Consider the following 55,462-nt stretch of genomic DNA (forward strand, 5'->3'; position numbering starts at 1 on the left):
CATTTCCTGGTTGGCCTGGCGTCGGGCCTTGATGTAGGCATAGAACGAGCGTGCGCCGAAGACCAGGTAAGGGATCAAGGTGAGGTAGGGGATGAAGAACAACGGCATGGCCCAGGCGATTGCGCCCTGGGCAGTACGCACGGTGAACAGCGCGTGCAGTGCAGCGACGATACCCAGCAGGTGAATCAGGCCGAGTAGGTAACCGAAGAAGTAGGGGCTGTGGTAGTCCATATGCATCCTGCTGGCCGAGTACACTTGAGTAACAGAACACGTTCCCGGTCCGCGTTGCAACCTGAAGGTGGATTCGGCGTCTAAGGCTCAGCCCGGCCCGCTTGGCCGGTTTTTTCCAGGAGCGTTCGTCCATGAATATTCGTCTGCCACTGTTGGCGTTGGCCCTAGGTGTGAGCAGCCCGCTGGTGCATGCTCAGATGCTACAGCCGGGTTTGTGGGAGCTGACCACCAGCAACATGCAGGTCGATGGCAAGCCGTTACCCGACATGGAGTTCATGCTCGGCCAGTTGAAGAACCTGCCGCCGGAGCAGCGCGCGATGATGGAGGGTGTGCTGGCCAAGCAGGGGGTGACTGTTGGCGGTAAGGGGGTGCGCTCGTGCCTGACGCCAGAACAGGTCGCCACCAACGATATCCCGCTGCAGGACCCGAAGTCAGGATGTACCCAGAAGATCACCGACCGCACCGGTAATGTGTGGAAGTTTCAGTTCAGCTGCCCTAAAGCGCAGGGCAGTGGCCAGGCGACTTTCCTCAGTGACCGGGAATTCACCACCCAGGTCAATGGAACGTTCAACGCCTCGGGTGTACAGCAGCAAGGCAGCATGAACACCCGTGCCGTGTGGTTGGGCAATGACTGCGGTTCGGTCAAGCCGCGCAGCTGACATCCCATTGCCACTGGCTGGTAGCGACAGCGTCGTGGGCATGCAGGCTTTCTGCATGTTCCACGCGCAGCTTGAAGGCCGTGCTCCATTCTATTTGCCGTAGCGCCTTGTGCAGGCGTCGAGCGGCGTCTTCGCAGAACATGAGGTTCTGGCCGTTGGCCAAGGCAAAGGCTTGTTCGTCTGCGCGCTTTACCGCGGTCTGCACCGCTGTCCCCAGGCTAGCTTCTATGCGGTCGATCAGCTCGGTGATTGGCAGAACCTGCTGCTTGCTGTGCAGCCTTACCTGGATTTGGGCGCTACTGCGTTGGCTATGGGGCGTCGCTACGATGCCTTCGGCGCTGCCAAGCCACTGCAGCACTGCAGACGTGTCGACCTGCTCCTCTCTGAAATCTGCCTGGAACTGCTGCTGAATCAGCTGACGTGCAAGTGCAGCCGAGCAGGGGCAGGTCGAGGAATAAGGAACTGAAACGGATAGTTCCACGTGGAACATTTCATTTTCAATCCTTGCATCGACTGCCACGGCATAGCTTTTCCAGCCCTCCAACGGGCTGATCAAAGCAGGCCTTTTAAGCAGATGCTCAAAGCGCAGACGCAGATAGGCTGCGGAAGAAAGGCCTTCATGGCTGCTGAGGAAGTCAGCCAGCAGTTGCCGGATAGTGAGAGGCGTCAGGGGCTGATGCTCCAACGACTCCAGGGCAAGATAAAGCCGCGACATATGGATACCGCGTGAACAGCCATCTACCAGGCTAACGCCAGCATCGACAGTAGCAGCTGCCGTGCGCCCTTCGAACCGCACAGGTTGGGCTATCCCGCACATACCCACCCAGTCCAAAGGTAAGGCGTATTCCTGGGTTTGAGCGGCAATGTCGGGGAGTTTGAGCTGGGTCATCTGGCATTCCATACAAAAAGGGAGATCAGCAGCCACTGCCGATCAAGCTGCAATGCAGGGGAGGATGCACAAGGGCCATTTTCTTCCCGTTAGCTCCTCGTCTGTCACGAACGTCTTGGCGAAATTGTATTGTTACTTTATAACATTGTGCAATGCATCGTTTCGAATGCGCTCGCCTGAAGAGGTTTCGCCATGCCCAACCGTCTCCCTGTCACCGTGCTGTCCGGCTTCCTTGGCGCCGGCAAGAGCACCTTGCTCAACCATGTGCTGCGTAACCGCGAAAACCTGCGGGTTGCGGTTATCGTCAATGACATGAGCGAAATCAACATCGATGCCAGCGAGGTGCAGCGCAACGTCAGCCTCAACCGTGCCGAAGAGAAGCTGGTGGAGATGAGCAATGGCTGCATCTGCTGCACGCTGCGTGAAGACCTGCTTGAGGAAGTGGCGCGTCTGGCCGAGGAAGGGCGTTTCGATTATTTGCTGATCGAGTCCACGGGAATCTCAGAGCCACTGCCTGTGGCCGAGACCTTCACCTTCCGTGACGAACAGGGCCGCAGCCTGTCCGACATGGCACGCCTGGACACCATGGTCACCGTGGTCGATGGCCTGAACTTCCTGCGGGATTACCAGGCAGCAGACAGCCTGGCCAGCCGTGGCGAAACCCTGGGTGAGGAAGACGAGCGCTCGATCAGTGACTTGCTGATCGAACAGGTCGAGTTCGCCGATGTGCTGTTGCTGAGCAAGATCGACCTGATCAGCCAACACGAGCGCGAAGAGCTAATTGCGATTCTGCGCAGCCTGAATGCCCGGGCGCAGATCGTGCCCATGGTCATGGGCCAGGTACCGCTGGAACGCATCCTCGACACCGGCCTGTTCGACTTCGACCAGGCTGCCCAGGCCCCTGGCTGGCTGCAGGAGTTGCGCGGCGAGCACGTGCCGGAAACCGAAGAGTACGGCATTGCCGCCACCACCTGGCAGGCCCGGCGCCCCCTTCATCCACAACGCTTTTTCGATTTTATCCACACGCCCTGGAGCAATGGGCGGCTGCTGCGTTCGAAGGGTTTTTTCTGGCTGGCCAGCAAGTACCAGGAGGCCGGGAGCTGGTCGCAGGCAGGCGGCATGATGCGCCATGGCCTGGCGGGCCGCTGGTGGCGCTTCGTGCCGCGCGAGCAGTGGCCACAGGATGTGGATAACACCGCCGCGATCTTGAAGAACTGGGTTGCCGAGAGTGGTGACTGCCGCCAGGAACTGGTGTTCATAGGGCAGAATATCGACTTCGAAAAATTATCCACAGCACTCGAAGCATGCCTGTTGACCGAGCAGGAAATGGACTTGGGGCCTATGGGCTGGTTGCGCCTGCCGGATCCGTTCGGTCCATGGCATGAGGAGGCCGCAGCATGAACCCCGCACGCAAACCTGTGGATATTTTCCAGGTATTTGGTGAAACACCGCAGGTGCTGACCGAGGTGTTGCAGGATGGCGTGAACCTGGCGGTATGGCGCCGACGTTTGCCGGCGCAGCTTGAGGATTTTTCCGCACTGGTGGTCAACCTCGGCCAGCCCTTGGCAGACCAGCGCGTCATCGATGTGGACGAGCAGCACATGCCGGTATTGACCGAATTATTACGCGAAGCGGCGGACGTGCACGGCTACGAGGCATTCGTGGCGGATGTGACCTGGTTGGTGGCTGCCTATACCTGCCTGGTGGGTGCGCAGCGGGTCGGCTTGCGCCTGCGGGTACTGACAGGCCCCATGTGCCCGCGCTTCCATGTGGATAACGTTCCGCTGCGCCTGCTCACCACTTACGCTGGGCCAGGGAGCGAGTGGCTGAAAGAGGATGCGAGCCCGCGTGGTGACTTACACACAGCGGTACTGCCTGTGGATAACATCCAGCACCTGCAAGCTGGCGATGTGGCTGTGCTCAAAGGGGAGAAGTGGCAGGGCAACGAAGGCGCGGGGCTGGTGCATCGTTCGCCCTCGGGGCAGCAGGGGCGCCTGCTGCTCAGCCTTGACTGGCTGGCCTGACGGCGCATAGTGAGGCATCACCATCGCCCGAAGCCGCCCCATGCTGCAGAACATTCCTACTCACGTGATTGCCGGCCCGCTGGGGGCCGGCAAGACGACCCTGATCCGTCATCTGCTGGCCCAGCGCCCGGCCAATGAGCGCTGGGCTGTATTGATAAACGAATTTGGCCTGGTAGGTCTGGATGCTGCCTTGCTCAGCCGTGACGAAGACGGCATCGCCATCGGCGAGGTCGCAGGTGGATGCCTTTGCTGCGTCAATGGCATGCCGTTTCAGGTGGGCTTGGGCCAACTGCTGCGCAAATCCCGCCCTGACCGGCTGTTCATCGAGCCGTCCGGGCTGGGTCATCCGTTGCAGTTGCTGGCTCAGTTGCAAAAAGCCCCATGGGCTGGAGTGCTGACAATACAACCATTGCTGATGGTTGTGGATGCGCAGTCGATGGTTCGGTGCGAGCAGCTTCCAGAGGCTCAACAGCAGGCCCTCGAGGCTGCTGAAAGCGTCGTATTGAACAAGTCAGAGGCTGTGGATGAAAAACACAAGCTGTTGATAAAAAACAAATTAATTGGGAAAAGACTGTTCTGGACCGTTCAAGGTAAGCTGCCCTTGTCAGAGCTTCCGGCCGTACCCAATGGCATTGTTGACAGCCCGTTTGTGGATAACAGTATTGTCGACAATCCTGGAAATCCAACGGCGACGCTATGGACGGACCCTGGCCAGCCGATCTGTCTTGCCCAGCAGGGAGAAGGGGGTTGGAGCATTGGCTGGCGCTGGCACCCTGGCCAGCAGTTTTATCCACAGCGGCTGCAGGCGTTCTTGCGGGCTTGGCCGTGGCGACGCGCCAAGGGGGTTATCCACAGCGTGGAGGGCTGGCAATCATTCAATGGCCTGAATGGGGACATGCCCGCCTGGCAGCCCAGCGACTGGCGCAGGGATACGCGCATCGAGCTGATTTTCGACCAGCCGCAATCGCAATCCGCGCTGCAGGCCGGGTTGAGCGAATGTCGTATCAGTTGATCAGTTGCGCCAGCGGTTGTGCTCCTGGCGCCACTGCTGCATTTCGATGACATTGTCGGCGCGCGGTGGGGTCTTGATCTCGAACGGGTAGGGCGCAAGTTCGATTTGCACACTGTGGGCGCCGAACTGCGTCACGGTACCGGGGTGGCGCTGTTCGCCCGTGACGGTGAACTCGAAGGCATAGACGCGCGCCAGGCGCTTGCGGCCGTTGGCGTCACGGACAAAGGCGATGCGCTTGAGTGCGACCGCATCGTCGAGCAGTTCGAGGTCGAGCTTGGTGCAATGCTGTTTGACCCGTTCCAGGGCTTTCTCGCGCAACCCGTGGTTGTGCCACAACCAGGCGCCTGCCGTGGCGACCAGCATCAGGACGAAGAGGTTTTCCAGGGTCAACATTTGCATATGCTCCAAACAGGTCGATCCAGCTTAACTGCGTCCCTGGCCTGTCGTACAGGTGGCAATCGAGTTCATACTGCCTTGCGCACAATCACTGAAACAGCTTTGGAAACCTCCCGCATGAAACGTACCCCGCACTTGCTCGCCATCCAGTCCCATGTGGTGTTCGGCCACGCCGGCAACAGTGCCGCGGTATTTCCCATGCAGCGTATCGGGGTCAATGTGTGGCCGCTCAATACCGTGCAGTTCTCCAATCACACACAGTATGGCCAGTGGGCAGGTGAAGTGCTTGCTCCTGCGCAAATTCCTGCGTTGGTGGAAGGCATTTCCAACATCGGCGAGCTGGGCCATTGCGATGCGGTGTTGTCCGGTTACCTGGGGAGTGCCGAACAAGGCCGGGCGATTCTGGCCGGCGTCGAGCGGATCAAGGCAGTGAACCCAAAGGCTTTGTACCTGTGCGACCCAGTCATGGGGCACCCTGAGAAGGGTTGCATCGTGCCTGCGGAAGTCAGTGAATTCCTGCTCGACGAGGCGGCCGCCAGGGCTGACATCCTGTGCCCCAACCAGCTGGAGCTGGACAGCTTCTGTGGCCGCCGGGCGCAGTCGTTGGAGGACTGCGTGAACATGGCGCGCAGCCTGTTGCAGCGAGGGCCGCAGGTGGTGCTGGTCAAGCACCTGGCCTACCCCGGGCGCGCCGAGGACCAGTTCGAGATGCTGCTGGTGACCGCCGAGCACAGCTGGCACCTGCGTCGCCCGCTATTGGCGTTTCCGCGGCAGCCGGTGGGGGTGGGGGACCTGACCTCAGGCCTGTTCCTGGCTCGCGTCCTGCTCGGCGACAGCTGGGTCCAGGCGTTCGAATTCACCGCTGCGGCCGTACACGAAGTGCTGCTGGAAACTCAGGTATGCGCCAGCTATGAACTGCAGTTGGTGCGGGCCCAGGACCGCATCGCGCACCCAAGGGTGCGCTTCGAGGCACAGCTTCTGGCGCTTTAAATCGAGTCGGTTTTCAGGTCCTGGTAACGCTTTTCCAGCTCCTGGCGGATCTGTCGGCGTTGCTGGCCCTGAAGGAAGCGGCGCTTTTCTTCACTGCTCTGCGGCTGGCGTGGCGGCACCGGCACCGGGCGACGGTTGTCGTCGACCGCGACCATGGTGAAGAAGCAGCTGTTGGAATGACGTACCGAGCGCTCGCGGATGTTTTCGGTCACCACCTTGATGCCCACCTCCATCGAGGTGTTGCCGGTGTAGTTGACCGACGCCAGGAAGGTAACAAGTTCCCCCACGTGCACCGGCTCGCGGAAGATCACCTGATCGACCGACAGGGTGACTACATAGCTGCCGGCATAGCGGCTGGCACACGCATAGGCCACTTCGTCGAGGTACTTGAGCAGGGTGCCGCCATGTACGTTGCCAGAAAAGTTGGCCATGTCCGGGGTCATCAGGACGGTCATGCTCAGCTGGGCGTTTCCAGGTTCCATAGTGTGCTCACGGTGAGGTTGCGCTGAATCGGGCGAACGGGGGGCATTATCTGCAGACACTTGTATTCCCCTCTTTTGAATTTGCCTTCCTGGTACGGGACGTTGGCTGACGCTCCATCGTCACGCCGATCATGCCATCAGCGGCGCTTTTCCAGCCGATCTGTTTCTGCATATTGCACCGCCTATTTGCGGCGGGGTGCGATGTTAACCTGACTACACCCATGCAACATGGGCTTTTCATGCATTCAAAACAGTATGTACTTGCTGCTCGCTCAGGGTTGCCTTGGCAGAGGAGCGGTCTGCCCAGGCATCCAGCAACGGACGAGAAAAGGAGTATCACGCCATGCATGCCATCAGCTTTATCCAGGACCTGGCAGTCATCATGCTGGTCGCCGGCGTGGTCACCGTTCTCTTTCACCGTCTCAAGCAACCTGTGGTGCTGGGCTACATCGTCGCCGGCTTCATCATCGGCCCGCACACCCCACCGTTCGGCCTGATCCACGACGAAGACACCATCAAGATCCTCGCCGAGCTGGGGGTGATCTTCCTGATGTTCTGCCTGGGGCTCGAATTCAGCCTGCGCAAGCTGTTCAAGGTAGGCGCCACGGCGTTCATCGCGGCGTTCCTGGAAATCGTGCTGATGATCTGGATCGGCTTCGAGATCGGCCGCTGGTTCGGCTGGAACACCATGGATTCGCTGTTCCTCGGCGCCATCCTGGCGATTTCTTCGACCACCATCATCGTCAAGGCGCTCAACGACCTGAAGATGAAGAACGAGCGCTTCGCCCAGCTGATCTTTGGCGTACTGATAGTCGAGGACATCCTTGGCATCGGCATCATCGCCCTGCTGTCGGGCATCGCCGTCAGCGGCACGGTCAGCTCGGGCGAGGTGTTCTCCACTGTCGGCAAGCTGTCGCTGTTCATGATCGTCGCGTTGGTCATCGGCATCCTGCTGGTGCCACGCCTGCTGGCCTACGTGGCAAAATTCGAAAGCAACGAGATGTTGCTGATTACCGTATTGGGCCTGTGCTTCGGCTTTTGCCTGCTGGTGGTCAAGCTGGAGTACAGCATGGTGCTCGGTGCCTTCCTGATTGGCGCGATCATGGCCGAATCGCGCCAGTTGCTTAAGATCGAGAGCCTGATCGAACCGGTGCGTGACCTGTTCAGCGCCATTTTCTTCGTCGCCATCGGGCTGATGATCGACCCCCAGGTGCTGATCGACTACGCCTGGCCGATCGTGGTCATTACCCTGGCAGTGGTGTTGGGCAAGATGCTGTCGTGCGGCATGGGCGCGTTCATTGCGGGCAATGACGGGCGTACATCGCTGCGAGTGGGCATGGGGCTTTCGCAGATCGGCGAGTTTTCCTTCATCATCGCCGCGCTGGGCATGACCCTGCAGGTGACCAGCGACTTCCTCTACCCGGTGGCTGTGGCGGTGTCTGCAATCACCACGCTGCTGACACCCTACCTGATCCGTGCCGCCGACCCGCTGTCGCTCAAGCTGGGCAAGGTGGTACCCAGCCGCCTGGCGCGGGTGCTGTCGTTGTATGGCGAATGGTTGCGCAGCATCCAGCCGCAGGGCGAGAGCGCCATGCTCGCGGCGATGATCCGGCGCATCCTGTTGCAGGTTGGGGTGAACCTGGCGCTGGTAATCGCCATCTTCTTCAGTGGTGGCTATTTCGCAGGGCGGATCGGCAACTGGCTCAGCGAGTGGGTCAGCGATGCCAGCCAACAGAAAGCGCTGATATGGGGCGCAGCGTTGTTGCTGTCGTTGCCATTCCTGATTGCTGCCTATCGCAAGCTCAAGGCACTGTCGATGCTACTGGCAGAGATGGGCGTCAAGCCGGAAATGGCCGGGCGGCATACCCAGCGCGTGCGTCGTGTGATTGCCGAGGTGATCCCGCTGTTGTCGCTGCTGGTTATTTTCCTGCTGCTATCGGCGCTGTCGGCGAGCATTCTGCCGACCAGCGAGTTGCTGCTGGTGATTGCCGTGGTGGCTGCGGTAGTGGTGGCCTTGCTGTGGCGCTGGTTTATCCGCGTGCATACGCGCATGCAGATTGCCTTGCTGGAGACGCTGGAGAACAGCCGCGAGAATACGCACTGACTGTGGGAGCGGGCATGCCCGCGAACACCGGCGCGGCTGGGGCCAATCACCGTGCTGGCTTCTTCGCGGGCGCGCCCGCTCCCACAGGTACTGCATGGGTGCTGACCTTTGTGCAGTACAGCATCAAAACAGAGGTTGGAATCAGCTCTCCAGCCAGACATCCCGCGCCCAGTGCCACACCGATTCCCAGCTGTCTTCGCCGACACTTTCCTCTTCGGCATCCCACAGCACCACGGTGCCATCCTCTTCGACGCAGTAGTAGTTGTCGCCGTCCTGACACAATGGAATCAGGTCACGTGGCACGCCGGCATCCCAGGCGTTGGCGGCGACTTCCGGCAGGTAGGTATGCGACTGTGGGTCGGTAACGGTCACCGGCTCCAGTGAACCATACACCACGTCACTGACGGTCAGCAGGAACTCTTTGAACACGAACGGAATGTTGATGAACAGCTCTTCTTCGATCTCGACCAGCTGGTCCTCGTCGGGAAGCTCAAGGGGCACCGGCACTGGCTCGTTGGCTTCACGGAGTTGTTCGATCACTTCTTCCACGGTTCACTTCCTCTGACCTAGATGACAACGCTGCGCGTTATACCCTAGTAGGCCACTCTGGCAAAAGCAAAAACCCCGGGACAGGCCCGGGGTTTTTTGTGCAGCACGCAACGGTTAGCCGTTTTGACGGATACCGGCCACCAGCCAAGGCTGGTTTTCGCCTTGGGCGCGAACCATGTGCCAGCTTTCGCTGAACACTTCGCCCTGGTCGAAGCGCGAGTTCTTCGACATGCCACGGAAGGTCAGGGTGGCATCGGTGCGGTCGGCGCGGTCTTCGACACCGTCCAGCTGCACCTCGAGGTTGTCGATGTAGGTGGACTGGAAGCCATCACCCAGTTCGGCGCGCTCGCGCTTGAGGAACTCCAGCATCTGCGGGGTGACGAACTCGGCGATCTTGTCCATCTCGTTGGCGTCCCAGTGCTGCTGCAGCGCCTGGAAGTGGTTACGGGCAGCAGCCAGGAAGTTCTGCTCGTTGAACCAGGCCGGGGCGTTGATCACCGGGGCGGCTGCGGCGGCAGGTGCGGCCGAACCACCGAAGATCGACGGCTGGGCAGGCTGACCGTGAGCTTCACGCTGCATCGGCGCATGACCTGGCATGGCCATTTGCGGCTGCTGCTGGCGACGGCGCGCGGCGATGAAGCGGAACACCAGGAAGGCGATGAGCGCCACGATCAGGAAGTCCATGATCTGGAAGCCTTCGAAACCGTCACCCATGAACATGGAAGCCAGCAGGCCACCGGCAGCGAGGCCGGCCAGAGGGCCCAACCAGCGCGAAGCACCGCTGGCGGCCGGAGCGGCACGGCCAGGTGCGGTCGGCGCGGCGGCAGGCGTGGTTGGCGTGGCTTGGCGGGTCTGGTGGATAGGCGCGGAGCCCGAGCTCTTGCCGCCGCCAAAACGCTTGGCGTTGGCGTCCAGGCTCAGCGTCAGGCCGACGCAGAGCGCCAGAGCGATGCTAAGAAAACGTTGCATAAGTGGGATATCCCCTGTTGTGGATTGCACGCGCGTCATGGTGCACAGGTTCCCAGGCACATGACCAGCGACATAATGTTTCTAGCTTTTGCCTGAGTGTTACAAACCCGGCTGGACCGGACTTTTTGAATGCTGACCCAATACCTGTGGGAGCGGCCTTGTGTCGCGATAGGGCTGCGAAGCAGCCCTAAGATATCAGCGTCAAAGCCACAATCGTGGGGCCGCTTTGCGGCCCTTTCGCGACACAAGGCCGCTCCCACAAAGGCCGCTCCCACAAAGGCCGCTCCTACAAGGACCTGCGCAGGCTTTTAGATGGCCTCGAGCTTGGCATACCCCAGCATCAGCCACTTGCTGCCTTCGGCAAAATTCACCTGCACCCGTGCCTGGGCGCCGGAGCCTTCGAAGTTAAGGATCACACCCTCGCCAAACACCGCATGCTGCACACGCTGACCCAGGTTGAACGCGGTCTGCGGAATGCTGGCATTGGCGAACAGGTTGCTGTTCGTCGCCGTCTTGGCCCCGCCGAACGGGCGACTGACGCTGTTGGACAGGCGCACTTCCTGAACCAGGCCCGCCGGAATTTCGCGTACGAAACGTGACACCTTGTTGTAGGTCTCGCTCCCATACAGGCGACGTGTTTCAGCGTAGGTCATGACCAGTTGGCGCATGGCGCGGGTGATGCCCACATAAGCCAGGCGGCGCTCCTCTTCCAGGCGGCCAGGCTCTTCCAGGCTCATCTTGTGCGGGAACAGGCCTTCTTCCATGCCCACCAGGAACACATACGGGAACTCCAGGCCCTTGGCGCTGTGCAAGGTCATCAGCTGGACGCTGTCTTCATGCTCGTCGGCCTGGGCGTCGCCTGCCTCGAGCGAGGCGTGGCCGAGGAACGCCGAGAGTGGCGAGAGGTCGGCGTCTTCTTCGGTGGACTCGAAGTTGCGCGCTGCGCTGACCAGTTCCTCAAGGTTTTCTACCCGTGCCTGGCCCTTTTCACCCTTTTCTTCCTGGTGATAGATGATCAGCCCGGACTGCTCGATGGTGGTCTGGGTCATGGTATGCAGTGGCATGTCCACGACCTTGGCAGCCAACCCCTCGATCAGCTCGATGAACGCACCCAAGGCACTGGCGGCGCGGCCTTTCAGGGCTTTGGCAGCGAGCAGCTGGCACATGGCTTCCCACATCGACAGCTGGCTGTGGCGGGCATGCTCGCGGATGGCTTCGACGGTTTTTTCGCCAATGCCACGTGGCGGCACGTTGATCACCCGTTCCAGGGCAGCATCGTTGCCGCGGCCTTCGATCAGCCGCAGGTAAGCCATGGCGTTCTTGATTTCGGCGCGCTCGAAGAAGCGCTGGCCACCGTAGATGCGGTAGGGGATGCGTTCGCGCAGCAGGGCTTCTTCCAGCACCCGCGACTGGGCGTTGGAACGGTACAGGATGGCGATCTCGCTACGCGCGTTGCCCTGTTTGACCAGGCTTTCGATGGTTTCCACCACGTAGCGCGCTTCGTCGTGCTCGTTGTAGGCCGCATACAGGGTCAACGGTTCGCCTTCGCCCAGGTCGGTCCACAGTTCCTTGCCCAGGCGCCCGCTGTTGTTGGCGATCAGCGCGTTGGCCGCCTTGAGGATGCCGCCGGTGGAGCGGTAGTTCTGCTCCAGGCGGATCATTTCGGCGTCTGGGAAGTCGGCAGTGTACTGGTGAATGTTCTCGATCTTGGCACCGCGCCAGCCGTAGATCGACTGGTCGTCATCGCCCACTGCCATCAGGCTGGCGCCACCGCGTGCCAACAGGCGCAGCCAGGCGTACTGCACGGCGTTGGTATCCTGGAATTCGTCTACCAGCACATGCTGGAAACGCCGCTGATAGTGTTCCAGCAGGCCGGGATGGTCGCGCCACAGGTCAAGGGCGCGCAGCAGCAACTCGGAAAAGTCGATGACCCCGGCGCGCTCGCAGGCCTGTTCGTAGGCGGTATAGACGTCGCGCATGGTCGACAGGAACAGGTCGCCCCCGGCCTGGATATGTTGCGGTCGCAGGCCTTCGTCCTTCTGCCCGTTGATGAACCACTGGGCTTGGCGTGCCGGCCATTTCTGCTCGTCCAGGCCCAGCTCGCGCATCACCCGCTTGATCAGGCGCTGCTGGTCGTCGCTGTCGAGGATCTGGAAGTTCTGCACCAGTCGTGCTTCCTGCCAGTGCGCCCGCAGCAGGCGATGGGCCAGGCCGTGGAAGGTGCCGACCCACATGCCCGCCGGGTTGATGCCCAGCAGTTGCTCGATCCGCTGGCGCATTTCTGCCGCGGCCTTGTTGGTGAAGGTCACCGACAGGATCGAGTGCGGCGATGCCTGCTCCACCTGGATCAGCCAGGCAATGCGGTGCACCAGCACGCGGGTTTTACCGGAACCGGCGCCAGCAAGCACCAGTTGACGCCCGAGCGTGGCCGCTACGGCCTGGCGTTGGGCATCGTTGAGGGAATTCAGCAGGAGGGAGAGGTCGTCTGTGCGCATCGGGCCATTCTAGGGCGCAGCAGGAAATGGGGCAAACTTCTACTGTATGAATATTCACCTGCCGCATGCCCGTTCATCGAGCCGATGGCAGGTGCCAGGCCGCCGTTCAGGCGACCTGGCCGGCAGCGGCTCAGTCAATCGCTTCGATGGTGCGAATTTCGCAGCGCTGAGAACCGTCAGCATGGATGATCTCCACGGTTTTCCAGCCAGTGCCGCCTGCACGTTCGAAAACCACGGTTTTTTCCGTCAGGACCTGCGGGGTGATTGCGCCGCTATCCACCAGCTGAAGCTCCAGCACTTCCCAGCCACCCCTGTGGCGCAGCTTGGGTTCGACCAGCACCGGTTCGATGGCCGGGGTGGCGACCGTAACGGTGCCATGAACCCTGAACACCTGCTTGCCGTGGGCGATGTCATTGACTGCAACGAGGTTGGTAATAATAGCCATTGTCTGTTCCTGTCTCGTGTTGAAAGTAGCGCCAGTGCGCTGGGGCTACTTTCTGCTCTTTCATCTGACACGGGAGCAGGGCAGTGCTTCAGCTATGCCAGTGCCTGCCATGCCTGGCGAGCAAGCTGTTGGCTTGCTCCGGCCCGTTACTGCCTGCCGGGTACGGTCTTGGTGCCTGGAAGTGCTCTTCACAGCCCTTGATGATCGGGTCGATCCAGGCCCAGGCCGCTTCCACTTCGTCGCGGCGCATGAACAACGTCGAGTCGCCCTCAAGCACATCCAGCAACAGCCGCTCGTAGGCGTCCCAGCGGCGGGTCTGGCTGAACACCTGGGCCAGGTTCAGATCCAGGTCCACAGGTTCCAGGCGCATGCCCTTGCCCGGGCTCTTGGTCATCATGCGCAAGCTGATGCGTTCGTCCGGTTGCAGCTGGATCAGCAGCTGGTTGACTTGGCCACCATTGAAAAGCTCGTGGGGCACCGGCTTGAACTGGATGACGATCTGCGATGAGCGGCGTGCCATGCGCTTGCCGGTACGCAGGTAGAAGGGCACGCCCGCCCAGCGCCAGTTGTCGATGTGCGCCTCGATGGCGATGAAGGTTTCGGTGTCGCTGTCGTTGTCGACGTCCTTTTCGAAATAATAGGCCGGCACTTCCTGGCCGCCGATGTGCCCGGCGCCATACTGGCCGCGTACGGTCTTGTCCTGTACGTCCTGACCTGTGATGGGCTTGAGGGCGCGCAGGATCTTCACTTTCTCGTCACGCACCGCTTCGGCCTCGAACTGCGCGGGGGGCTCCATGGCCACCAGGCACAGCAGCTGTAGCAAGTGGTTCTGCAGCATGTCGCGGGTCGCCCCGGCGCGGTCGTAGTAGGCGCCGCGGTTCTCTACCCCCAGGGTCTCGCAAACGCTGATCTGCACGTGGTCGACCTGGCTGTTGCGCCACACTGGCTCCAGCAGGGCGTTGGCAAAACGCAGGGCCATCAGGTTCTGCACGGTTTCCTTGCCCAGGTAGTGGTCGATGCGAAATACCTGGTTTTCCTCAAGCACTGCGCCGATCGCTTCGTTGATGGCGGTAGCCGACTCCAGCGAGTGGCCGATCGGCTTTTCCAGAACGATGCGCGCTTCGGCGTCGGCCAGGCCGGCGTTGTGCAGGTGCTTGGCGATCGGCACGAACAGGTTGGGGGCGGTGGCCAGGTAGAAGATGCGCGTCAAGCCGCCGGGCTCGCCCAGGTAACGCGCCAGGCGGCCGAAATCGGCGCTTTGCGAAGCATCCATGGCGAAATAGTCGACGCGCGCGGAAAAACGCTGCCAGACCTCTTCGTCGAAGTCGTTGCGGGCGATCTGTGCCCGGCAATGGCGTTCGGCGAGCTTGAGATAGTCATTGCGTGGCAAGTTGCGTCGCGCCAGTGCGATGATCCGCACGGCAGGGTCAAGACGGGCCTCGCGAAACAGGTGGTAGAGCGCCGGAAGCAATTTGTGCAGGGCCAGATCGCCGGTGCCGCCGAAGACCAGAATGTCGCAAGGAATAGTCAAACCACCACTCTCCACGTTCGTTTAACTGGGCGGGTTGGCGTCCATGTAGTATAACTACAAGATAGCTACAACCCGGCCAGCCGATCATAACCGAGTCCAGCCTGTGAATCTGTTGCAACATATCGCCCAATCGCGCCACCTGCTGCGCAAATCGGAACTCAAAGTGGCCGACCACGTGCTACTCGACCCGGCTGCCGTCATGCACAGCTCCATGGCCGACTTGGCGCACAGCGTGGGTATCAGCGAACCGACCATCGTGCGTTTCTGCCGTGCGATCGGTTGTTCGGGCTTCCAGGACCTGAAGCTGAAGCTGGCGCAGAGCCTGGCTGCGGGGGCCAGTTTCGGCCAGTTCGCCATTCATGAAGACGACTCGGTCGCCGACTACAGCCTGAAGATCTTCGACACCACGCTGCACACCCTGATGGAAGTGCGCGAGCACCTCGACCCGCAGGCGCTGCAGCAGGCAGTGACCGCCATGGCCCAGGCGCAGCGTGTGGAATTCTATGGCTTTGGTGCCTCCGGTGCGGTAGCGGCCGATGCCCAGCACAAGTTCTTCCGCCTGCTGCTCAGCGCGGCAGCCTATTCCGACCCGCACATGCAGGCGATGTCGGCGGTGACCCTGAAGCCGGGTGATGTGGCGGTATGCATTTCCCAGTCGGGCCGTTCCAAGGACCTGTTGATTACCGCCAACCTGGTCCGTGAGAGCGGTGCCAACCTGATTACCCTGTGCCCCAGCCAGACACCGCTGGCGGAGCTTTCGACGGTAAACCTGGCAATCGACGTGCATGAAGACACCGAAATCTACACCCCGCTGACCTCGCGTATCGCCCACCTGGTGGTGATTGACGTGCTGGCCATGGGTGTGGCCATGGCGCGCGGGCCGAGCCTGGTCAACCACCTGAAGAGCGTGAAGCGCAGCTTGCGCAGCCTGCGCTTGTCGCCCAAGTCGATCAAGGCTACCGACGACTGATTGTCGTTGCCTGTGCCGGCCCTTTCGCGGGTAAACCCGCTCCCACAGGTACTGCACCGTCCTTGAGGCTGGTGAGCACCTGTGGGAGCGGGTTTACCCGCGAAGAGGTCGGCACAGGTGCTATAAATTTCACTGTTTTGTCACCATTCCACAGCCAAACCGTAAACCGCCAAAGCGAGTCTGAAGTTCCCGCATCTATCTGGGAGACAGGCAATGGCTCGTGACTTCGACGGTACGTACCAACCCAGCGCCAAGGCTCGCAAGCAGCAGGAAAAGGATCAGCGCCGCATGGAATACCGCCGCGCGATCGAGAGCTATTGCGACCAACGTCAACTGCTCCGCGAGCTAGTGGACTACCCGGAGCTGCAAGAGCTCACGGTCTGGCAGGCGTCGGCAGCAGCTTCCCCGAAAAACGCTCAACCAGCGCGCTGATCAACGCACGTTCGCTGCGAATGAACGCCAGGAAAGCCAAGGCCACCGGCGACTGCCGTTTGGCCTTGGACTGCACCACGCACCAGCTGCGGTACAGCGGCAGTTCTTCCACGGGCAGCTCCCTCAACACACCGGTGGCCAGCTCCAGGTTGACCGCATGGCGGGTCAGCATGGCAATGCCCAAGCCGGCGATCACGCACTCTCGCTGGGCGTCTGCCGAAGCCACCTCCAAGGTCTGCGTGAAATGCACGCGCTTGTCCTTGAAGTATTCCTCGCAAGCCTTGCGTGTGCCCGAACCTTGTTCGCGCACCAGCAGGGTATGAGGCTCAAGGTCCTGCAGGCGCAGTTGCTCCAGCTTGCAAAGCGGGTGCTCGGGCGGCGCCACCGCGATGATTGGGTTGTTGAGGAACGGCAGAAACTCCAGGCCCATGTCTTGCGGCACCATGGACATGATGATCAGGTCGTCGCGGTTGTCCGACAAGCGGCGGATGGCTTGGGCGCGATTGACCACGGTCAGGGTCAGGTTGACCTCCGGGTGACGCTGTTTGAAGGCAGCGAACAGGTGTGGCACGAAATACTTGGCGCTGGACTCGATCGCCAGCTTCAACTGCCCCTGCAATGAGCCCTGCATGTCCGACAGCTGCATGTCCAGGCTCTCCAGGCGCCCGAAGATATCGTGGCTGGCGCGTTGCAGGGCCTCGGCAGCTTCGGTCAGGTAGAGCTTCTTGCCCACGTACTCGAACAGCGGTTGGCCGATCAGCTCTTCGAGCTGGCGGATCTGTAGACTAACGGCGGGTTGCGTCAGGGCCATCTCTTCCGCCGCCCGGCTGTACGAACGTAAATCGCATACCTCGTTGAAGATCTGCAATTGACGCAACGTCATACGCATCAAGGACTTACGCATTTTTATCCGCCCTTCGGCAACACCTTGTTACCGCACTATAAGCTTTTGCTAATACAGCCCCTAACAAATATTGATTTTTGTTTATCAACCTACAGCGCTAGGGTGAATGTGCGACTGGCCAGCAACGTCTGGTCACGCGCCGACCGGGAGAACCGGCTCGACTGTTCCTACGGCTTTGGGAAGACTCCAGTGATAAAAAAAATCCTGATCGCCAACCGAGGTGAAATTGCAGTTCGGATCGTGCGCGCCTGCGCCGAGATGGGCATTCGCTCGGTGGCGATCTATTCCGACGCCGACCGCCACGCGTTGCATGTCAAGCGCGCCGACGAAGCCCACAGCATTGGTGCCGAGCCGCTGGCCGGTTACCTGAACCCGCGCAAGCTGGTGAACCTGGCTGTGGAAACCGGTTGTGATGCCCTGCACCCAGGTTATGGTTTCCTGTCGGAAAACGCTGAACTGGCAGAGATCTGCGCCGAGCGCGGGATCAAGTTCATCGGCCCGGCAGCCGAGGTCATTCGCCGCATGGGCGACAAGACCGAAGCGCGTCGCACCATGATCGCCGCCGGCGTACCGGTAACCCCGGGTACCGAAGGCAACGTTGCCGATATTCACGAAGCGCTGAGCGAAGGTGACCGCATCGGTTACCCGGTCATGCTCAAGGCCACCTCTGGTGGTGGCGGCCGTGGTATTCGCCGTTGCAACAGCCGTGAAGAACTGGAACAGAACTTCCCCCGCGTCATCTCCGAGGCTACCAAGGCCTTTGGTTCTGCGGAAGTGTTCCTGGAAAAGTGCATCGTCAATCCCAAGCACATCGAGGCGCAGATCCTCGGTGACAGCTTTGGCAACGTCGTGCACCTGTTCGAGCGCGATTGCTCGATCCAGCGCCGCAACCAGAAGCTCATCGAAATCGCCCCGAGCCCTCAGCTCACCCCCGAGCAGCGCGCCTACATCGGCGACCTGGCGGTGCGTGCGGCCAAGGCAGTGAACTACGAGAACGCCGGTACCGTGGAGTTCCTGCTCGCCGATGGCGAGGTGTACTTCATGGAAATGAACACCCGGGTACAGGTGGAACACACCATCACCGAGGAAATCACCGGTATAGACGTCGTCCGTGAGCAGATTCGCATTGCCTCGGGCCTGCCGCTGTCGGTCAAGCAGGAAGACATCCAGCACCGCGGTTACGCGCTGCAGTTCCGTATCAACGCCGAAGACCCGAAGAACAACTTCTTGCCGAGCTTCGGCAAGATCACCCGCTACTACGCCCCCGGCGGCCCGGGCGTGCGTACCGACACGGCGATCTACACCGGTTACACCATTCCGCCGTTCTACGACTCCATGTGCCTGAAACTGGTGGTGTGGGCGTTGACCTGGGAAGAAGCCATGGACCGCGGCCTGCGGGCCCTGGACGACATGCGCGTGCAAGGGGTGAAGACCACTGCCGCGTACTACCAGGAAATCCTGCGCAATCCGGAATTCCGTAGCGGCCAGTTCAACACCAGCTTCGTCGAAAGCCACCCGGAACTGACCAACTACTCGATCAAGCGCAAACCCGAAGAGCTGGCCCTGGCCATCGCCGCCGCCATCGCCGCCCACGCAGGCCTGTGAGGAACCCAATAATGTCCAAGAAAATTCACGTAACCGACACGATCCTGCGCGACGCCCACCAGTCCCTGCTGGCCACCCGCATGCGTACCGAAGACATGCTGCCGATCTGCGACAAGCTCGACAGGGTCGGCTACTGGTCGCTGGAAGTCTGGGGTGGCGCCACCTTCGACGCCTGCGTGCGCTTCCTCAAGGAAGACCCGTGGGAACGCCTGCGCAAGCTGCGCGCGGCGCTGCCCAACACCCGCCTGCAAATGCTGCTGCGCGGCCAGAACCTGCTGGGCTACCGCCACTACAGCGACGATGTGGTAAAGGCCTTCGTCGCCAAGGCAGCGGTCAACGGTATCGATGTGTTCCGTATCTTCGATGCCATGAACGATGTGCGTAACCTGCGCGTGGCCATTGAAGCGGTCAAGGCTGCCGGCAAGCACGCCCAAGGCACCATCGCCTACACCACCAGCCCGGTACATACCATCGAAGCCTTCGTGAAGCAGGCCAAGCAGATGGAAGCCATGGGTTGCGACTCGGTGGCGATCAAGGACATGGCCGGCCTGCTGACCCCGTTCGCCACCGGTGAACTGGTCAAGGCGCTGAAGGCTGAGCAGTCGCTGCCAGTATTCATCCACTCCCACGACACTGCCGGCCTGGCCGCAATGTGCCAGCTGAAGGCTGTGGAGAACGGCGCCGATCACATCGACACCGCCATCTCCAGCTTCGCCTGGGGCACCAGTCACCCGGGTACCGAGTCGATGGTTGCCGCGCTCAAGGGCAGCGAATTCGATACCGGCCTGGACCTGGAGCTGCTGCAGGAAATCGGTCTGTACTTCTATGCCGTGCGCAAGAAGTACCACCAGTTCGAAAGCGAGTTCACCGCCGTGGACACCCGCGTGCAGGTCAACCAGGTACCGGGCGGCATGATTTCCAACCTGGCCAACCAGCTCAAGGAGCAGGGCGCCCTCAACCGCATGAACGAAGTGCTGGCTGAGATCCCTCGCGTTCGTGAAGACCTCGGCTTCCCGCCGCTGGTGACCCCGACTTCGCAGATCGTCGGTACCCAGGCGTTCTTCAACGTGTTGGCCGGCGAGCGCTACAAGACCATCACCAATGAGGTGAAGCTGTACCTGCAAGGCGGTTACGGCAAGGCCCCGGGCGTGGTCAACGAGCAGCTGCGTCGTCAGGCGATCGGCAGTGAAGAAGTGATCGATGTGCGCCCCGCCGACCTGCTGAAGCCAGAAATGGCCAAGCTGCGTGCCGACATCGGCGCCCTGGCCCGTTGCGAAGAAGACGTGCTGACTTTCGCCATGTTCCCGGACATCGGCCGCAAGTTCCTCGAAGAGCGCGAAGCCGGCACCCTGACCCCGGAAGTCCTGCTGCCAATTCCTGAAGCGGGCGCAGTGGCGTCCCATAGCGGTGAAGGTGTACCGACCGAATTCGTCATCGACGTTCACGGCGAAACCTACCGCGTCGACATCACCGGTGTGGGCGTGAAGGCCGAAGGCAAGCGTCACTTCTACCTGTCGATCGACGGCATGCCGGAAGAAGTGGTGTTCGAGCCGCTCAACGAATTCGTCGGCGGTGGCGGCAGCAAGCGCAAGCAGGCCAGTGCCCCGGGCCATGTCAGCACCACCATGCCAGGCAACATCGTCGATGTGCTGGTCAAGGAAGGCGACATGGTCAAGACCGGCCAGGCCGTGTTGATCACCGAAGCCATGAAGATGGAGACTGAAGTGCAGGCGGGTATCGCCGGCAAGGTCGTGGCCATTCATGTAGCCAAGGGCGACCGTGTGACACCGGGCGAGATCCTGATCGAGATCGAAGGCTGAGATAAGCCCTCATCTACAAGCGGTTAACCTCTGGGGAGCGGATGCTCCCCTTTTTTTGCGTTGAATCTGCCGGCCTCTTCGCGGGCTTGCCCGCTCCCACAGGTACACCACCAGTCTCGAGACCTGTGGAAAACCTGTGGGAGCGGGCAAGCCCGCGAAGAGGCCGGTTGGTCCAGTGCAACTCTCAACCCTTGCGGCACGCCTCCAAGGTCTGCACCTGCCCCTCGGGCTTCTGGTTTTCCTCGCTCAACCACCGCTCGAACCCGGCAGCCACCGCTGGCCACTCATCATCGGTAATCGAATACCACGCCGTATCCCGATTGTGGTCCTTCACCACCAGATGCTTGCGGAACACCCCTTCGAATACAAAGCCAAACCGCTCCGCCGCGCGCTTGGAGCGGGCGTTGGCGTTGTTGCACTTCCACTCCAGCCGGCGGTTGCCCAGCTCGAAGCCCAGCTTGCCCAGCAGGTACACCGCCTCGGTGCCCTTGGGCGTACGCTGCATGGCGGCGCCAAAGGCGACGTGGCCGATTTCGATGCGGCCGTGGTCGGGTACGATCGACATCAGGCTGAGGATGCCCTGCGCCTGGCCGCTCGGGCGGTCGATCACGGTGTAGAACAGCGGGTCGCGGCCGGCGGCGTTGCCCTCCAGCCAACGGTTGAAGGCGGCACGTTCGGTGAACGGGCCATAGGGCAGGTAGTCCCACAGCACCGGGTCGGCAGCCGGACCTTGCAGCGCCTCCCAGAGATCGTCGCCATGGCGCGCCGGGTCGAGCTTTTCCAGGCGGGTGAAGCGGCCGTCGATGGGCTCTGCCTGGGGGACTGCGGCGGGTTTCCAGTTCAATGCGTCGGTCATGTTCGGCTTAGAACTCTTTGCGGAATTGAATGAAGCCCGAGCGCTCGGCAACCTGCTGGTACAGGCTGATGGCGGTGGCGTTGGTCTCGTGGGTCAGCCAGTGCACCTTGCTGCAGTTTTCGGCCTTGGCTGCAGTGTAGACATGCTCGATCAGCTGGCGGCCGATGCCCAGGCCACGCTGCGTGCTGTCCACGTACAGGTCCTGCAGGTAGCAGGCGTTACCGATACTCCAGTTGGTACGATGGTAAATGAAGTTGACCATACCCACGGCCTTGCCATCGACCCAAGCCAGTGCCGAATGAGTCGGTTCGTTCGGGTCGAGCAAGCGTTGCCAGGTGCTGAGGCTGACCCCTTCGGGCAATTCGGATTCATAGAAGTGCAGGTAGGCCTGCCACAGGGCGAGCCAGGCAGCATGGTCCTGGCTGGTGACGGAACGCAGGGTAACGCTGGACATGGGCTATTCCTTCAGAGTTGGCGCATGTGCGCCGCGAGTTGGTTATCCAGGTAGTCGGGGCTGGCGCGCAGGCCTTCACGCACGCCGGCAATGTCTTGCTCGGAGCGGTTCTGGCTGAGCTTGCGCGCGCCTTGCAGGCGGGCGATGGGCAGGCGAACACCGACGATGGCGCGGAGCATGCCATCGAGGTACTCACGCGGAGCGTCGGTGACTTTCCACGGTTCGTCGCGGCCTTGTTCGTGGCGCTCGGTCAGGCGACTGACAATTGCCAGCAATGGTTCTGCGTCGTGGATCACTTCCGCCGGGCCATAGGCGTGCACGGCCAGGTAGTTCCAGGTTGGCACCACCTTGGGGTTGTCGGCCTTGCTCGGATAGTAACCAGGGCTGACATAAGCATCGGCGCCGGGGAACACCAGCAGGGCTTCGCCACCATGCTCCAGGTCGTGCCACTGGCGGTTGGCTCGCGCCAGGTGGGCATAGACGGTGCCGAATTCGCCTTCGCCGGTATCGACCAGCACGGGCAGGTGCGTGGCCAGCAGGCCTTGTTCGCCCTGGCTTACCAGGATGGCCAGGCGGGTGTCGAGCATGTGCTGGTGCAGGTGCCCGAGGTCATGTTCCTGATGGGGTTTGCTGTTGTACATGCTCGGTTTCCTTGTGCGATGGCTTCATCCTAGGCAGGCTATTGGCTCATAGTAAGAGCCATTAACAGCTGTTTTGATAGGTCCAATGCCATGAGCGAGCGCCCCCTCGTGTTGCCTTTCGACCCTGCCGGGATCGCCCTTGATCGCCGCCGCGGGCTCAGCCAGCAGCTGTACCAGGCGCTACGTGCGCGGGTGCTGGATGGGCGCCTGAGCAGTGGCACGCGGCTACCCGCCACGCGTGATCTGGCCGCCATGCTGGCGCTGTCACGCAACAGCGTGGTGCGGGCCTATGACCAGCTATATGCCGAGGGCTACATCGAGAGCCGGGTAGGCGATGGCACCTATGTCAGCCAGCTGCCGAAACTCTCCAATGTAAAACTATCCACACAAGTATCCACAGGGTTATCCAGGGGCTTATCAACAGACTTATCCACATTTTCCCGGGAAAATACTGAGGATTTATCCAGCAAGCGGTGGTCCAGCGAGCCTTTGCAGCGCCTGAAAACTAACCATCTACCGCCCCCAAGAAGCGGTGCCCCGCGTGCATTTCGCGTCGGTATTCCGGCGTTCGACCTGTTCCCGTTCGACGTCTGGGCCAAGCTGCAGGCGGGTTTCTGGCGCAACCCGAATCCGGCGCAGCTGGGTTACGGTGACCCTGCAGGTGAGCCGCTGCTGCGTGAACTGATTGCAGCCTACCTGCGTCGCTCGCGTGGGCTGAGTTGTGCGGCTGAACAAATAGTGATCACCAGTGGTGCGCAGCAGGCCATCAGCCTTTGTGCACAGTTGCTATTGCAGCCGGGCGAAGGTGTGGCTGTGGAAAACCCGGGTTACCGCGCAGCCGGGCATGCCTTTGCGCTGGCCGGTGGCAGGTTGCATGGCGTACCGGTGGACGAGGACGGCATGGACTGTCGCCGGCTCGGGCAGCTGGCGGATTGCCGGCTGGCCTATGTCACGCCGGCCCACCAGTACCCGACCGGGGTGACGATGAGCCTGGCGCGACGCCTGGAGCTACTGGCCTGGGCCGAGCGCAGCGATGGCTGGATCATCGAAGACGACTATGACGGCGAGTACCGCTACAGCGGTGCGCCCTTGGCCCCGCTTGCGGCGCTCGACCAGCACGGGCGGGTGCTGTACGTCGGCACCTTCGGCAAGATCGCCTTTCCGGCATTGCGCCTGGGCTACCTGGTACTGCCGCCGCCGCAACTGGCGCAGGCGTTCAGCCAGGGCAGGGCGCTGGCGGTGCGGCATTCGGAGGTCAGTAGCCAGTGCGTGATGGCAGAGTTCATGGCCCGGGGGCATTTCCAGCGGCATATCCGGCGCATGCGCAAGGCGGCGTTGAGCAGGCGCAATGTGCTCAAGGCTGGTTGGCCTGTGGATATTCCGGGGTTGGGAGGCATGCCGGAGGTGGCGGCGGGGCTGCATGTGAAGGTTGATGTGGATAACTTTGCGCGGGAGCAGGAGCTGGTGGCCAAGGCGGAAGCGGTCGGCGTTGAGGTAACGCCGCTGAGTAATTTCTGGCTGGCGGACAGCGAGCAGCCTGTGGATAAGCGCGCGGGGCTGGTGCTGGGGTTTGCAGCGGTGCCGGAGGGGGAGATTGCCGAGGCGTTGATGCGCTTGCGCAAGGCTTGGAGAAAGTGAATGGGGCTGCAAAGCAGCCCCGGCTCTAAATCAGGTTCCGGACTTGATCCGCGTCCAGGCCCTGGTCCGCGCCCGCTCGGCATCCCGCGCCAGGGGCTTGAGGGTATACAGCTTGGCCATTGCCTCCGCCGTCGGATACAGGTTGGGGTTGTTGCGAATCGCCGGGCTCACCTTGTCGGTCGCGTCCTTGTTCGGGTTTGGGTACCCGACAAAGTCGCTGATCGGCGCAATCACCTCGGGCCGCAGCAGGTAGTTGATGAACGCGTGGGCATCTTCCGGGTTGGCCGCGTTCTTCGGAATCGCCAGCATGTCGAACCAGATCGGTGCACCTTCCTTGGGCAGGCGCATGTCCACCACCACGCCATTCTTCGCCTCGCGGGCCCGGTTGGCGGCCTGCGAGAAGCTGCCGCTGTAGCCCACTGCCACGCAGATATCGCCGTTGGCGATGTCAGCCATGTACTTCGAGGAGTGGAAGTAGGTGATGTGCGGGCGGATCTTCAGCATCAGCGCTTCGGCTTTCTTGTAATCAGCCGGTTTGTCACTATTGGGTGGCAAGCCCAGGTACTGCAGGGCCAGCGGCATGATTTCCGACGGCGAGTCGAGCAGGGCCACGCCGCATTGCTTGAGCTTGGCGATGTTCTCTTCCTTGAAGATCAGGTCCCAGCTGTCCACCGGGGCGTTGTCGCCGAGCGCAGCCTTGACCTTGGCCGGGTTGAAGCCGATCAGTACGGTGCCGTACATGTAGGGCACGGCAAATTTGTTACCGGGGTCGTTGGCCTCGATCAGCTTCATCAGCGCCGGGTCCAGGTGCTGCCAGTTCGGCAGCTTGTTGCGGTCCAGCGGCTGAAACACTCCCGCTTCGATCTGCTTGGCGAGGAACACGTTGGACGGTACTACCACGTCATACCCGGAGTTGCCGGTCAGCAGCTTGGCTTCCAGCGCCTCGTTGGTGTCGAAGATGTCGTAGACCAGCTTCACTCCGCTGTCTTTCTGGAACTCGGTGAGGGTTTGCGGGGTGATGTAGTCGAACCAGTTGTACACCCGCAGGGTGCGCTGTTCGGCCTGGGCCTGCAGGGCACCGGTTAACAAGGTGACGGCGATGAACGGGGCGAGCAGACGCTTGAGTCGGACCATTACCGGGCTCCTGGCTGGGCGTGCTGGAAGCCTTCCAGCACATTGACCGCGTTGATACCGATTTCTTCCACAGCGTAGCCGCCTTCCATCACAAACAGGGTCGGCTTGCCGAGCTGGGCAATGCGCTTGCCCATTTCCAGGTAGTCCGGGCTGTCCAGCTTGAACTGCGAGATCGGGTCGTCCTTGAAGGTGTCCACGCCCAGCGAGACCACCAGCACGTCGGCGTCATAGGCGGCGATGCGCTGGCAGGCGTCATCCAGGGCGGCGCTCCAGGCGGCCCAGTCGCTGCCGGCCGGCAGTGGGTAGTTGATGTTGCAGCCTTCACCGGCACCCTCGCCGGTTTCATCGGCATGGCCGAGGAAGAACGGGAACTCGTCGCGCGGGTCGCCATGGATCGAGGCGAAGAACACATCGTTGCGGTGGTAGAAGATGTCCTGGGTGCCGTTGCCGTGGTGGTAGTCGACGTCGAGGATGGCGACCTTGCGCCGGCCCTGGTCGAGGAAGGCCTGGGCGGCAATGGCGGCGTTGTTCAGGTAGCAATAGCCGCCCATGACTTCGCCAGCGGCGTGGTGCCCTGGCGGGCGGCACAGGGCAAAGGCCGAATGGGCGCCTTGCTGGATCGCCGCCTGGGCGGTAAGGGCGACCTGGGCGGCGCTGTAGGCAGCCTGCCAGGTTCCGGCGGTGATCGGTGCGCCAGCATCAAAGCTGTAGTAGCCCAGTTCGCCGTGCAGGCCGGTGGGTTTTACCTGGCGCAGGGTGCGTGCGGGCCAGGTGAACGGCAGCAAGTCGCCTTCCTGGCCCAGTGCGGCCCAGCGCGCCCAGGCGCCTTCGAAGAAGTCCAGGTAGCTGGCGCTGTGGATGCGCAGCAACGGTGCGCGCCCGAAGTCGGTGGGGCCCTGGATGTCGCCGAGGTTGCGCTTTTTTACCTGGTCGAGCACATGGTCGGCGCGTGACGGCATTTCGAAACAGGGCATCAGCTTGCCGTCGATCAGCTCGCAGCGGCCGTGGTGCAGGCGGTGGTCATCGGAATAGATCGTCAGCATTTTTGTTCTCCGGTGGGTACTGGCGTGGGCCCATTTTCATGGGTGGGCCAGTGAGGGAGAACGACGCAAGTGGCCAAAAGGGGATCGATGTGGCCAAGCTCTTTGGCTGGATTTGTTGGTGGCCTGTACTGGCCCTTTCGCGGGTGAACCCGCTCCCACAGGTACAGTGTTGCACCTGGGTGTGTGCAACCCCTGTGGGAGCGGGTTCACCCGCGAAAGGGCCGGTACAGGTCAACCGCGGAAGTGACTGGGCGCAACGCCACTCCAGCGCTGGAAGGCATGCCGGAAACTGGCGGTCTCGCTGAAACCCAGGGACTCGGCAATCCGATAGATCGGCATCTGCTCATCAGCCAGCAACTGCTTGGCCCGTTCGAACCTCAATTCATCCAGCAGCTGTTGATAACTGCTGCCCAACGCCTGCAAATGCCGGCGCAGGGTGCGCGATGAGCAGTTCATCTGCCGCGCCAGCCCTTCCAGCCCGGGCGCTGCATCCAGTTGTTGCGCCAGCAGTTGGCGAATCCGCCCCAGCCAGGCTTGGCGGCCTGTGAATTCAAGGTTCAGGCGCCGGCAGCGTTCGCTCATGGCCTTGTGGGTAATCGGGTCGGCCAGCGGCAGTGGCGTGTCCAGCCAGCGCCGTTCAAAGGCAAAGGCGTTGTCCTCGGCACTGAACCCGATCGGGCACTGGAAGGCACCGGCATAGAGGGCATGGTAGCCCGGGCGTGGGTGTTCGAAGCGGGCGCCCAGCAGGGGCAGCGGTCGGCCGAGCAGGTCGTCGCAGATGACTTTCAGCGATACCAGGCAGAACTCGGCATTGAAGGCGGTCAGCGTCGGGCTGTCGTGGTAGTCGCTGGCGCTGAACCAGACGCGTTGGCCGTCCTCCAGCAAACGCAGCTTGAAGACTGTTCCCAGCAGTGCCGGATACTGCAGCGCCAAGCGCAAGGCGTCACCCAAAGTGGCACTGGAGAGCAGGGCGTAACCGAGCATGCCGTAGCACGACACATGCATGCGCCGGCCCAGTTCCAGGCCGATATCCTCGCGCCGGGCAACGGCGTTGGCACACACCTGCAGTTCCTGCTGGGTGGTGATGCGTGCATCGGCGTGCCCCAGGTCCGCCGGGCCGATGCCGCTGCCGGCCAGTAGCGCCGACGCTTCGCAACCGTCTGCCTGGAATACGTTGAGGATCAGCGAAACCGCGTTGAGGGTGGTGAGGTGGCTGTGCAGCATGCTGGGTAATCCCGTCGGCCTGGGACGCATTATGGAGCAAGTTGTGTGCCGATGTTCGGGGGCCGCTCTGCGGCCCTATCGCGACACAAGGCCGCTCCCACATTGAGCGGTGAACGCAGGGCTCTTGTGGGAGCGGCCTTGCGTCGCGATGGGCTGCAACGCAGCCCCAAAATCTTGCAGGCAAAAAAAAGGCCCGAAGCATAGGCTCGGGCCTTGGAAAGGTTGAGAGGTGTCTAGTCCCTCGACCTGGTGAGACTGTTTACAGCGGCCTGGTTACGCCTTCAGCGGAACCAGACGGGGAGCGATCATGTTTTCCGGACGCAGGATGTCGTCGAGCATCGCGTCGTCCAGCAGCTTCTCTTCGCGCACCAGTTCCAGTACGCCGCGGCCGGTTTCCAGGGCAACGCGGGCGATACGGGTGGCGTTTTCGTAGCCGATGTATGGGTTCAGGGCGGTGACCAGGCCGATCGAGTGCTCGACCAGTTCACGGCAGCGCTGTTCGTTGGCGGTGATGCCGACGATGCAGTGTTCGCGCAGCATGTCCATGGCACGTTGCAGCAGGCGGATCGAGTCGAAGATCTTGTAGGCGATCAGCGGCTCCATCACGTTCAGCTGCAGCTGGCCACCTTCGGCGGCGACGGTCAGGGCCAGGTCGTTGCCCATGATGGCGAAGGCCACTTGGTTGACGGCTTCAGGGATAACCGGGTTGACCTTGCCTGGCATGATCGAGCTGCCTGGCTGACGCGCTGGCAGGTTGATCTCGTTGATGCCGGTGCGCGGGCCGCTGGACAGCAGGCGCAGGTCGTTGCAGATCTTCGACAGTTTGACTGCGGTACGCTTGAGCATGCCGGAGAACAGTACGAAGGCGCCCATGTCGGAGGTCGCTTCGATCAGGTCGGCAGCCGGTACCAGCGGCTGGCCGCTGATGGTAGCCAGACGCTGTACGGCCAAGGCCTGGTAGCCAGGGTCGGCGTTGATGCCGGTGCCAATGGCGGTACCGCCCAGGTTGATTTCGGTCAGCAGTTCCGGGGCCAGCGAGCGCAGGCGCTGCAGGTCTTCGGTCATGGTGGTGGCGAAAGCGCGGAATTCCTGGCCCAGGGTCATCGGTACGGCGTCCTGCAGCTGGGTACGGCCCATCTTCAGTACGTGATCGAACTCTTTGCCCTTGGCAGCGAAGGCCTGGATCAGGCTGTCGAGGCTGGCCAGCAGGGCGTCGTGGCCCAGCAGCAGGCCCAGACGGATGGCTGTCGGGTAGGCGTCGTTGGTCGACTGCGCCATGTTCACGTCGTTGTTCGGGTGCAGGTACTGGTACTCACCCTTCTGGTGGCCCATGGCCTCCAGCGCGACGTTGGCGATGACTTCGTTGGCGTTCATGTTGGTAGAGGTACCAGCACCGCCCTGGATCATGTCCACCACGAACTGGTCGTGGTAATCGCCTTTGATCAGGCGGGCACAGGCTGCAGTGATGGCAGCGTGCTTGGCATCGCTCAGGTGACCCAGCTCACGGTTGGCGTCGGCAGCAGCCTGCTTGACCATGGCCAGGGCCACGACCAGCTTCGGGTAGTGCGACAGCGGAACACCGGAGAGGTGGAAGTTGTTGGCAGCGCGCAGGGTCTGGATGCCGTAGTAGGCATCTGCAGGAACTTCAAGGGTACCCAACAAATCTTTTTCGACGCGGAACGATGCAGCGGAGGACATGATGTATATCATCTCGAATTTGACCCGGCACATGCCGGAATGGCGCCAATCCTAGGCCTGAAGGTGATTTTGCGGCCAATGCTGTTGCACGCTAACCTATGCACAAACGGCATAGTGTTTCATGTGACGCCAATTGACATTCGAGCGTGTTCCATTTTGGTGCACGCCGGGAGATGTGCTTCGTGAACCTTGAAAGCAAATGGCTGGAAGACTTCAGCGCGCTGGCAGCAACCCGCAGTTTTTCCCAGGCGGCAGAGCGGCGTTTCGTGACTCAACCTGCCTTCAGCAGGCGTATTCGCAGCCTTGAAGCAGCCTTGGGTCTGCAGTTGGTGAATCGTTCCCGCACGCCAATAGAACTGACTGAAGCCGGCCAGCTTTTTCTTGTCACGGCACGTACCGTTGTCGACCAGTTGAGCGAAATTCTCCGCCATTTGCATCATCTGGAAGGCGGGCAGGGCGAAGTGGTGCAGGTGGCTGCGGCACACTCCCTGGCGTCGGGCTTTTTCCCGCGTTGGGTGGCCCAGTTGCGCAACGATGGGTTGAACATCGCCACCCGTCTGGTTGCGACCAACGTCGGCGATGCCGTGCATGCATTACGCGAAGGAGGCTGCGACCTGATGCTGGCCTTCTATGACCCGGATGCCGCCCTGCAGATGGATGCTGAAATCTTCCCGTCGCTGCACATGGGTACCACCGAAATGTTGCCTGTGTGCGCTGTGGATGCGGAAGGCAAGCCATTGTTCGACCTGGAGGGCGAGGGCAGCGTGCCGCTGCTGGCCTATACCGCCGGAGCCTTCCTTGGCCGTTCGGTGAACTTGCTGCTGCGCCAGCGCAACCTGCGCTATACCACTGTCTATGAAACCGCCATGGCAGACAGCCTCAAGAGCATGGCGCTGGAAGGCATGGGCATCGCCTGGGTACCGCGCCTGTCGATGCGTGGCGAACTGGAACGGGGCGAACTGGCGATCTGCGGCGGCAGCCAGTGGCACGTGCCACTGGAAATCCGCCTGTATCGTTGCGCCCTGGTGCGCAAGGCCAATGTAAGGCTGTTGTGGCGCAAGCTCGAGGGGGCGGCGATGGTTGACCCAAAAGTCAGTCAAAGCCCCGAAAAATAAGGGGCGACAGTTGGTCGCCGGGGTGCCTTAAACGCACCACCTTACGGTATACTGCGCGGCCTTTCGACCGGATGCGTCCGGTCCTGATCAGCAAACAAGCCACGCCGGTCGTCCCGCGTGGCTTGTTGTTTTTTGACGCGCCCAAGGGCGCACAAGCGAAGAGGCTCGACGATGAGTGCACTGGTTGGCGTGATCATGGGCTCCAAGTCCGATTGGTCCACCCTTAGCCACACCGCCGATATGCTGGAAAAACTCGGCATTCCCTACGAAGTGAAGGTGGTTTCCGCCCACCGCACCCCGGATCTGCTGTTCCAGTATGCCGAAGAGGCTGAGGGTCGTGGCATCGAGGTGATCATCGCCGGTGCAGGTGGCGCAGCCCACCTGCCAGGTATGTGCGCTGCCAAGACCCACCTGCCGGTGCTGGGCGTGCCCGTGCAATCGTCGATGCTGTCGGGTGTCGATTCGCTGCTGTCGATCGTGCAGATGCCAGCCGGTGTGCCGGTAGCCACCCTGGCCATCGGCCGTGCCGGTGCGGTCAACGCTGCGCTGCTGTCGGCCAGTATTCTCGGCGCCAAGTACCCGCAGTACCACGCGGCGCTCAAGCAGTTCCGCACGGAGCAGACCGACACCGTGCTGGACAACCCAGACCCGCGCCAGGCTTGAGGCTCAACCCATGAAGATCGGTGTAATCGGTGGCGGCCAGCTGGGCCGCATGCTGGCCCTGGCGGGTACCCCGCTGGGCATGAACTTCGCTTTCCTCGACCCGGCGCCGGACGCCTGCGCCGCGCCGCTGGGCGAGCACCTGCGTGCCGACTACGGCGACCAGGACCACCTGCGCCAGCTGGCCGACGAAGTCGACCTGGTCACCTTCGAGTTCGAAAGCGTCCCGGCCGAGACCGTCGCCTTCCTCTCGCAGTTCGTGCCGGTGTACCCCAGCGCCGAAGCGCTGCGCATCGCCCGTGACCGCCTGTTCGAAAAGAGCATGTTCCGCGACCTGGGTATCCCCACCCCGGCCTTCGCCGACATTCTCTCGCAGTCCGACCTGGACGCCGCGGTGGCCAGCATCGGCCTGCCGGCCGTGCTGAAAACCCGCACACTGGGTTACGACGGCAAGGGCCAGAAGGTGCTGCGCACGCCTGAGGACGTGGTCGGTACCTTTGCCGAGTTGGGCAGCGTGCCGTGCCTGCTGGAAGGCTTCGTGCCGTTCACCGGCGAAGTGTCGTTGGTGGCCGTACGTGCCCGTGATGGCGAAACCCGCTTCTACCCCTTGGTGCACAACACCCACGAAAGCGGCATCCTGCGCCTGTCGGTCGCCAGCCAGGCGCACCCGCTGCAGGCTCTGGCTGAAGACTACGTGGGCCGCGTGCTCAAGCAACTGGACTATGTGGGCGTGATGGCCTTCGAGTTCTTCGAAGTCGACGGCGGCCTCAAGGCCAACGAAATCGCCCCGCGTGTACACAACTCCGGGCACTGGACCATTGAAGGCGCCGAGTGCAGCCAGTTCGAGAACCACCTGCGCGCCATCGCCGGCCTGCCGCTGGGCTCGACCGCCAAGGTTGGCGAGAGCGCGATGCTCAACTTCATCGGTGAAGTGCCGGCGGTGGACAAGGTGGTTGCCATCGGTGACTGCCATCTGCACCACTACGGCAAGGCCTTCAAGGTTGGTCGCAAGGTTGGTCACGCCACCCTGCGCTGCCACGACATGGCCACCCTCGAGCGCAAGATTGCCGAAGTAGATGCCCTGATCGGCAACTGATCGAACTTCTACCAGCGGCTTGCCCTCTGAAATGGCAACGAGCCAAAGCGCTGTCTAGGCTTTGGCTTGTTCCATCATCACTGCAGAGGGATTGCCATGGGTATCATTGGAACCATCTTCATCGGCCTTATCGTCGGCCTGCTGGCCCGCTTCATCAAGCCGGGCGACGACAGCATGGGCTGGATCATGACCATCCTGCTGGGTATTGCCGGCTCCCTGCTGGCCACCTACGGCGGCCAGGCGCTGGGCATCTATCAGGCCGGAGAGGCCGCGGGCTTCTTTGGCGCGCTGGTGGGGGCAGTCGTCCTCCTGGTGATCTACGGATTCATCAAGAAACGCTGAATATTGGTTAGAATGCCCGGCAATTCATTCGAGTTGCCGAGCATTTTCATGCGTGCCTTTTTCCTCGCCTCACTGCTGTTGGTCAGTACCCTGGCTCATGCCGAACTGCCTGAAACCGACTGGCTGGAGCTGATGCCAAAGTCGGACCAGCAGGCACTCGAGCAAATGCCTGAAATCGACCACAACTCCCCGGAAGCCATGGGCACCTTTACCGACAAGGGCGGCCTGAAGCAGAGCAAGGGCCTGCCGGCGGTGATGTACTCGACCAAGACTGTGGCTGCCATGAACGGCAAGGATATTCGCCTGGGCGGCTACCCGGTGCCCCTGGAGAGCGACGCCAAGGGCAACAGCACGCTGTTTTTCCTGGTGCCTTACCCAGGAGCGTGCATCCATGTGCCGCCACCACCACCGAACCAGTTGGTGCTGGTGCGCTACCCGAAAGGCCTGAAGATCGATGATATCTACACACCGCTTTGGGTCAGCGGCAAGCTGAAGGTGGAAAAGGTCAGCAACGACCTGGCCGATGCGGCCTATGCGCTGGATGCGGGGAAGGTGAGGGTGGTGGAGGACGCAGACCTCTGATTGCCTGTACCGGCCCTTTCGCGGGTAAACCCGCTCCCACAGGTCGTCACAAACCTTGAATATCGTGGAGACCCTGTGGGAGCGGGTTTACCCGCGAAGGGGCCCGAACAGATACTGCAAAACTCAGATCATTTCACAGCCAATCCTGACCTCCAGCGAACTGCTGGCCCCAGGTTTCAACTCCACCAGGTCATCCCACACATTCGCCGTCTCGATGCACAGCATCCGCTGCCACCCATCATCGGCCATGTCCGGTAGTTCTCTGGCCCGTTCGGTCCAAGGGTTCCAGATCACCGCCGAACGTGACCCGCTGCTGGTCAGGGTAATCCGCCGCTTCCAGTGCGGGTCGACAATGCTCAGCGTTGGCGGGGTGCCGAGGTAGATCCGATCTGTTTCCCCGGCGAACTCGAGCGCCCCTTGCTGCTGACGCTGCTCCCAGTCAGCCAGGGTCTCGATATAGCTCAGCCCCTCGACCCCTTCGACCCGCGCCTGGCGCACATCACTGACCGCGAAGTAGCTGTGCAGGGCCTGGCTGATGGTGACGGGGGTATTGCCCATATTGCGGCTGGTCAGGTTCAGGTTCAGTTCTTCACCCAGCTTGATCACCAGCTTCAGCTCTACGTCATGCGGCCAGCCGGGAAGCTCACCCTGCGCTTCGGGCAGCTTGAATTCGATCTGCAGGGTTGTGCCCGTTTCCTCGATACCCAGCAATTGCCAGTCGCGCGCCCGCGCCAGGCCATGCGCGGGTGCCTGTTCGCCGTGGTACATGGCCTGCACGGCCTGGGGGTTGCGCTGCAGGTTGCCGAACCACGGCCAGCACACCGGCACACCGGCGCGTACCGACTTGCCCTGACGGAAGATGGCCTGGTCGCTCAGCCACAGCAGCGGTGGCTGGCCAACGCGCTGGTAGCTGAGGATCTGCGCGCCCTGCTGGGCGACCAGTAGTTCGGCGTGGTCGTTGCTGATACGCCAGCAGCTGAGTTCGCCATGTTGCTCGGTTACGACCTGGTAGGTAGCCATTGCATTCATCTCATTGATTGCCAGTGGGCCTTGGACCCGGGCACATGCAATGAGTTTACCGCCGGCGTGGCTCAGCGACGAGGTACGGAGCGGGTGCGGCCACTGCCGTCGATGGCGACGAAAACGAAGACGGCTTCGGTGACCTTGCGCCATTCGCTGGACAGCGGGTCGTCACTCCACACTTCGACCATCATCTGGATCGAGCTGCGGCCGATTTCCAGAGTCTGGGTATAGAACGACAGTTGAGCGCCGACGGCGACCGGGACCAGAAAGGCCATGCGGTCGATGGCCACGGTGGCCACGCGGCCGCCGGCGACGCGGCTGGCCATGGCGGTACCGGCCAGGTCCATCTGGGCGACCAGCCAGCCGCCGAAGATGTCGCCAAACCCGTTGGTCTCGCGCGGCAGTGCTGTGATCTGCAAGGCCAGGTCACCTTGCGGGATAGGATCTTCTTGTTCGAGCTCAATCATGCGATGGGGCCTCTGACCCGTGACGCTTTCGTTGGGGTGGCGCAAAGGCCGGGTAAACGATTCAGCTTGAAACATACTACGCCGATTTCGTTTCACTGAGCGGCCGTAGGGAAACTCTGCGAAACCGCCTGACATAAAGACCGGCGTTTTCGCACAACATCCCACGCTAGCAGCAACCTTTTCCTACGAACTGCCAGTATATAGAGCATAACGGCCAGCGACGACCGTGCATTCATGAATATGTGTAGGGATTTTGTATCGCTTTCGGCGCAGCTCAGCAATTTGCTATCTTCGCTTGTCTCCCCAATCCAGAAGCCGCGTGCCAAGCGGCCTGCATGCCTACAAAGAGAACAATCAGCGATGACTTCCGTGCCGAGCAGTATCGAGCAGCCCTCGCGGCCGCTGACCCGCAGTGACTACAAGACCCTCTCACTGTCCGCCCTGGGCGGCGCGCTGGAGTTCTACGACTTCATCATCTTCGTGTTCTTCGCCACGGTGGTCGGCAAGCTGTTCTTCCCGGCCGACATGCCCGAATGGCTGCGCCTGATGCAAACCTTCGGCATTTTTGCCGCCGGCTACCTGGCGCGGCCGCTGGGCGGCATCATCATGGCTCACTTCGGTGACCTTCTCGGGCGCAAGAAGATGTTCACCCTGAGCATCTTCATGATGGCCCTGCCAACGCTGATCATGGGCTTGCTGCCGACTTATGCACAGATCGGCATGCTGGCGCCGATCCTGCTACTGCTGATGCGCGTGATCCAGGGCGCTGCAATCGGTGGCGAGGTACCGGGCGCCTGGGTGTTCGTGTCCGAGCACGTGCCAGCGCGCAACACCGGCTACGCCTGCGGCACCCTGACTGCGGGCCTGACCGCGGGCATTCTGCTGGGCTCGCTGGTGGCCACCTTGATCAACAGCGTGTACAGCGCCGAAGAAGTGGCCGATTACGCCTGGCGTATCCCGTTCCTGCTTGGCGGTGTGTTCGGCCTGTTCTCGGTGTACCTGCGCCGTTGGCTGCACGAAACCCCGGTGTTCGCCGAAATGCAGCAGCGCAAGGCGCTGGCCGAGGAGCTGCCGTTGCGCGCGGTGCTGCGTGACCATCGTGGTGCGATCATACTATCGATGCTGCTGACCTGGATGCTGTCTGCTGCCATCGTGGTAGTCATCCTGATGACCCCGGCACTGCTGCAGAGCATCTACCACATCAGCCCTATCGACTCGCTCAAGGCCAACAGCATGGCGATCGTGCTGCTCAGCTTCGGCTGCATCGGTGCTGGCAGCCTGGCAGACCGCTTCGGTGCTGGCCGGGTGTTCGTGATCGGCAGCCTGCTGCTGCTGGCAAGTTCCTGGACCTTCTTCCACAGCCTGCCGACCCGGCCCGAGCTGCTGTTCCCGTTGTATGCGGTGACCGGCCTGTGTGTGGGCGTGATCGGTGCGGTACCTTATGTGATGGTCAAGGCATTCCCGGCGGTGGTGCGCTTCAGCGGGCTGTCGTTCTCGTACAACGTGGCCTACGCGATCTTTGGCGGGCTGACACCGATGGTGGTGACTGCGCTGTTGAAAGTGAGCCCGATGGCGCCTGCCTACTATGTGGCGGGGTTGTGTGCCGTTGGTCTGGCCGTGGGCCTGTACCTGCTCGCCAACAAGCGTTAAGGCTGCTGGCCTCTTCGCGGCTAAAGCCGCTCCCACAGGTGCGGCATTGCCTTGAAGCCGGTGCCATTCCTGTGGGAGCGGCTTTAGCCGCGAAGAGGCCAGGCCTGTTTTGATGATGGCCTTTCATCCAATTGTCATAATCAAGTCATATCGTATTCATGCGGCCTGCAGATACTTGGGCCCGTTCCATCCAACACCCCAATATTCCTGCTAGGAGCAAGGCATGAAACTGAAGCGTTTGATGGCGGCCCTCACCTTTGCCGCCGCTGGCGTTGCAACCGCCAACGCGGTAGCCGCTGTCGATCCTGCGATCCCGACCTACACCAAGACCACCGGTGTTTCGGGCAACCTCTCCAGCGTCGGTTCGGACACCCTCGCCAACCTGATGACTCTGTGGGCCGAGGCCTACAAGAAGGAATATCCGAACGTAAACATCCAGATCCAGGCTGCCGGCTCCTCCACCGCGCCACCTGCGCTGACCGAAGGCACCGCCAACCTTGGCCCGATGAGCCGCAAGATGAAAGACGTCGAGCTGCAGGCCTTCGAGCAGAAGTACGGCTACAAGCCGACCGCCATCCCGGTCGCCGTAGACGCCCTGGCTGTATTCGTGCACAAGGACAACCCGATCAAAGGCCTGACCATGGCCCAGGTCGATGCCATCTTCTCTTCCACCCGCCTGTGCGGTGGCAAGGCCGACGTCAAGACCTGGGGTGACCTGGGCGTGACCGGCGACCTGGCCAACAAGCCAGTGCAGCTGTTCGGCCGTAACTCGGTATCGGGCACCTACGGCTACTTCAAGGAAGAAGCCCTGTGCAAAGGCGACTTCAAGCCTAACGTCAACGAACAACCTGGCTCGGCTTCGGTCGTGCAGTCGATCAGCTCCTCGCTGAACGGCATCGGCTACTCGGGTATCGGCTACAAGACCGCCAGCGTCAAGACTGTGGCCCTGGCCAAGAAGGAAGGCGGTGAGTTCGTTGAAGACAACGAAACCAACGCCCTGAACGGCACTTACCCGCTGTCGCGCTTCCTGTACGTCTACGTCAACAAGGCCCCGAACAAGCCTCTGGCGCCGCTGGAAGCCGAGTTCGTCAAGCTGGTGCTGTCGCAAGCTGGCCAGCAGGTCGTGGTGAAGGACGGCTACATCCCGCTGCCGGCCAAAGTCGTCGACAAGACCTTGGCTGACCTGGGCCTGTCCCACGCGGGTAACGTCGCAAAAAAGTAAGTAACTGAGGAGGAGGCCGGTGCTGCTGCCCGGCCTCTTCCACGAAATTCCCAGTCCGAAGCCAGGTTTACTGAGCGGCGGGCTTTCGTGCGTCACCACTTTGTAATGTTTTTGTCACACGGGACCGCTAGGGTGTGCGCATGAATGATCTGGCCAACTCCAACATGACCCAAAACTCCCCGCCCGTGCGGATTGATTTCAATACGCCGGAGTTGCAACGCAAGCGCCGCATGCGCGCGCTCAAGGATCGCCTGACCCGCTGGTATGTACTGGTGGGCGGGCTTGCCGTTTTGGCGGCGATCACCCTGATCTTCTTCTATCTGGCCTATGTGGTGCTGCCGCTGTTCCAGGGCGCCGAGCTGACCAGCAAGAAAGCCCTGGAGCCGACCTGGCTGCAGCAGGATGCCGGCAAGCCGCTGATGATCGCGCTTGAAGAGCAGAACCTGGTGGGCATGCGCGTTTCGGACAAGGGCCAGGCACTGTTCTTCGATACCAAGACCGGCAACGAGCTCAAGCGTGTCGACCTGCCGCTGCCGGCAGGCACCCAGGTCACTTCGATCAGTGCCGACCAGCCGGGCAGCCCGCTGGTGGTGCTGGGCTTGTCCAACGGCCAGGCGCTGGTGTTCCACCACACCTACAAGGTCACCTATCCGGACAACAAGAAAACCATCGCTCCCAGCATCGACTACCCGTACGGCGAACAGCCGTTCGTGCTCGACGAGCAGGGCCGTGCGCTGGAGCATGTCAGCGTCAACGTCAATGGCGACACCCTGCTTATGGCCGGCTCCACCGGCGCGCATCTGCAGGTGGTCGAGCTGACCCGCACCGAAAACATGATGACCGAAGAGGTCACCACCGAACAGAACCGCATCGAACTGCCGCAGATGACCGAAACGGTGAAGAACATCTTCATCGACCCGCGTCAGCAGTGGCTGTACGTGATCAACGGCCGCGCCACCGCGGACGTGTTCAACCTGCGCGACAAGAGCCTCAACGGGCGCTACAAGCTGTCTGAAAGCGCCGACACCGAAATTACCGCCACCGCCCAGCTGGTCGGCGGCATCTCGCTGATCATCGGCGATTCCAAGGGCGGCCTGGCCCAGTGGTTCATGGCCCGTGATCCTGATGGCGAATCGCGCTTCAAGCTGATTCGCACCTTCCAGATGGGCAAGGCTGCGGTCGTGCAAATCGACGCCGAAGAGCGCCGCAAGGGCTTTGTCGCCCTCGACGCCGCAGGCGAGCTGGGCGTGTTCCACAGCACTGCGCACCGTACCTTGCTGGTCGAGCCGGTCGCCGAAGGCCCTGGCATCCTGGCCCTGTCGCCACGTGCCAATCGCATCATCATCGAAGAGGGCGGCAAGCTGTTGCCGCTGAGCCTGCGCAACCCGCACCCGGAGGTTTCCTTCAGCGCGCTGTGGGGCAAGGTGTGGTACGAGAACTACGACGAGCCGAAATACGTCTGGCAGTCGACCGCTTCGAACACCGACTTCGAGCCCAAGCTGAGTCTGTCGCCGCTGACCTTCGGTACCCTCAAGGCCGCGTTCTACGCCATGATCCTGGCGGCCCCGCTGGCAATTGCCGCGGCCATCTACACCGCTTATTTCATGGCCCCGGGCATGCGCCGCAAGGTCAAGCCGGTGATCGAACTGATGGAAGCGATGCCGACGGTGATCCTCGGCTTCTTCGCCGGCCTGTTCCTCGCCCCGTACCTGGAAGGCCACCTTCCAGGCGTGTTCAGCCTGTTCCTGCTGATGCCGCTCGGTATCCTGCTGGCCGGTTTCGCCTGGACCCGACTGCCCGAGTCGATTCGCCTGCGCATCCCGGATGGCTGGGAAGCGGCGATCCTGATCCCGGTCATCCTGTTCACCGGCTGGTTCGCCCTTACCATGAGCCCGCACCTGGAAACCTGGTTCTTCGGCGGCGACATGCGCCTGTGGATCACCAACGACCTGGGGATCACCTATGACCAGCGCAACGCCCTGGTCGTGGGCATCGCCATGGGTTTCGCGGTCATCCCGAACATCTACTCCATCGCCGAAGACGCCGTGTTCAGCGTGCCGCGCAGCCTGACCCTGGGTTCTCTGGCCCTGGGTGCGACGCCCTGGCAGACCCTGACCCGCGTGGTGATCCTCACCGCCAGCCCGGGTATTTTCTCGGCGCTGATGATCGGCATGGGCCGTGCGGTGGGCGAGACCATGATCGTGCTGATGGCCACCGGCAACACCCCGGTGATGGAGCTGAACCTGTTCGAGGGCATGCGCACGCTGGCCGCCAACGTGGCCGTCGAAATGCCGGAGTCGGAAGTCGGCGGCAGCCACTATCGCGTGCTGTTCCTGGCCGCGCTGGTGCTGCTGATGTTCACCTTCATCATGAACACCTTGGCCGAGCTGATTCGCCAGCGTCTGCGCAAGAAATACTCGTCGCTTTGATAGAAAGGTAGCGATCCGTGAAAAAGGATTCCCTCAAAGGCTGGTTCAAGAGCGGCGCCCCAGGCGTCTGGATGAGCGGCGGCGCGGTGGCCATGGCAGTGATCATGACTGTTGGCCTGCTGGCGGTGATTGCCGTGCGCGGCCTGGGCCACTTCTGGCCGGCCGATCTTGTCCAGGCCACTTACAAGGTGCCGGGCCAGGCCGATCATGTCGTCATCGGCGAAGTGGTGCAAAAGGAGGAAGTACCCCGTGCCCGCCTGAAGGGCGCCGGCCTGCCAGTGCCTGACCAGGGCCCGGAGTTCATGACCCGTGAGCTGATCAAGGTGGGCAACCGCGATCTCAACGGCAGCGACTTCACCTGGGTGGTTGGCGATTGGCTGATCGATGAGAAGCACCCGACCGACCTGATCGCCCTGGAGCGCCGCGAGTGGGGCAACTTCTACGGCTACCTGGTCAGCGTCAAGGAAGAAGGCCGCGTGGTCGCCGAAGGCGCTGCTGCCTGGAACGAACTGCAGGTCCGCCTGAAGCGTGCCAACCAGCTCAACAGCGAACTGCAAAGCCTCGAGAAGAAAGACATCGGTGCCATCAACCATGGCCTCGAGCGCCTGCGCCTGCAGGGCCGCAAGCTGGAGCTGGAGGGCAAGCTGGACGCCGCTGCCCAGGCCGACATGGACGCTGATCGCGCCGAGCTGAACAGCCGCTACAAGGCCATCGAAGACCGTCTGACCGGCCTGCACCAGGCCTTCGCCCGCGACAGCCTGGTGGCCCGCGATGGCAACGGCCGTGAAGTGGAAATCAACCTGAGCAAGGTGGTGCACGCCATCCAGCCGAATGCCATGTCGGGGTTCACCAAGCTGGGCACCTACTTCACCAAGGTCTGGGAGTTCCTCAGCGACGATCCGCGTGAAGCCAACACCGAGGGCGGTATCTTCCCGGCCATCTTCGGTACCGTGATGATGACCCTGATCATGGCCGTGATCGTCACCCCGTTCGGTGTGTTGGCTGCCGTGTACCTTCGCGAATACGCCAGACAGGGCCCGGTGACCCGCCTGATCCGTATCGCGGTGAACAACCTGGCCGGTGTACCGGCGATCGTCTACGGCGTGTTCGGCCTGGGCTTCTTCGTCTACGTGCTGGGCGGCTCGATCGACCGCCTGTTCTTCCCCGAATCACTGCCGGCACCAACCCTGGGTACCCCGGGCTTGCTGTGGGCATCGCTGACCCTGGCGCTGCTGGCCGTGCCGGTGGTGATCGTGGCCACCGAGGAAGGCCTGGCGCGTATCCCGCGCACCGTGCGCGAAGGCTCGCTGGCCCTGGGCGCGACCAAGGCCGAAACCCTGTGGAAGATCGTCCTGCCGATGGCCAGCCCGGCGATGATGACCGGCATGATCCTCGCCGTGGCCCGCGCCGCTGGTGAAGTGGCGCCACTTATGCTGGTGGGCGTGGTAAAGCTGGCTCCGTCGCTGCCGGTGGACGGGAACTACCCGTACCTGCATCTGGACCAGAAGATCATGCACCTGGGCTTCCACATCTATGACGTCGGCTTCCAGAGCCCTAACGTCGAGGCCGCGCGGCCGCTGGTTTATGCCACCGCGTTGCTGCTGGTGCTGGTGATCGCGGCCCTCAACCTCTCGGCCGTGTGGATCCGTAACCACCTGCGCGAGAAGTACAAGGCCCTCGACAGCTGAACCTGATTGCAAGCGTGCCGCCCGCGGGCCGGGCGGCCCTTTGAAACGTATTGTTAGCGTATGGAGTTGACCATGCAGCAAGAATCCCATGCCCACGGCATCGACATGTCTGCCCTGGGCCGCGACAAGCAGAGCCTGCGCCTGGCCGAAGAAACCGTAGCCATCGAAGTGCCAGGCCTGAGCCTGTTCTACGGTGACAAGCAAGCGCTGTTCGATGTGCAGATGAACATCCCCAAGCAGCGCGTGACCGCCTTCATCGGCCCGTCCGGCTGCGGCAAGTCGACCCTGCTGCGTACCTTCAACCGCATGAACGACCTGGTTGACGGCTGCCGCGTGGAAGGCGCCATCAATCTGTATGGCCACAACATCTACCGCAAGGGCGAAGATGTGGCCGAGCTGCGCCGCCGTGTGGGCATGGTGTTCCAGAAGCCCAATCCGTTCCCCAAGACCATCTACGAAAACGTGGTCTACGGCCTGCGCATCCAGGGCATCAACAAGAAGCGCGTGCTCGACGAAGCGGTTGAATGGGCGCTCAAGGGTGCGGCCCTGTGGGACGAGGTCAAGGACCGCCTGCACGAGTCGGCACTGGGCCTTTCCGGTGGCCAGCAACAGCGTCTGGTCATTGCCCGCACCATCGCCGTGGAGCCGGAAGTGCTGCTGCTCGACGAACCGTGCTCGGCACTGGACCCGATCTCGACCTTGAAGGTCGAGGAACTGATCTACGAATTGAAATCCAAGTACACCATCGTCATCGTGACCCACAACATGCAGCAGGCGGCCCGTGTTTCGGACTACACCGCGTTCATGTACATGGGCAAACTGGTCGAATTCGGGGATACCGACACCCTGTTCACCAACCCGGCGAAGAAGCAGACCGAAGACTACATCACTGGTCGCTACGGCTGATCGCCGCTCGGGACAGGTACCTGGCCCCTGTGGGAGCGGGTTTACCCGCGAAGCAGTCGCCGCGGTGTCTGGCACCGGCTTCGCCGGTGTTCGCGGGTGAACCCGCTCCCACAGGATGTGTTTGCCAAGGTGGACCAGGGAATGACACGAACTACTTGAAGCTTGCAGCTTCTTCGCGGAGCGAACGATGATCAACAAAGAAAGCCTTACCCATCACATTTCCCAGCAGTTCAACGCCGAGCTCGAAGAGGTGCGCAGCCACCTGCTGGCCATGGGCGGCCTGGTCGAAAAGCAGGTCAACGACGCAGTCACTGCGCTGATCGAAGCCGACTCGGGCCTGGCCCAGCAAGTGCGCGAAGTCGACGAGCAGATCAACCAGATGGAGCGCAACATCGACGAGGAGTGCCTGCGCATCCTCGCCCGTCGTCAGCCGGCGGCCTCCGACCTGCGCCTGATCATCAGCATCTCCAAGTCGGTGATCGACCTGGAGCGCATTGGTGACGAATCGACCAAGATCGCCCGTCGCGCCATCCAGTTGTGCGAGGAAGGCGAGTCGCCGCGCGGCTATGTCGAGGTGCGCCATATCGGCGACCAGGTGCGCAACATGGTCCGCGACGCGCTGGACGCCTTTGCCCGCTTCGACGCCGACCTGGCGCTGTCGGTGGCCCAGTACGACAAGACCATCGACCGTGAATACAAGACCGCCCTGCGTGAGCTGGTGACCTACATGATGGAAGACCCGCGCTCGATCTCGCGGGTACTGAGCGTGATCTGGGTCCTGCGTTCGCTGGAGCGTATCGGCGACCATGCGCGCAACATCTCCGAGCTGGTGATCTACCTGGTGCGCGGCACCGACGTGCGTCACATGGGCCTCAAGCGTATGACGGCAGAAGTGCAGGGCACTGCTGTTTCTGATGGCGAAAACGCTAATGTTCCGGGCGAACCTGACGATAAGTAAGGTTGCTCCCGAGCATCGACGCCCGGCCTTGGCCGGGCGTTTTCGTTTGCGGTCGAGGAGCCGGCAGGCACCCGCGAACGATGTGAAGAAGTCCCGGCGTGACCAAGTTGTAGCAAGTGGCCATTATTCGGCGGTAGGCTAGTCGGGATTCAGAAGGAGTATCGATGAGTAAAGTGAATGTGCTGGTCGTGGATGACGCCCCGTTTATCCGTGATCTGGTCCGCAAATGCCTGCGCAATGCCTTCCCGGGCATGACCATCGACGACGCCGTCAACGGTCGCAAGGCCATGGCCATGCTGGGCAAGGAAGCGTTCGACCTGGTCCTGTGCGACTGGGAGATGCCGGAAATGTCCGGGCTTGAGCTGCTCACCTGGTGCCGCCAGCAGCCAGAGTTGAAGAACCTGCAGTTCATCATGGTGACCAGCCGTGGCGACAAGGAAAACGTCATCCAGGCGATCCAGGCGGGCGTTTCCGATTTTGTCGGCAAACCGTTCACCAACGAGCAGTTGCTGACCAAGGTGAAAAAGGCCCTGACCAGGATCGGCAAGCTCGACAGCCTTATGGCCAGTGGCCAGGCACGGGTCAACTCGGCGTTCGCCAATGACTCGCTCAATGCGCTGACAGCCGGCAAACCTGAAGCGGTAAAGGTTGCGGCGCCGGCAGCTGCACCGGCTCCCGCCCGGCCAGTGACCAACGCCCCCCGGCCCGCCGCCCCCGCGCCGACCGGCCGTGGCCAGGGCCAGTTGCGCCTGGCAGGCGGCATGCAGCCGTGCGTGATCAAGGCGCTAAGCCTTAAAGAGGCCTTGCTGGTGGTGCGCCGTGGCGACGCGCTGCCCCAGGTCCTGGAAGGCGCGGTGCTGGACCTGGAGCAGGGCGAGAACGCCGAGGTTGCCCGCCTTAACGGCTACCTGCATGCCGTCGCGGCACTGGAACCCAAGCCCGACAGTGACTGGTTGCAACTGACCTTCAAGTTCGTCGACCAGGATGCTCAGAAACTCGACTACCTGTCGCGGCTGATTGCCCGCGGGACGGCGCAGAAGCATTTCACCCCCGGCGCCTGACTCCAACCTCACACCGCCCTCTTTGTAGGAGCGGCCTTGTGTCGCGAAAGGGCTGCAAAGCAGCCCCAGCAATCGATACGGCGACGCTGAAATCCTGGGGCTGCTGCGCAGCCCTTTCGCGACACAAGGCCGCGCCTACAAAAAACTGTGCAGCCCACGGCCATCCGACCAACTGCAATACCCGCCGCAAAACCCGCTGCTAGTCTTCGACAGATCATAACTGTCAAAAAGCCACTATCATGCCCGCCCGCCTGCTGCTGTTCTGTGCATTGCTCATGGCCTCGGCGTCGAGCCTGGGCATGACCATTTACGAGATCACCGATGATGGCCGTGTGACCTCCTATTCCGACCGGCCCGGCCCCGGTGCCAAAACCTTTGTGCGGCGCGTACCCATGGTGGAAGTGCCCGAAGGCCAGGTGCTGCTGAACGCGATAACCTTCAACGGCGGCGTGAGCTTTTCGGCCCGCAACCAGCTGCATGTGCCAGTGGAGGTTGAGTTGCGCCTGGACAACCTGGTGAACGCACAAGGTGGCAATGCCCCGCGCACGGTGCGCCGGGTGCTGCCGCCGCGCACCACGCAAATGCTCAGCGTGCTCAGGGGGCGGCCCGGGCTGCTGTTGAACTACCGCTCGACTCTGCTGCAGGCCATGGGCGATCCGGGCAAGCGGCCCCAGGGCTTTCGCTATGCATTCCCCTGGATTGGCGGGCCGTTCCGCGTGACCCAGGGCCCCAATGGCCGGGTCAGTCATTTTGGGCCCAAGGGGCGCTATGCCATGGATATCGCCATGCCCGAAGGCACCACCATCATCGCGGCGCGGGAAGGGGTGGTAGTGAAGACGGAGAACAGCCAGAGCGGGCGCGGCCCCAACCCGTCAGGCAATTTCGTCAGGGTCCTGCACCCGGACGGCACCATGGGCGTGTACCTGCACCTGATGCGCGGTTCGGTGGTGGTAGCGGAGGGGCAACGAGTGCGCCAGGGGCAGATGCTGGCCAAGTCGGGCAATACCGGTAACAGCACCGGGCCGCACCTGCATTTCGTGGTGCAGCGCAATGTGGGGTTGGCGCTGGAGTCGATACCTTATCGGTTCGACAGGCCGATCGGTGGATTGCCTGACTTCACTGCGGGTAACCCTTGAGATTTTTGGGGCCGCTTTGCGGCCCTATCGCGACACAAGGCCGCTCCTACAGGGACACGCGAACCCCTGTAGGAGCGGCCTTGTGTCGCGATGGGCTGCAAAGCAGCCCCCTGGCCCTCAATCCAGCTTGAGCACCTTGGCCAGCACGATCTTCGGCCCTTTCATCTTCTTGATGATGATACGCAGCCCTTCAACCTCCAGCACTTCCTCTTCTTCAGGTACGCGCTTGAGTGTCTCGTAGACCAGCCCCGCCAGGGTTTCCGCCTCGATATGGTCAAGGTCGACGCCCAGCAGGCGTTCGACCTTGAACAGCGGCGTGTCGCCACGCACCAGCAGCTTGCCAGGCTGGTAGGCGAGGATGCCGCGCTCGGTCTTGCGGTGTTCGTCCTGGATGTCGCCTACCAGCACTTCCAGCACGTCTTCCATGGTCAGGTAGCCAATTACCTTGCCATCGGCTTCCTCCACCAGCACGAAGTGCGCGCCGCCCTTGCGGAACTGCTCCAGCAACTGCGCCAGCGGCATGTGCCGCGACACGCGCTCCAGTGGCCGGGCAAGGTCGTCGAGGTCGATGGTTTCGGGCAGGTGCTCGAGTTCGGCCAGTTCCAGCAGCAGGTCCTTGATATGCAGCAGGCCGGTGAACTCCTCCCGCTCGGCGTCGTAAACCGGGTAGCGGCTGAACTTGTGACGGCGCACCAGGGCGAGGATCTGCTTCAACGGCGCATGGGCGTCGATGCTGACCATGTCCTCGCGCGAGTTGGCCCAGTCGACCACCTCCAGCTCGCCCATTTCCACGGCCGAGGCCAGCACGCGCATGCCCTGGTCGCTCGGGTCCTGGCCACGGCTGGAGTGCAGGATCAGCTTGAGCTCTTCACGGCTGTAGTGGTGCTCGTGGTGCGGGCCGGGCTCGCCCTGGCCAGCGATGCGCAGGATGGCGTTGGCACTGGCATTGAGCAGGTAGATGGCCGGGTACATCACCCAGTAGAACAGGTACAGCGGCACGGCGGTCCACAGCGACAGCAGTTCGGGCTTGCGGATGGCCCAGGACTTGGGCGCAAGCTCGCCGACCACGATGTGCAGGTACGAGATGACGAAGAAGGCGACGAAGAACGAGATGGCCTTGATCAGCTCGGGCGTGTCCACGCCCAGGTATGCCAGCAGCGGCTCGAGCAGGTGGGCGAACGCCGGTTCACCGACCCAGCCCAGGCCCAGCGAGGCGAGGGTGATGCCCAGCTGGCAGGCCGACAGGTAGGCGTCGAGCTGGTTGTGTACCTTGCGCAGGATGCTGCCACGCCAGCCGTGCAGCTCGGCGATGGACTCGACGCGGGTGGCGCGCAGCTTGACCATGGCGAACTCGGCGGCAACGAAGAAGCCGTTGAGCAGCACCAGGAGCAAGGCAAAGATGATCATGCCGAAATCGGCGAATAACGAGGTGAGGCTGATACCAGGGGAAGGGTCCATGATGGAGTTTTTACGGGGTCCGTCTTCGAGATAGAGAGAAAAAAAGAGCCAGCTCTTGCTGGCACAGGGGGTCCAATGTAGCGGCTGGGGCCGTAAAAGCAAAGGGCGATGGATTTTTTGGGGGCGCTTTGCGCCCCATCGCGACACAAGGCCGCTCCTACAGGAGACTGCGATCCCGTGTAGGAGCGGCCTTGTGTCGCGATGGGCTGCAAAGCAGCCCCCGAGGCCCTCAAGCCTTGCCGTTGGCCAATTGTGCCGGCGCGAAGTGACAGGTAAAGGTACTGCCATGCCCCGGCACGCTGCTGATCTCCAGCTTGCCGCGGTGGCGCATCAGCACATGCTTGACGATCGCCAGCCCCAGCCCGGTGCCGCCGGTATTCGACGCACGGCTGGAATCGACCCGGTAGAAGCGCTCGGTCAGGCGCGGCAGGTGCTTGGCATCGATGCCCACCCCCGAGTCCTGCACCGACAGGTGCGCGCCCTGGGCATCGGCCCACCAGCGGATACGGATGCTGCCTTCGTCCTGGGTGTACTTGACCGCGTTGAACACCAGGTTGGAAAAGGCGCTGCGCAGCTCCGACTCGCTTCCCTTCAACTGCACGCCGGGCGCGGCTTCCAGGGTGATGCGCTGGTTGCGCGGCCCGGACAGGGCCTGGGCGTCGTTCTTGATCGCGGCGAGCAAGGCATCGACCGCTACCGGCTGGTTGTCCGACGGGTAGTCGGTGGCCTCCAGCTTGGCCAGCAGCAACAGGTCGTTGAGCAGTGTCTGCATGCGCGAGCCTTGCTGGCTCATCTGCTGCAGGGCTCGGCTCCAGCGCGGATTCACGTCCTCGACATTGTCCAGCAAGGTTTCCAGGTAGCCGGTGATCACCGTCAGCGGTGTGCGCAGCTCGTGGGAGACGTTGGCGACAAAGTCCTTGCGCATCTGCTCCAGCTGGTGGATGCGGGTAACATCGCGCACCAGCATCAGGTGCTCGTTGTTGCCATAGCGGGTGATGTGCAACTGCACGCGCATGCGGTCGTTGATCGGCGAGGGAATCTCCAGCGGTTCGAGGTAGTTTGCCGCCTCGAAGTATTCCTTGAAGCGCGGGTGGCGCACCAGGTTGGTCACTTGCTGGCCGCCGTCCTGTGGGGTCTTGAAGCCCAGAAGGGTTTCGGCGGCGCGGTTCCACCATTCCAGGTTGCCGTCGCTGTCGAGCATGATCACCGCGTCACGCAGTGCGGCCGTAGACTCCTGCACCCTGTCGATCACCGCTTGCAGGCGGCCGCGCACGCGCTGGTCGCGGCGTTGCAGGTGGTAGATGCTGTCGAACACTTCGCCCCACAGGCCGTAGCCATCGGGCGGTGCTTCGTCGGGCTGGTGGTTGCGTAGCCAGTCATGCAGGCGCAGCAGTTGCTTGAGGGTCCAGCCCAGATAGAGCGCCAGGCCGATGGCCAGGCTCCAGCCATAGTAGCCGCTGACCAGCCCGCCGATCAGGCAGACGGTAATCAGCAGCAGCAGGTGGCGAATCAGGGTCGCGTGCCAGTTCTGGTTCAATTGACGGTCCTTGTACAACGACGTGCAGCTTGGCGCTTTTCGGCTCGATCAGCTCTTGGTCGAGAAGCGGTAGCCGGTGCCCCGGACGGTTTGTACCAGATTTTCGTAGGCTTCACCCAGCGCCTTGCGCAGCCGGCGGATGTGCACGTCGACGGTGCGTTCTTCGACATAGACATTACCACCCCACACCTGGTCAAGCAGCTGGCCACGGGTGTAGGCGCGCTCCTGGTGGGTCATGAAGAACTGCAGCAGGCGGTATTCGGTAGGGCCCATCTCGGCTGGCTTGCCGTCGATGGTCACGCGGTGGCTGATCGGGTCGAGCAGCAGGCCGCCGACTTCGATCGGTGCCTCGCTGTCGCTCGGGCCGGTGCGGCGCAGCACGGCTTTCAGGCGGGCGACCAGCTCGCGCGGCGAGAACGGCTTGGTGATGTAATCATCGGCGCCTACTTCCAGGCCCTGGATCTTGTTGTCCTCTTCACCCTTGGCAGTGAGCATGATGATCGGGATGTCGCCGGTCAGTTCGTCGCGCTTGAGGCGGCGGGCCAACTCGATGCCGGAGGTGCCCGGCAGCATCCAGTCGAGCAGGATCAGGTCCGGTTTGCGGTCGACGATGATCGCGTGGGCCTGTTGGGAGTTTTCCGCTTCCAGGCAGTCATAGCCGGCCATTTCCAGGGCAACGGCGATCATCTCGCGAATCGGTGCTTCGTCGTCGACGATCAGAATGTTCCTGCCAACCATGCTCAAAACCTCTCCTGGATACGGTGTCTTGGCCCGCATTAGATAACGGAATTATTGCAGCTGTGTGACAGGGTGTTGGCTGTTCTGGCGACATTCCATGACTGAACTAGGCTTGAAAGAGCCGCAATCGCGGCAATTTCAACTCAATCCCCCCGAAACAATGGTGAATCCAATGACACGACAAACGCTGAGCTGGATGGCCCTTTTCACTGCGCTGGCGCTACCGGGGGTGGCCTCTGCCGACCATGCGATGGAGAAGGGCGGCATGTTGGTCGACCATGCCGGCATGACCCTGTACACCTTCGACAAGGATGCGGGCGGCAAGTCGATGTGCAACGGCGAATGCGCCACCAACTGGCCACCACTGATGGTCAAGGCCAATGACGAACCGGCCAAGGACAAGTGGACGGTGGTGATGCGCGATGACGGCAGCAAGCAGTGGGCCTATGACGGCAAGCCGCTGTATACATTCATCAAGGACAAGAAGGCCGGGGACAAGACCGGTGATGGCGTGAAGGATGTCTGGCATATCGCCAAGCCTTGAGAGTGTCCGCTTTCCTTGTGGGAGCGAGTTCAGCCGCGAATGCTGCAGTGCAGCAAGCATTGCATTCGCGGGTAAACCCGCTCCCACAAGGGCGGTGCGTTCAGCGCAATGCGTAATCCAGCACCACCCCGACGAACACCAGCATCCCCGCCCAGTGGTTGTGCAGAAACGCCTTGAAGCACGACTCCCGGTCCAGCTTGCGCGTCGACCAGTACTCCCAGGCAAAGCACGCCGCCGCGCCCAGCAGCCCCAAGTGGAACCAGCCACCCAGCTCGAAGCGGCTGCCGGCCAGCAACAGGCAGCCCAGCGACAGCAGCTGCAAGGTCAGGATGATGGTGCGGTCGGCGTCGCCGAACAGGATAGCGGTCGACTTCACGCCGATCTTCAGGTCGTCATCACGGTCGACCATGGCGTAGTAGGTGTCGTAGCCCACGGTCCACAGCAGGTTGGCGATGTACAGCAGCCAGGCGCTGGCCGGCAGTTCGCCGCCCGCTGCGGTGAAGGCCATGGGAATACCCCAGGAATACGCCGCCCCCAGTACCACCTGCGGGTAATAGGTGTAGCGCTTCATGAACGGATAGCAGAACGCCAGTGCTACCGCACCGAACGAAAGCCACACCGTGCGGCTGTTGGTGCACAGCACCAGCAGGAAGCTCACGCCGACCAGGATGGCGAACAGCGCCAGTGCTTCGCGCGGGCGGACCCGGCCGCTGGCCAGGGGGCGGTCGGCGGTGCGTTTGACATGGCCGTCCACCTTGCGGTCGGCAAAGTCGTTGATGCAGCAACCTGCGGCGCGCATCAGCACCACACCGAGGCCGAAGATCAGCACGTTGGCCAGGGTTGGTGAACCGTTGCCGGCAATCCACACCGCCGACAAGGTCGGCCACAGCAGCAGGTAGATACCAATCGGCCGATCCATGCGGCTGAGCTGGACGAAGTCCCAGGCCCGTGGGTGCAGGTGGTTGAGCGACTTGAGCAGTTGCAGGTACATCAGCGGTTTTCCTCCTTGGCCGCTTGCCACAATGCTGGCAGAAACACCTCTGCCACCAGCAGGTCCAGGCCGCCACGTTCGAAGCGCGAACGGCGGCCCCACAGCGCCACGTGTGCCGCTTCGCTCGGTAGCCAGGCCTGTGGATAACTGCACACCTCGATGGGGTGGCGGATGAACGCCTGGTCACAGAACAGCAACTCGCCCAGCGAACGGCTGCCCAGGGTTTCCAGGTCCAGCCCACCGCGCTCCAGGGCGCTGCGGCTGGCGACGCTGCGGGCGAACACCCAAGGTTGGCCATGGCCGCGCAGGTACACCTCACGCACCCAGCCTTCGGCGCCGGCGGTGGTGCCCAGTGCCTGGCATTCGTCATCGCGCAGCGGTTGCCAGCCCTCGAACAGCGGGGTGACGGAGAAGTGATCGTTGGACAGACGGGTCAGGCGGCGGGTCAGCGAGCCCTCGTCGAACAGCCAGTCAAGGGTGGGCTGGTCGAGATCGGTCGCCAGCTGTGAATACGGCAGCCACGCGACAGCGGCTGCTTGCGGGGATTCGTACGACACGTCGGTCTGCTTGTTACAACCAGAGAGGCGGCGAGCTTAGCATGATTGCCCCGACTGCTTGCATACTGCCGACAGGGCCGCTACAAAGCCCCCACGAATCGCGCGCTGGCTTCTTCGCGGCTAAAGCCGCTCCCACAGGGAACGCACAACCTCTGCTGCTGTGCGGTCCTTGTGGGAGCGGCTTTAGCCGCGAAAGGGCCATCAGCCGCAACACAGCCCCAGCCTGAACCGAGGAATCCCACCCCCATGAAAAAGTGGCAATGTATTGTCTGTGGCCTGATCTACGACGAAGCCGAAGGCTGGCCCGACGACGGCATCGCCCCCGGCACCCGCTGGGAAGATGTGCCTGAAGACTGGCTGTGCCCCGACTGCGGCGTGGGCAAGAGCGACTTTGAAATGATCTCCATCGGCTAATCGAGGAAAGCACGACATGACGTCCCCTGTGGTAATCATCGGTACCGGCCTTGCGGGCTACAACCTGGCCCGTGAATTTCGCAAGCTCGATGCGCAGACGCCACTGCTGCTGATCACCGCCGATGACGGTCGTTCCTACTCCAAGCCCATGCTGTCCACCGGCTTTGCCAAACAGAAGGACGCCGACGGCCTGTGCATGGCCGAGCCGGGCGCCATGGCCGAGCAACTGAATGCCGAGATCCGTACCCATACCCGCATCAGCGGCATCGACCCAGGCCACAAGCGCCTTTGGATTGGGGAGGAGGCGGTGGAATACCGCGACCTGGTGCTGGCCTGGGGTGCGCAGACCGTGCAGGTACCGATCGAAGGCGACGGCGGCGAACAGGTGTTCCCGATCAACGACCTGGAAGATTACGCGCGCTTCCGTGCCGCCGCCGTCGGCAAACAGCGTGTGCTGATCCTCGGTGCCGGCCTGATCGGCTGCGAATTCGCCAACGACATGAGCCAGGGCGGCTTCCAGGTCGATGTGGTGGCGCCGTGCGAGCAAATCATGCCGACCCTGCTGCACCCAGCCGCTGCCACTGCCGTGCAGGCCGGGCTGGAAGGCCTGGGCGTGCGCTTTCACCTGGGCCCGGTACTGACCCGTCTGCAGCAGCTGGCCCAGGGCCTGGAGGCGCACCTGTCCGACGGCAGCGTGATCGCCTGCGACCTGGTGGTTTCGGCCATCGGCCTGCGCCCGCGCACCGACCTGGCCGCCGCCGCTGGCCTGCAGACCAACCGCGGCGTTTGCGTGGACCGCCAATTGCGTACGTCCCACGCCAACATCTTTGCCCTTGGCGATTGTGCCGAAGTCGATGGCATCAACCTGCTCTATGTGATGCCGCTGATGAGCTGTGCCCGGGCCTTGGCGCAAACCTTGGCCGGCAAGCCGACAACGGTCGCCTACGGGCCGATGCCGATCACCGTGAAAACCCCGGCCTGCCCACTGGTGGTCTCGCCGCCGCCCCAGGGCCACGAAGGCACTTGGCAGGTGGACGGGCAGGGCAGTGACCTCAAGGTGCTTTGCCTTGATGCAGACGGCAAGCTGCTGGGCTACGCCCTCACCGGGGCGGCCGTGATGGAAAAGCTGGCCCTGAATCGCCAGCTGCCGGCCGTGATGGCGTAAATAGCTGGCGTTCTGTCGGATTTATCCTGTTGTTGATTGCACAATGGCCGCCCAGATACTGGCGCGGCCCCGGTGCACGTGCCATCCTCACTTCCGTCTGCCGCAGATTAGAGCCTGCGGTGCCTTGAGCGCTGCTCCAAGGGCAGCACGGCATAACAACAAGAATTCCGTCAAAGAGGCTTCACTATGCGCAAACCAGAACTCGCCGCCGTCATCGCCGAAAAGGCCGATCTGACCAAGGAAAAGGCCAATCAGGTTTTGAACGCGATTCTCGACAGCATCACGGGTGCCCTGGACAAGGACACCGTGACCCTGGTCGGTTTCGGCACCTTCGAAAAACGTCATCGCGGTGCGCGTACCGGCAAGAATCCGCAAACCGGTGAACCGGTCAAGATCAAGGCCAGCAATACCGTGGCTTTCAAGCCAGGCAAGAACCTGCGTGACAGCGTCAACGCCCCCGTCAAGCCGTCCAAGAAAGGCAAGTGATCGCTCCCTGACAACCCCCAGTGTCAGCCAAGCGGGCGCCCCAGGGCGCCCGTTGTGCTTTCTGCAGGCAAAATGTTTCGAACTTGCATAAATAGTTCTGGAAAAGGATAGACTGCGCGCCTTAGTCACTTTTAATTCGAGGCGCGTTGATGAAGTTCCGCTTTCTTCTCTGGGCCATGGGGCTGTTGATGGCCAGGGCCAGCCGCAACAACCCGGCGTTCCAGCAGCAGCTCAAGGGCAAGGACCTGGTGTTCCAGATGCAGACCCTGGACGGCAAGGTCGCCCGGCACTTCATCGTCAGCAACGAACGCGTCAGCAGCAAGGGCGGCGCGCACCCGCAGCCGGCGTTTGCCATTGCCTTCAAGGACGCAGCCTATGGCTTCGCCACCATGCAGGCAGGTAACAAGCAGTTGGCGTTCATGCAGGGGATTCAGGACAAGAGCATCCAGATCAAGGGCAATCCGGCGCTGGTGATGTGGTTCCAGGGGTTGATGAAGTACCTGAAGCCGAAGAAAAAGGGCTGAACGCCTATAGGCCTGCTGACCCATACCCTGTGGGAGCGGGTTTACCCGCGAACACCGGCAAGCCGGTGCCATACACCGCGTCGCGATCTTCGCGGGTAAACCCGCTCCCACAGGGGCCAATCATGTCAGTGCGGTGCGTGGAACTGCGAAGCCAGCTCACGCAACAGGCTCTCTGCCTCGAGCACCTTGTTCACCACATCCTCGGCCTTGTCCCGGGTAATCCCTAGCCGCTCCAGCAACTCGTCCGGAATCTCCTGCTGTGGCCCAGAGCCGATCCCCCGCGAGCGCAGCAGGCGGGTGGCCAGGCATACCAGGTTGGGGAACGCCGAAAACTCGCCTTCATAGGCTGGGTCGTGCTGGAAGCGCAGCGCGGTGGACAGTTCTTCCGGCATGTCCCACAGCTTCATCAACCAGGCACCGATCTGCTCGCGGCTGATGCCCAGCAGGTGTTGTTCCACGTAGGTGTGGCAAACGTGCGGGTTGACCTCCAGGTGGCGACAGATCAGCGAGAAGTGCGGCGGGAACACGTGCGCCAACAGCAGGTACCCAAAGTTGTGCAGCAGCCCGGCCAGGTAGGTCAGGCCGGCCTCGGGGCGCTCGGCCCGTGGCATGGCGCGGGTCAGGCCTTCGATGATCGCGGCGGTGTAGATCGACTGCTGCCAGTACGGCGTGGCCTGCTGCGGGTGGTCTTTCGGCAGGCTAAGGGTCTTGCCCAGCGCCAGGCCAAGAGCCAGGTTGATCACCAGGTCGAAGCCCAGCACGCGCACGATGGCATCTTCCACCGAGCGGATCTTGCCCGGTGAGGCGTAGTAGGGTGATGCCGCCCAGCTCACCACCTGCGCAGCCAGCGCCGGGTCGGTCTCGACCACGCCGGTGATATCGTCGATGCTGGCGTTGGGGTCTACCCGCAGCTTGATGATCTTTTGCGCGGTGTCGGCCAGCGGCGGAATTTCGATGGTTTCTTCCAGGCGCTTGTGGATGCGCCGGGCAGTGAAGGCCTGGACGGCATTGGTGATTTCCCGGGTGTCATCATCGGGGCGATCGAGGTTGGGGCTGATCGCCTCGACTTCCTGACCGAAGCTGCTGGCGCTTGCCTTGGCCAGCATGCGCTTGAAGTGCGCGCGTTCGATTTCCAGCAGCAGGCCGGCTTCGCCAGACTGGATAAACACGGTTTCGGCGTCGAGCAGGCTTTTTTCGTACTGGCACGGCGAGCTGGTCAGCGCCGGGATACCTGGCAATGCCTTGAGCTGGTGCTTGTCCAGCATCTGCTTCAGGCGCGGTACCGATACCGCGGTGAGCTTGCGCCCAGTCAGTTCCGCCAGACGATCGAGGTCCAGCAGCTGGCTCTGCGGGAACAGCACCATCATGGCGCCGACCTCGTCGTCGAGCAGCACGGTCTGTACCCGCGCCGCTGCCGGCAGGTGCGGATGTTCGACCACCTCGCGGTAGGCCACGCCGAGTTTGTCGAGCAGCAGCCGGATGACCGAGGGAGCGTGTGGGGTTGCGGTGTCCAGGGCA

The 55,462-nt window shown here is 62.2% G+C and carries 54 protein-coding genes (2 of these 54 only partly in view); 29 read left to right on the top strand and 25 right to left on the bottom strand.

Annotated features, from left to right (window positions below; genetic code table 11):
• Positions 1-231 carry the start of a cardiolipin synthase gene (cls, locus tag J5M58_RS01580; RefSeq protein WP_112249473.1) on the bottom strand. Its footprint begins 1,209 nt before the window's first position, so only the first 231 of its 1,440 coding nucleotides appear in the window; it begins with the start codon at positions 229-231; the stop codon falls past the left edge of the window.
• A gap of 131 nt (positions 232-362) precedes the next feature.
• Here cls and J5M58_RS01585 point away from each other — a divergent pair, with 131 nt between their 5' ends.
• Positions 363-890, top strand: coding sequence for a DUF3617 domain-containing protein (locus J5M58_RS01585; protein ID WP_207876989.1), 528 nt, complete (start codon positions 363-365; stop codon positions 888-890).
• Here J5M58_RS01585 and folE2 read toward each other — a convergent pair.
• A complete protein-coding gene (gene folE2 / locus J5M58_RS01590; protein ID WP_112249471.1) occupies positions 874-1,779 on the bottom strand; it encodes a GTP cyclohydrolase FolE2 in 906 nt (301 codons plus the stop codon). The genes J5M58_RS01585 and folE2 overlap by 17 nt on opposite strands.
• Positions 1,780-1,971: 192 nt before the next feature.
• Between folE2 and zigA the strand changes: the two genes are divergently transcribed.
• From zigA to J5M58_RS01605, 3 genes are read left to right on the top strand one after another with little or no spacing between them, the layout of a single operon-like run.
• A complete protein-coding gene (gene zigA / locus J5M58_RS01595; protein WP_112249470.1) occupies positions 1,972-3,180 on the top strand; it encodes a zinc metallochaperone GTPase ZigA in 1,209 nt (402 codons plus the stop codon).
• Entirely contained in the window at positions 3,177-3,803 is a 627-nt protein-coding gene (locus tag J5M58_RS01600) for a DUF1826 domain-containing protein (RefSeq protein WP_112249469.1), read from the top strand. Before zigA ends, J5M58_RS01600 begins: the two co-directional genes overlap by 4 nt.
• A gap of 40 nt (positions 3,804-3,843) precedes the next feature.
• The gene (locus J5M58_RS01605; protein ID WP_207876991.1) at positions 3,844-4,815 is read left to right on the top strand and encodes a GTP-binding protein; all 972 of its coding nucleotides are present in this window, start codon (positions 3,844-3,846) and stop codon (positions 4,813-4,815) included.
• Here J5M58_RS01605 and J5M58_RS01610 read toward each other — a convergent pair whose 3' ends face one another.
• Positions 4,816-5,208, bottom strand: coding sequence for a DUF3301 domain-containing protein (locus J5M58_RS01610; RefSeq protein ID WP_112249467.1), 393 nt, complete (start codon positions 5,206-5,208; stop codon positions 4,816-4,818).
• A 120-nt stretch (positions 5,209-5,328) separates the two neighbouring features.
• Here J5M58_RS01610 and pdxY point away from each other — a divergent pair, with 120 nt between their 5' ends.
• Complete coding sequence (gene pdxY, locus J5M58_RS01615) at positions 5,329-6,201, top strand: pyridoxal kinase PdxY (RefSeq protein ID WP_112249466.1); 873 nt, start codon at positions 5,329-5,331, stop codon at positions 6,199-6,201.
• Here the strand turns inward: pdxY and J5M58_RS01620 are convergent.
• The gene (locus tag J5M58_RS01620) at positions 6,198-6,683 is read right to left on the bottom strand and encodes an acyl-CoA thioesterase (protein ID WP_112249465.1); all 486 of its coding nucleotides are present in this window, start codon (positions 6,681-6,683) and stop codon (positions 6,198-6,200) included. The genes pdxY and J5M58_RS01620 overlap by 4 nt on opposite strands.
• Positions 6,684-7,026: 343 nt before the next feature.
• On the opposite strand from J5M58_RS01620, the gene J5M58_RS01625 reads away from it, so the two are divergent.
• On the top strand, positions 7,027-8,787 hold the full coding sequence (locus tag J5M58_RS01625) for a cation:proton antiporter (RefSeq protein ID WP_133969776.1): 1,761 nt from the start codon (positions 7,027-7,029) through the stop codon (positions 8,785-8,787).
• 141 nt (positions 8,788-8,928) lie between these two features.
• Here J5M58_RS01625 and J5M58_RS01630 read toward each other — a convergent pair whose 3' ends face one another.
• From J5M58_RS01630 to zwf, 5 genes are all read right to left on the bottom strand, one after another.
• Positions 8,929-9,336, bottom strand: a complete 408-nt coding sequence (locus J5M58_RS01630) for an SMI1/KNR4 family protein (RefSeq protein WP_112249463.1) — start codon at positions 9,334-9,336, stop codon at positions 8,929-8,931.
• 114 nt (positions 9,337-9,450) lie between these two features.
• Complete coding sequence (locus tag J5M58_RS01635; protein WP_112249462.1) at positions 9,451-10,305, bottom strand: Tim44 domain-containing protein; 855 nt, start codon at positions 10,303-10,305, stop codon at positions 9,451-9,453.
• A gap of 308 nt (positions 10,306-10,613) precedes the next feature.
• Positions 10,614-12,800, bottom strand: coding sequence for a DNA helicase II (uvrD, locus tag J5M58_RS01640; RefSeq protein WP_112249461.1), 2,187 nt, complete (start codon positions 12,798-12,800; stop codon positions 10,614-10,616).
• A gap of 130 nt (positions 12,801-12,930) precedes the next feature.
• Positions 12,931-13,245 (bottom strand): hypothetical protein, encoded by a 315-nt coding sequence (locus tag J5M58_RS01645; RefSeq protein ID WP_112249460.1) that lies wholly within the window; start codon positions 13,243-13,245, stop codon positions 12,931-12,933.
• A gap of 88 nt (positions 13,246-13,333) precedes the next feature.
• Positions 13,334-14,776: a glucose-6-phosphate dehydrogenase gene (gene zwf, locus J5M58_RS01650; RefSeq protein ID WP_112249459.1), complete on the bottom strand. Its 1,443-nt coding sequence runs from the start codon at positions 14,774-14,776 to the stop codon at positions 13,334-13,336.
• Positions 14,777-14,879: 103 nt separating this feature from the next.
• Here zwf and hexR point away from each other — a divergent pair, with 103 nt between their 5' ends.
• On the top strand, positions 14,880-15,746 hold the full coding sequence (gene hexR, locus J5M58_RS01655) for a transcriptional regulator HexR (RefSeq protein ID WP_011536461.1): 867 nt from the start codon (positions 14,880-14,882) through the stop codon (positions 15,744-15,746).
• Between the two features lie 213 nt (positions 15,747-15,959).
• A complete protein-coding gene (locus J5M58_RS27805; RefSeq protein ID WP_080563834.1) occupies positions 15,960-16,178 on the top strand; it encodes a PA3496 family putative envelope integrity protein in 219 nt (72 codons plus the stop codon).
• Here J5M58_RS27805 and J5M58_RS01660 read toward each other — a convergent pair.
• Positions 16,120-17,082: a LysR family transcriptional regulator gene (locus J5M58_RS01660; protein ID WP_286675447.1), complete on the bottom strand. Its 963-nt coding sequence runs from the start codon at positions 17,080-17,082 to the stop codon at positions 16,120-16,122. The two genes, J5M58_RS27805 and J5M58_RS01660, sit on opposite strands and share 59 nt — an antisense overlap.
• A 189-nt stretch (positions 17,083-17,271) precedes the next feature.
• Here J5M58_RS01660 and J5M58_RS01665 point away from each other — a divergent pair, with 189 nt between their 5' ends.
• A complete protein-coding gene (locus J5M58_RS01665; protein ID WP_112249456.1) occupies positions 17,272-18,687 on the top strand; it encodes an acetyl-CoA carboxylase biotin carboxylase subunit in 1,416 nt (471 codons plus the stop codon).
• 11 nt (positions 18,688-18,698) lie between these two features.
• Complete coding sequence (oadA, locus tag J5M58_RS01670) at positions 18,699-20,507, top strand: sodium-extruding oxaloacetate decarboxylase subunit alpha (protein ID WP_112249455.1); 1,809 nt, start codon at positions 18,699-18,701, stop codon at positions 20,505-20,507.
• 184 nt (positions 20,508-20,691) lie between these two features.
• On the opposite strand, the gene J5M58_RS01675 is transcribed toward oadA, so the two are convergent.
• From J5M58_RS01675 to J5M58_RS01685, 3 genes are read right to left on the bottom strand one after another with little or no spacing between them, the layout of a single operon-like run.
• Positions 20,692-21,363, bottom strand: coding sequence for a GNAT family N-acetyltransferase (locus tag J5M58_RS01675; protein WP_207876992.1), 672 nt, complete (start codon positions 21,361-21,363; stop codon positions 20,692-20,694).
• Between the two features lie 7 nt (positions 21,364-21,370).
• On the bottom strand, positions 21,371-21,817 hold the full coding sequence (locus tag J5M58_RS01680) for a GNAT family N-acetyltransferase (RefSeq protein ID WP_112249453.1): 447 nt from the start codon (positions 21,815-21,817) through the stop codon (positions 21,371-21,373).
• 11 nt (positions 21,818-21,828) lie between these two features.
• On the bottom strand, positions 21,829-22,458 hold the full coding sequence (locus tag J5M58_RS01685; protein WP_112249452.1) for an FMN-binding negative transcriptional regulator: 630 nt from the start codon (positions 22,456-22,458) through the stop codon (positions 21,829-21,831).
• 90 nt (positions 22,459-22,548) lie between these two features.
• Here J5M58_RS01685 and J5M58_RS01690 point away from each other — a divergent pair, with 90 nt between their 5' ends.
• A complete protein-coding gene (locus tag J5M58_RS01690) occupies positions 22,549-24,096 on the top strand; it encodes a PLP-dependent aminotransferase family protein (protein ID WP_112249451.1) in 1,548 nt (515 codons plus the stop codon).
• 30 nt (positions 24,097-24,126) lie between these two features.
• Here the strand turns inward: J5M58_RS01690 and J5M58_RS01695 are convergent, their stop codons facing one another.
• The 4 genes from J5M58_RS01695 to aspA form a co-directional block, all read right to left on the bottom strand.
• Positions 24,127-25,230: a polyamine ABC transporter substrate-binding protein gene (locus J5M58_RS01695; RefSeq protein WP_112249450.1), complete on the bottom strand. Its 1,104-nt coding sequence runs from the start codon at positions 25,228-25,230 to the stop codon at positions 24,127-24,129.
• Positions 25,230-26,273, bottom strand: coding sequence for a histone deacetylase family protein (locus tag J5M58_RS01700; protein WP_207876993.1), 1,044 nt, complete (start codon positions 26,271-26,273; stop codon positions 25,230-25,232). The genes J5M58_RS01695 and J5M58_RS01700 overlap by 1 nt, the downstream gene beginning before the upstream one ends.
• Positions 26,274-26,504: 231 nt before the next feature.
• Positions 26,505-27,497 carry an AraC family transcriptional regulator gene (locus tag J5M58_RS01705; protein ID WP_112249447.1) on the bottom strand — a complete coding sequence of 331 codons (993 nt, stop codon included), beginning with the start codon at positions 27,495-27,497 and terminating at the stop codon, positions 26,505-26,507.
• A gap of 273 nt (positions 27,498-27,770) precedes the next feature.
• Positions 27,771-29,195 carry an aspartate ammonia-lyase gene (aspA, locus tag J5M58_RS01710; protein ID WP_112249494.1) on the bottom strand — a complete coding sequence of 475 codons (1,425 nt, stop codon included), beginning with the start codon at positions 29,193-29,195 and terminating at the stop codon, positions 27,771-27,773.
• Between the two features lie 182 nt (positions 29,196-29,377).
• Here aspA and J5M58_RS01715 point away from each other — a divergent pair, with 182 nt between their 5' ends.
• The 5 genes from J5M58_RS01715 to J5M58_RS01735 all read left to right on the top strand — a co-directional run bounded on the left by J5M58_RS01715 (position 29,378) and on the right by J5M58_RS01735 (position 32,990).
• Complete coding sequence (locus J5M58_RS01715; protein WP_075046777.1) at positions 29,378-30,310, top strand: LysR substrate-binding domain-containing protein; 933 nt, start codon at positions 29,378-29,380, stop codon at positions 30,308-30,310.
• A gap of 171 nt (positions 30,311-30,481) precedes the next feature.
• Complete coding sequence (gene purE, locus J5M58_RS01720) at positions 30,482-30,973, top strand: 5-(carboxyamino)imidazole ribonucleotide mutase (protein ID WP_003253304.1); 492 nt, start codon at positions 30,482-30,484, stop codon at positions 30,971-30,973.
• Between the two features lie 10 nt (positions 30,974-30,983).
• Entirely contained in the window at positions 30,984-32,066 is a 1,083-nt protein-coding gene (locus J5M58_RS01725; protein ID WP_112249446.1) for a 5-(carboxyamino)imidazole ribonucleotide synthase, read from the top strand.
• A gap of 96 nt (positions 32,067-32,162) precedes the next feature.
• Positions 32,163-32,408, top strand: a complete 246-nt coding sequence (locus J5M58_RS01730) for a GlsB/YeaQ/YmgE family stress response membrane protein (RefSeq protein ID WP_112249445.1) — start codon at positions 32,163-32,165, stop codon at positions 32,406-32,408.
• Between the two features lie 12 nt (positions 32,409-32,420).
• Positions 32,421-32,990 carry a DUF3299 domain-containing protein gene (locus J5M58_RS01735; RefSeq protein ID WP_181457287.1) on the top strand — a complete coding sequence of 190 codons (570 nt, stop codon included), beginning with the start codon at positions 32,421-32,423 and terminating at the stop codon, positions 32,988-32,990.
• A gap of 123 nt (positions 32,991-33,113) precedes the next feature.
• Here J5M58_RS01735 and J5M58_RS01740 read toward each other — a convergent pair whose 3' ends face one another.
• Positions 33,114-34,010, bottom strand: a complete 897-nt coding sequence (locus tag J5M58_RS01740) for a D-hexose-6-phosphate mutarotase (protein WP_207876995.1) — start codon at positions 34,008-34,010, stop codon at positions 33,114-33,116.
• Positions 34,011-34,081: 71 nt separating this feature from the next.
• On the bottom strand, positions 34,082-34,480 hold the full coding sequence (locus J5M58_RS01745; protein WP_003253317.1) for an acyl-CoA thioesterase: 399 nt from the start codon (positions 34,478-34,480) through the stop codon (positions 34,082-34,084).
• A gap of 360 nt (positions 34,481-34,840) precedes the next feature.
• Here J5M58_RS01745 and J5M58_RS01750 point away from each other — a divergent pair, with 360 nt between their 5' ends.
• From J5M58_RS01750 to J5M58_RS01785, 8 genes are all read left to right on the top strand, one after another.
• Entirely contained in the window at positions 34,841-36,130 is a 1,290-nt protein-coding gene (locus tag J5M58_RS01750) for an MFS transporter (RefSeq protein ID WP_112249443.1), read from the top strand.
• A gap of 223 nt (positions 36,131-36,353) precedes the next feature.
• Positions 36,354-37,352: a phosphate ABC transporter substrate-binding protein PstS gene (locus tag J5M58_RS01755; protein WP_056793940.1), complete on the top strand. Its 999-nt coding sequence runs from the start codon at positions 36,354-36,356 to the stop codon at positions 37,350-37,352.
• Positions 37,353-37,492: 140 nt separating this feature from the next.
• Positions 37,493-39,781 carry an ABC transporter permease subunit gene (locus J5M58_RS01760; RefSeq protein ID WP_112249442.1) on the top strand — a complete coding sequence of 763 codons (2,289 nt, stop codon included), beginning with the start codon at positions 37,493-37,495 and terminating at the stop codon, positions 39,779-39,781.
• A 71-nt stretch (positions 39,782-39,852) separates the two neighbouring features.
• Positions 39,853-41,469 carry a phosphate ABC transporter permease PstA gene (gene pstA / locus J5M58_RS01765; RefSeq protein WP_207877069.1) on the top strand — a complete coding sequence of 539 codons (1,617 nt, stop codon included), beginning with the start codon at positions 39,853-39,855 and terminating at the stop codon, positions 41,467-41,469.
• 72 nt (positions 41,470-41,541) lie between these two features.
• The gene (gene pstB / locus J5M58_RS01770; protein ID WP_207876997.1) at positions 41,542-42,375 is read left to right on the top strand and encodes a phosphate ABC transporter ATP-binding protein PstB; all 834 of its coding nucleotides are present in this window, start codon (positions 41,542-41,544) and stop codon (positions 42,373-42,375) included.
• A 187-nt stretch (positions 42,376-42,562) separates the two neighbouring features.
• The gene (gene phoU, locus J5M58_RS01775) at positions 42,563-43,333 is read left to right on the top strand and encodes a phosphate signaling complex protein PhoU (RefSeq protein ID WP_112249438.1); all 771 of its coding nucleotides are present in this window, start codon (positions 42,563-42,565) and stop codon (positions 43,331-43,333) included.
• Between the two features lie 164 nt (positions 43,334-43,497).
• On the top strand, positions 43,498-44,394 hold the full coding sequence (locus J5M58_RS01780; protein WP_112249437.1) for a response regulator: 897 nt from the start codon (positions 43,498-43,500) through the stop codon (positions 44,392-44,394).
• Between the two features lie 239 nt (positions 44,395-44,633).
• Positions 44,634-45,530 carry a M23 family metallopeptidase gene (locus J5M58_RS01785; protein ID WP_133969754.1) on the top strand — a complete coding sequence of 299 codons (897 nt, stop codon included), beginning with the start codon at positions 44,634-44,636 and terminating at the stop codon, positions 45,528-45,530.
• Between the two features lie 117 nt (positions 45,531-45,647).
• Here the strand turns inward: J5M58_RS01785 and J5M58_RS01790 are convergent, their stop codons facing one another.
• The 3 genes from J5M58_RS01790 to phoB all read right to left on the bottom strand — a co-directional run bounded on the left by J5M58_RS01790 (position 45,648) and on the right by phoB (position 49,263).
• Positions 45,648-46,988: a hemolysin family protein gene (locus J5M58_RS01790; protein ID WP_112249435.1), complete on the bottom strand. Its 1,341-nt coding sequence runs from the start codon at positions 46,986-46,988 to the stop codon at positions 45,648-45,650.
• Positions 46,989-47,217: 229 nt separating this feature from the next.
• Positions 47,218-48,525 (bottom strand): phosphate regulon sensor histidine kinase PhoR, encoded by a 1,308-nt coding sequence (phoR, locus tag J5M58_RS01795; protein WP_207876999.1) that lies wholly within the window; start codon positions 48,523-48,525, stop codon positions 47,218-47,220.
• Positions 48,526-48,573: 48 nt separating this feature from the next.
• The gene (gene phoB, locus J5M58_RS01800) at positions 48,574-49,263 is read right to left on the bottom strand and encodes a phosphate regulon transcriptional regulator PhoB (RefSeq protein ID WP_003253341.1); all 690 of its coding nucleotides are present in this window, start codon (positions 49,261-49,263) and stop codon (positions 48,574-48,576) included.
• A gap of 172 nt (positions 49,264-49,435) precedes the next feature.
• Between phoB and J5M58_RS01805 the strand changes: the two genes are divergently transcribed.
• Positions 49,436-49,807 carry a hypothetical protein gene (locus tag J5M58_RS01805; protein ID WP_112249433.1) on the top strand — a complete coding sequence of 124 codons (372 nt, stop codon included), beginning with the start codon at positions 49,436-49,438 and terminating at the stop codon, positions 49,805-49,807.
• A 100-nt stretch (positions 49,808-49,907) separates the two neighbouring features.
• Here J5M58_RS01805 and ubiA read toward each other — a convergent pair whose 3' ends face one another.
• Positions 49,908-50,798, bottom strand: coding sequence for a 4-hydroxybenzoate octaprenyltransferase (ubiA, locus tag J5M58_RS01810; protein WP_207877000.1), 891 nt, complete (start codon positions 50,796-50,798; stop codon positions 49,908-49,910).
• Positions 50,798-51,355, bottom strand: coding sequence for a chorismate lyase (locus J5M58_RS01815; RefSeq protein WP_112249432.1), 558 nt, complete (start codon positions 51,353-51,355; stop codon positions 50,798-50,800). Before J5M58_RS01815 ends, ubiA begins: the two co-directional genes overlap by 1 nt.
• A gap of 246 nt (positions 51,356-51,601) precedes the next feature.
• On the opposite strand from J5M58_RS01815, the gene J5M58_RS01820 reads away from it, so the two are divergent.
• The 4 genes from J5M58_RS01820 to J5M58_RS01835 all read left to right on the top strand — a co-directional run bounded on the left by J5M58_RS01820 (position 51,602) and on the right by J5M58_RS01835 (position 53,944).
• Positions 51,602-51,769, top strand: coding sequence for a rubredoxin (locus J5M58_RS01820; protein ID WP_003253349.1), 168 nt, complete (start codon positions 51,602-51,604; stop codon positions 51,767-51,769).
• 16 nt (positions 51,770-51,785) lie between these two features.
• The gene (locus tag J5M58_RS01825) at positions 51,786-52,934 is read left to right on the top strand and encodes an NAD(P)/FAD-dependent oxidoreductase (RefSeq protein ID WP_207877003.1); all 1,149 of its coding nucleotides are present in this window, start codon (positions 51,786-51,788) and stop codon (positions 52,932-52,934) included.
• Between the two features lie 186 nt (positions 52,935-53,120).
• Complete coding sequence (locus J5M58_RS01830) at positions 53,121-53,420, top strand: HU family DNA-binding protein (RefSeq protein ID WP_112249430.1); 300 nt, start codon at positions 53,121-53,123, stop codon at positions 53,418-53,420.
• A gap of 149 nt (positions 53,421-53,569) precedes the next feature.
• Positions 53,570-53,944: a helicase gene (locus J5M58_RS01835; RefSeq protein ID WP_112249429.1), complete on the top strand. Its 375-nt coding sequence runs from the start codon at positions 53,570-53,572 to the stop codon at positions 53,942-53,944.
• A 125-nt stretch (positions 53,945-54,069) separates the two neighbouring features.
• Here the strand turns inward: J5M58_RS01835 and J5M58_RS01840 are convergent, their stop codons facing one another.
• Positions 54,070-55,462, bottom strand: partial view of an aminoacyl-tRNA deacylase and HDOD domain-containing protein gene (locus tag J5M58_RS01840; RefSeq protein ID WP_112249428.1) — the 3' portion only. Its footprint extends 11 nt past the window's final position; the window shows 1,393 of its 1,404 coding nt (coding positions 12-1,404); the start codon falls outside the window, past its right edge — the gene reads right to left on this strand; its stop codon occupies positions 54,070-54,072.

The organism is Pseudomonas sp. 32_A (assembly GCF_017490905.1).
Lineage (GTDB): Bacteria > Pseudomonadota > Gammaproteobacteria > Pseudomonadales > Pseudomonadaceae > Aquipseudomonas > Aquipseudomonas inefficax.

What these genes read in the sequence shown, in the direction of transcription:
- J5M58_RS01585 (WP_207876989.1), top strand. Translation starts at nt 363, where the DNA reads ATGAATATTCGTCTGCCACTGTTGGCGTTGGCCCTAGGTGTGAGCAGC.
- folE2 (WP_112249471.1), bottom strand. Translation starts at nt 1,779, where the DNA reads ATGACCCAGCTCAAACTCCCCGACATTGCCGCTCAAACCCAGGAATAC.
- zigA (WP_112249470.1), top strand. Translation starts at nt 1,972, where the DNA reads ATGCCCAACCGTCTCCCTGTCACCGTGCTGTCCGGCTTCCTTGGCGCC.
- J5M58_RS01600 (WP_112249469.1), top strand. Translation starts at nt 3,177, where the DNA reads ATGAACCCCGCACGCAAACCTGTGGATATTTTCCAGGTATTTGGTGAA.
- J5M58_RS01605 (WP_207876991.1), top strand. Translation starts at nt 3,844, where the DNA reads ATGCTGCAGAACATTCCTACTCACGTGATTGCCGGCCCGCTGGGGGCC.
- J5M58_RS01610 (WP_112249467.1), bottom strand. Translation starts at nt 5,208, where the DNA reads ATGTTGACCCTGGAAAACCTCTTCGTCCTGATGCTGGTCGCCACGGCA.
- pdxY (WP_112249466.1), top strand. Translation starts at nt 5,329, where the DNA reads ATGAAACGTACCCCGCACTTGCTCGCCATCCAGTCCCATGTGGTGTTC.
- J5M58_RS01620 (WP_112249465.1), bottom strand. Translation starts at nt 6,683, where the DNA reads ATGGAACCTGGAAACGCCCAGCTGAGCATGACCGTCCTGATGACCCCG.
- J5M58_RS01625 (WP_133969776.1), top strand. Translation starts at nt 7,027, where the DNA reads ATGCATGCCATCAGCTTTATCCAGGACCTGGCAGTCATCATGCTGGTC.
- J5M58_RS01635 (WP_112249462.1), bottom strand. Translation starts at nt 10,305, where the DNA reads ATGCAACGTTTTCTTAGCATCGCTCTGGCGCTCTGCGTCGGCCTGACG.
- uvrD (WP_112249461.1), bottom strand. Translation starts at nt 12,800, where the DNA reads ATGCGCACAGACGACCTCTCCCTCCTGCTGAATTCCCTCAACGATGCC.
- J5M58_RS01645 (WP_112249460.1), bottom strand. Translation starts at nt 13,245, where the DNA reads ATGGCTATTATTACCAACCTCGTTGCAGTCAATGACATCGCCCACGGC.
- J5M58_RS27805 (WP_080563834.1), top strand. Translation starts at nt 15,960, where the DNA reads ATGGCTCGTGACTTCGACGGTACGTACCAACCCAGCGCCAAGGCTCGC.
- J5M58_RS01660 (WP_286675447.1), bottom strand. Translation starts at nt 17,082, where the DNA reads ATGCGTAAGTCCTTGATGCGTATGACGTTGCGTCAATTGCAGATCTTC.
- oadA (WP_112249455.1), top strand. Translation starts at nt 18,699, where the DNA reads ATGTCCAAGAAAATTCACGTAACCGACACGATCCTGCGCGACGCCCAC.
- J5M58_RS01675 (WP_207876992.1), bottom strand. Translation starts at nt 21,363, where the DNA reads ATGACCGACGCATTGAACTGGAAACCCGCCGCAGTCCCCCAGGCAGAG.
- J5M58_RS01680 (WP_112249453.1), bottom strand. Translation starts at nt 21,817, where the DNA reads ATGTCCAGCGTTACCCTGCGTTCCGTCACCAGCCAGGACCATGCTGCC.
- J5M58_RS01685 (WP_112249452.1), bottom strand. Translation starts at nt 22,458, where the DNA reads ATGTACAACAGCAAACCCCATCAGGAACATGACCTCGGGCACCTGCAC.
- J5M58_RS01690 (WP_112249451.1), top strand. Translation starts at nt 22,549, where the DNA reads ATGAGCGAGCGCCCCCTCGTGTTGCCTTTCGACCCTGCCGGGATCGCC.
- J5M58_RS01695 (WP_112249450.1), bottom strand. Translation starts at nt 25,230, where the DNA reads ATGGTCCGACTCAAGCGTCTGCTCGCCCCGTTCATCGCCGTCACCTTG.
- J5M58_RS01700 (WP_207876993.1), bottom strand. Translation starts at nt 26,273, where the DNA reads ATGCTGACGATCTATTCCGATGACCACCGCCTGCACCACGGCCGCTGC.
- J5M58_RS01705 (WP_112249447.1), bottom strand. Translation starts at nt 27,497, where the DNA reads ATGCTGCACAGCCACCTCACCACCCTCAACGCGGTTTCGCTGATCCTC.
- aspA (WP_112249494.1), bottom strand. Translation starts at nt 29,195, where the DNA reads ATGTCCTCCGCTGCATCGTTCCGCGTCGAAAAAGATTTGTTGGGTACC.
- purE (WP_003253304.1), top strand. Translation starts at nt 30,482, where the DNA reads ATGAGTGCACTGGTTGGCGTGATCATGGGCTCCAAGTCCGATTGGTCC.
- J5M58_RS01725 (WP_112249446.1), top strand. Translation starts at nt 30,984, where the DNA reads ATGAAGATCGGTGTAATCGGTGGCGGCCAGCTGGGCCGCATGCTGGCC.
- J5M58_RS01730 (WP_112249445.1), top strand. Translation starts at nt 32,163, where the DNA reads ATGGGTATCATTGGAACCATCTTCATCGGCCTTATCGTCGGCCTGCTG.
- J5M58_RS01735 (WP_181457287.1), top strand. Translation starts at nt 32,421, where the DNA reads ATGCCCGGCAATTCATTCGAGTTGCCGAGCATTTTCATGCGTGCCTTT.
- J5M58_RS01740 (WP_207876995.1), bottom strand. Translation starts at nt 34,010, where the DNA reads ATGGCTACCTACCAGGTCGTAACCGAGCAACATGGCGAACTCAGCTGC.
- J5M58_RS01745 (WP_003253317.1), bottom strand. Translation starts at nt 34,480, where the DNA reads ATGATTGAGCTCGAACAAGAAGATCCTATCCCGCAAGGTGACCTGGCC.
- J5M58_RS01750 (WP_112249443.1), top strand. Translation starts at nt 34,841, where the DNA reads ATGACTTCCGTGCCGAGCAGTATCGAGCAGCCCTCGCGGCCGCTGACC.
- J5M58_RS01755 (WP_056793940.1), top strand. Translation starts at nt 36,354, where the DNA reads ATGAAACTGAAGCGTTTGATGGCGGCCCTCACCTTTGCCGCCGCTGGC.
- J5M58_RS01760 (WP_112249442.1), top strand. Translation starts at nt 37,493, where the DNA reads ATGAATGATCTGGCCAACTCCAACATGACCCAAAACTCCCCGCCCGTG.
- pstA (WP_207877069.1), top strand. Translation starts at nt 39,853, where the DNA reads ATGAGCGGCGGCGCGGTGGCCATGGCAGTGATCATGACTGTTGGCCTG.
- pstB (WP_207876997.1), top strand. Translation starts at nt 41,542, where the DNA reads ATGCAGCAAGAATCCCATGCCCACGGCATCGACATGTCTGCCCTGGGC.
- phoU (WP_112249438.1), top strand. Translation starts at nt 42,563, where the DNA reads ATGATCAACAAAGAAAGCCTTACCCATCACATTTCCCAGCAGTTCAAC.
- J5M58_RS01780 (WP_112249437.1), top strand. Translation starts at nt 43,498, where the DNA reads ATGAGTAAAGTGAATGTGCTGGTCGTGGATGACGCCCCGTTTATCCGT.
- J5M58_RS01785 (WP_133969754.1), top strand. Translation starts at nt 44,634, where the DNA reads ATGCCCGCCCGCCTGCTGCTGTTCTGTGCATTGCTCATGGCCTCGGCG.
- J5M58_RS01790 (WP_112249435.1), bottom strand. Translation starts at nt 46,988, where the DNA reads ATGGACCCTTCCCCTGGTATCAGCCTCACCTCGTTATTCGCCGATTTC.
- phoB (WP_003253341.1), bottom strand. Translation starts at nt 49,263, where the DNA reads ATGGTTGGCAGGAACATTCTGATCGTCGACGACGAAGCACCGATTCGC.
- J5M58_RS01805 (WP_112249433.1), top strand. Translation starts at nt 49,436, where the DNA reads ATGACACGACAAACGCTGAGCTGGATGGCCCTTTTCACTGCGCTGGCG.
- ubiA (WP_207877000.1), bottom strand. Translation starts at nt 50,798, where the DNA reads ATGTACCTGCAACTGCTCAAGTCGCTCAACCACCTGCACCCACGGGCC.
- J5M58_RS01820 (WP_003253349.1), top strand. Translation starts at nt 51,602, where the DNA reads ATGAAAAAGTGGCAATGTATTGTCTGTGGCCTGATCTACGACGAAGCC.
- J5M58_RS01825 (WP_207877003.1), top strand. Translation starts at nt 51,786, where the DNA reads ATGACGTCCCCTGTGGTAATCATCGGTACCGGCCTTGCGGGCTACAAC.
- J5M58_RS01830 (WP_112249430.1), top strand. Translation starts at nt 53,121, where the DNA reads ATGCGCAAACCAGAACTCGCCGCCGTCATCGCCGAAAAGGCCGATCTG.
- J5M58_RS01835 (WP_112249429.1), top strand. Translation starts at nt 53,570, where the DNA reads ATGAAGTTCCGCTTTCTTCTCTGGGCCATGGGGCTGTTGATGGCCAGG.